At 43.6% G+C, this 57,671-nt stretch carries 46 protein-coding genes (1 of these 46 running past the window's edge); 17 read left to right on the forward strand and 29 right to left on the reverse strand.

The window, feature by feature from the left end; all coding sequences use genetic code 11:
* Positions 1-99 precede the first annotated feature (99 nt).
* The 6 genes from ilvD to A7D14_RS11535 all read left to right on the forward strand — a co-directional run bounded on the left by ilvD (position 100) and on the right by A7D14_RS11535 (position 8,641).
* Positions 100-1,776, forward strand: a complete 1,677-nt coding sequence (ilvD, locus tag A7D14_RS11510; RefSeq protein WP_067034510.1) for a dihydroxy-acid dehydratase — start codon at positions 100-102, stop codon at positions 1,774-1,776.
* A 55-nt stretch (positions 1,777-1,831) separates the two neighbouring features.
* Positions 1,832-3,565 carry a biosynthetic-type acetolactate synthase large subunit gene (ilvB, locus tag A7D14_RS11515; protein WP_067034653.1) on the forward strand — a complete coding sequence of 578 codons (1,734 nt, stop codon included), beginning with the start codon at positions 1,832-1,834 and terminating at the stop codon, positions 3,563-3,565.
* Positions 3,566-3,608: 43 nt separating this feature from the next.
* The gene (ilvN, locus tag A7D14_RS11520; RefSeq protein WP_067034513.1) at positions 3,609-4,136 is read left to right on the forward strand and encodes an acetolactate synthase small subunit; all 528 of its coding nucleotides are present in this window, start codon (positions 3,609-3,611) and stop codon (positions 4,134-4,136) included.
* 22 nt (positions 4,137-4,158) lie between these two features.
* Entirely contained in the window at positions 4,159-5,634 is a 1,476-nt protein-coding gene (gene ilvC / locus A7D14_RS11525; RefSeq protein ID WP_067034516.1) for a ketol-acid reductoisomerase, read from the forward strand.
* A gap of 14 nt (positions 5,635-5,648) precedes the next feature.
* Complete coding sequence (gene ilvA / locus A7D14_RS11530) at positions 5,649-6,914, forward strand: threonine ammonia-lyase (protein WP_067034519.1); 1,266 nt, start codon at positions 5,649-5,651, stop codon at positions 6,912-6,914.
* A gap of 134 nt (positions 6,915-7,048) precedes the next feature.
* Positions 7,049-8,641 carry an NADP-dependent glyceraldehyde-3-phosphate dehydrogenase gene (locus tag A7D14_RS11535; RefSeq protein WP_067034522.1) on the forward strand — a complete coding sequence of 531 codons (1,593 nt, stop codon included), beginning with the start codon at positions 7,049-7,051 and terminating at the stop codon, positions 8,639-8,641.
* A 575-nt stretch (positions 8,642-9,216) separates the two neighbouring features.
* On the opposite strand, the gene leuB is transcribed toward A7D14_RS11535, so the two are convergent.
* The 4 genes from leuB to leuC all read right to left on the reverse strand — a co-directional run bounded on the left by leuB (position 9,217) and on the right by leuC (position 14,046).
* A complete protein-coding gene (gene leuB, locus A7D14_RS11540) occupies positions 9,217-10,275 on the reverse strand; it encodes a 3-isopropylmalate dehydrogenase (RefSeq protein WP_067034525.1) in 1,059 nt (352 codons plus the stop codon).
* 130 nt (positions 10,276-10,405) lie between these two features.
* A complete protein-coding gene (locus A7D14_RS11545; RefSeq protein ID WP_067034528.1) occupies positions 10,406-11,923 on the reverse strand; it encodes an alpha-isopropylmalate synthase regulatory domain-containing protein in 1,518 nt (505 codons plus the stop codon).
* Between the two features lie 31 nt (positions 11,924-11,954).
* Entirely contained in the window at positions 11,955-12,551 is a 597-nt protein-coding gene (gene leuD, locus A7D14_RS11550; protein WP_067034531.1) for a 3-isopropylmalate dehydratase small subunit, read from the reverse strand.
* An 82-nt stretch (positions 12,552-12,633) separates the two neighbouring features.
* On the reverse strand, positions 12,634-14,046 hold the full coding sequence (gene leuC / locus A7D14_RS11555) for a 3-isopropylmalate dehydratase large subunit (protein ID WP_067034534.1): 1,413 nt from the start codon (positions 14,044-14,046) through the stop codon (positions 12,634-12,636).
* 313 nt (positions 14,047-14,359) lie between these two features.
* On the opposite strand from leuC, the gene A7D14_RS11560 reads away from it, so the two are divergent.
* On the forward strand, positions 14,360-15,472 hold the full coding sequence (locus A7D14_RS11560) for a DUF2911 domain-containing protein (RefSeq protein ID WP_067034537.1): 1,113 nt from the start codon (positions 14,360-14,362) through the stop codon (positions 15,470-15,472).
* Between the two features lie 47 nt (positions 15,473-15,519).
* Here the strand turns inward: A7D14_RS11560 and recG are convergent, their stop codons facing one another.
* The gene (recG, locus tag A7D14_RS11565; protein ID WP_067034540.1) at positions 15,520-17,658 is read right to left on the reverse strand and encodes an ATP-dependent DNA helicase RecG; all 2,139 of its coding nucleotides are present in this window, start codon (positions 17,656-17,658) and stop codon (positions 15,520-15,522) included.
* 46 nt (positions 17,659-17,704) lie between these two features.
* Between recG and A7D14_RS11570 the strand changes: the two genes are divergently transcribed.
* Entirely contained in the window at positions 17,705-19,792 is a 2,088-nt protein-coding gene (locus A7D14_RS11570) for a M1 family metallopeptidase (protein ID WP_067034543.1), read from the forward strand.
* Complete coding sequence (locus A7D14_RS11575) at positions 19,789-20,703, forward strand: patatin family protein (RefSeq protein WP_067034546.1); 915 nt, start codon at positions 19,789-19,791, stop codon at positions 20,701-20,703. Before A7D14_RS11570 ends, A7D14_RS11575 begins: the two co-directional genes overlap by 4 nt.
* Before the next feature lie 7 nt (positions 20,704-20,710).
* On the opposite strand, the gene A7D14_RS11580 is transcribed toward A7D14_RS11575, so the two are convergent.
* From A7D14_RS11580 to A7D14_RS11600, 5 genes are all read right to left on the reverse strand, one after another.
* Positions 20,711-21,232 (reverse strand): hypothetical protein, encoded by a 522-nt coding sequence (locus A7D14_RS11580; protein WP_067034549.1) that lies wholly within the window; start codon positions 21,230-21,232, stop codon positions 20,711-20,713.
* Between the two features lie 76 nt (positions 21,233-21,308).
* Complete coding sequence (locus A7D14_RS11585) at positions 21,309-22,082, reverse strand: hypothetical protein (RefSeq protein WP_067034552.1); 774 nt, start codon at positions 22,080-22,082, stop codon at positions 21,309-21,311.
* A gap of 46 nt (positions 22,083-22,128) precedes the next feature.
* Positions 22,129-23,703, reverse strand: coding sequence for an FMN-binding glutamate synthase family protein (locus A7D14_RS11590; RefSeq protein ID WP_067034554.1), 1,575 nt, complete (start codon positions 23,701-23,703; stop codon positions 22,129-22,131).
* Position 23,704: 1 nt separating this feature from the next.
* Positions 23,705-24,979, reverse strand: a complete 1,275-nt coding sequence (locus tag A7D14_RS11595) for an amidohydrolase (RefSeq protein ID WP_067034557.1) — start codon at positions 24,977-24,979, stop codon at positions 23,705-23,707.
* 13 nt (positions 24,980-24,992) lie between these two features.
* The gene (locus A7D14_RS11600) at positions 24,993-25,532 is read right to left on the reverse strand and encodes a DsrE family protein (RefSeq protein ID WP_067034560.1); all 540 of its coding nucleotides are present in this window, start codon (positions 25,530-25,532) and stop codon (positions 24,993-24,995) included.
* Positions 25,533-25,668: 136 nt separating this feature from the next.
* Here A7D14_RS11600 and A7D14_RS11605 point away from each other — a divergent pair, with 136 nt between their 5' ends.
* Together A7D14_RS11605 and A7D14_RS11610 are read left to right on the forward strand one after the other, a co-directional pair.
* Positions 25,669-28,002: an ATP-dependent helicase gene (locus A7D14_RS11605; RefSeq protein ID WP_067034564.1), complete on the forward strand. Its 2,334-nt coding sequence runs from the start codon at positions 25,669-25,671 to the stop codon at positions 28,000-28,002.
* Positions 28,003-28,149: 147 nt separating this feature from the next.
* A complete protein-coding gene (locus A7D14_RS11610; RefSeq protein ID WP_067034567.1) occupies positions 28,150-30,390 on the forward strand; it encodes an alpha/beta hydrolase in 2,241 nt (746 codons plus the stop codon).
* Positions 30,391-30,393: 3 nt separating this feature from the next.
* Here A7D14_RS11610 and A7D14_RS11615 read toward each other — a convergent pair whose 3' ends face one another.
* Positions 30,394-31,155 carry a hypothetical protein gene (locus A7D14_RS11615; protein ID WP_067034570.1) on the reverse strand — a complete coding sequence of 254 codons (762 nt, stop codon included), beginning with the start codon at positions 31,153-31,155 and terminating at the stop codon, positions 30,394-30,396.
* Between the two features lie 202 nt (positions 31,156-31,357).
* On the opposite strand from A7D14_RS11615, the gene A7D14_RS11620 reads away from it, so the two are divergent.
* Positions 31,358-31,978 (forward strand): L-threonylcarbamoyladenylate synthase, encoded by a 621-nt coding sequence (locus tag A7D14_RS11620; RefSeq protein WP_067034573.1) that lies wholly within the window; start codon positions 31,358-31,360, stop codon positions 31,976-31,978.
* 57 nt (positions 31,979-32,035) lie between these two features.
* On the opposite strand, the gene A7D14_RS11625 is transcribed toward A7D14_RS11620, so the two are convergent.
* The 3 genes from A7D14_RS11625 to A7D14_RS11635 form a co-directional block, all read right to left on the reverse strand.
* A complete protein-coding gene (locus tag A7D14_RS11625) occupies positions 32,036-32,908 on the reverse strand; it encodes a flagellar motor protein MotB (protein WP_067034576.1) in 873 nt (290 codons plus the stop codon).
* A gap of 96 nt (positions 32,909-33,004) precedes the next feature.
* Positions 33,005-34,006, reverse strand: coding sequence for a glycosyltransferase family 2 protein (locus tag A7D14_RS11630; RefSeq protein ID WP_067034579.1), 1,002 nt, complete (start codon positions 34,004-34,006; stop codon positions 33,005-33,007).
* A 12-nt stretch (positions 34,007-34,018) separates the two neighbouring features.
* Complete coding sequence (locus tag A7D14_RS11635) at positions 34,019-34,465, reverse strand: type I restriction enzyme HsdR N-terminal domain-containing protein (RefSeq protein WP_067034582.1); 447 nt, start codon at positions 34,463-34,465, stop codon at positions 34,019-34,021.
* Between the two features lie 28 nt (positions 34,466-34,493).
* On the opposite strand from A7D14_RS11635, the gene holA reads away from it, so the two are divergent.
* Entirely contained in the window at positions 34,494-35,495 is a 1,002-nt protein-coding gene (gene holA / locus A7D14_RS11640) for a DNA polymerase III subunit delta (RefSeq protein WP_067034585.1), read from the forward strand.
* A gap of 2 nt (positions 35,496-35,497) precedes the next feature.
* Here the strand turns inward: holA and A7D14_RS11645 are convergent, their stop codons facing one another.
* The 5 genes from A7D14_RS11645 to uvrA form a co-directional block, all read right to left on the reverse strand.
* Positions 35,498-35,875 carry a DoxX family protein gene (locus A7D14_RS11645; protein WP_067034588.1) on the reverse strand — a complete coding sequence of 126 codons (378 nt, stop codon included), beginning with the start codon at positions 35,873-35,875 and terminating at the stop codon, positions 35,498-35,500.
* Between the two features lie 104 nt (positions 35,876-35,979).
* On the reverse strand, positions 35,980-38,391 hold the full coding sequence (locus A7D14_RS11650; protein WP_067034590.1) for a thiamine pyrophosphate-dependent enzyme: 2,412 nt from the start codon (positions 38,389-38,391) through the stop codon (positions 35,980-35,982).
* A 162-nt stretch (positions 38,392-38,553) separates the two neighbouring features.
* Positions 38,554-41,337, reverse strand: coding sequence for a metalloprotease (locus tag A7D14_RS11655; RefSeq protein WP_255307445.1), 2,784 nt, complete (start codon positions 41,335-41,337; stop codon positions 38,554-38,556).
* A 55-nt stretch (positions 41,338-41,392) separates the two neighbouring features.
* Positions 41,393-42,079, reverse strand: a complete 687-nt coding sequence (locus A7D14_RS11660; protein WP_067034594.1) for a TIGR00730 family Rossman fold protein — start codon at positions 42,077-42,079, stop codon at positions 41,393-41,395.
* Positions 42,080-42,098: 19 nt separating this feature from the next.
* Complete coding sequence (uvrA, locus tag A7D14_RS11665; protein WP_067034656.1) at positions 42,099-44,960, reverse strand: excinuclease ABC subunit UvrA; 2,862 nt, start codon at positions 44,958-44,960, stop codon at positions 42,099-42,101.
* 186 nt (positions 44,961-45,146) lie between these two features.
* Between uvrA and A7D14_RS11670 the strand changes: the two genes are divergently transcribed.
* Positions 45,147-45,674, forward strand: coding sequence for a hypothetical protein (locus A7D14_RS11670; RefSeq protein ID WP_067034596.1), 528 nt, complete (start codon positions 45,147-45,149; stop codon positions 45,672-45,674).
* Between the two features lies 1 nt (position 45,675).
* On the opposite strand, the gene A7D14_RS11675 is transcribed toward A7D14_RS11670, so the two are convergent.
* From A7D14_RS11675 to A7D14_RS11690, 4 genes are all read right to left on the reverse strand, one after another.
* The gene (locus A7D14_RS11675; protein ID WP_083158081.1) at positions 45,676-46,395 is read right to left on the reverse strand and encodes an MvaI/BcnI family restriction endonuclease; all 720 of its coding nucleotides are present in this window, start codon (positions 46,393-46,395) and stop codon (positions 45,676-45,678) included.
* An 83-nt stretch (positions 46,396-46,478) separates the two neighbouring features.
* Complete coding sequence (locus A7D14_RS11680; protein WP_067034598.1) at positions 46,479-47,249, reverse strand: HNH endonuclease; 771 nt, start codon at positions 47,247-47,249, stop codon at positions 46,479-46,481.
* Positions 47,250-47,428: 179 nt separating this feature from the next.
* The gene (gene dcm, locus A7D14_RS11685) at positions 47,429-47,914 is read right to left on the reverse strand and encodes a DNA (cytosine-5-)-methyltransferase (RefSeq protein ID WP_083158082.1); all 486 of its coding nucleotides are present in this window, start codon (positions 47,912-47,914) and stop codon (positions 47,429-47,431) included.
* An 82-nt stretch (positions 47,915-47,996) separates the two neighbouring features.
* Positions 47,997-48,773 (reverse strand): TIGR03915 family putative DNA repair protein, encoded by a 777-nt coding sequence (locus tag A7D14_RS11690; RefSeq protein ID WP_067034658.1) that lies wholly within the window; start codon positions 48,771-48,773, stop codon positions 47,997-47,999.
* Positions 48,774-49,037: 264 nt separating this feature from the next.
* Between A7D14_RS11690 and A7D14_RS11695 the strand changes: the two genes are divergently transcribed.
* Positions 49,038-49,796, forward strand: a complete 759-nt coding sequence (locus A7D14_RS11695) for an XRE family transcriptional regulator (RefSeq protein ID WP_067034601.1) — start codon at positions 49,038-49,040, stop codon at positions 49,794-49,796.
* A 6-nt stretch (positions 49,797-49,802) separates the two neighbouring features.
* Here A7D14_RS11695 and A7D14_RS11700 read toward each other — a convergent pair whose 3' ends face one another.
* From A7D14_RS11700 to A7D14_RS11715, 4 genes are read right to left on the reverse strand one after another with little or no spacing between them, the layout of a single operon-like run.
* The gene (locus tag A7D14_RS11700; protein WP_067034604.1) at positions 49,803-50,795 is read right to left on the reverse strand and encodes an SMP-30/gluconolactonase/LRE family protein; all 993 of its coding nucleotides are present in this window, start codon (positions 50,793-50,795) and stop codon (positions 49,803-49,805) included.
* A gap of 28 nt (positions 50,796-50,823) precedes the next feature.
* Entirely contained in the window at positions 50,824-51,771 is a 948-nt protein-coding gene (locus A7D14_RS11705) for a RimK family alpha-L-glutamate ligase (RefSeq protein ID WP_067034605.1), read from the reverse strand.
* A gap of 10 nt (positions 51,772-51,781) precedes the next feature.
* Positions 51,782-53,464: a gamma-glutamyltransferase gene (gene ggt, locus A7D14_RS11710; RefSeq protein WP_067034607.1), complete on the reverse strand. Its 1,683-nt coding sequence runs from the start codon at positions 53,462-53,464 to the stop codon at positions 51,782-51,784.
* Entirely contained in the window at positions 53,452-54,045 is a 594-nt protein-coding gene (locus A7D14_RS11715; RefSeq protein WP_067034609.1) for an ACP phosphodiesterase, read from the reverse strand. The genes ggt and A7D14_RS11715 overlap by 13 nt, the downstream gene beginning before the upstream one ends.
* A 91-nt stretch (positions 54,046-54,136) precedes the next feature.
* On the opposite strand from A7D14_RS11715, the gene glmM reads away from it, so the two are divergent.
* Positions 54,137-55,528 carry a phosphoglucosamine mutase gene (gene glmM, locus A7D14_RS11720; protein ID WP_067034616.1) on the forward strand — a complete coding sequence of 464 codons (1,392 nt, stop codon included), beginning with the start codon at positions 54,137-54,139 and terminating at the stop codon, positions 55,526-55,528.
* On the opposite strand, the gene A7D14_RS11725 is transcribed toward glmM, so the two are convergent.
* Positions 55,525-56,064 carry a YybH family protein gene (locus tag A7D14_RS11725; RefSeq protein ID WP_067034617.1) on the reverse strand — a complete coding sequence of 180 codons (540 nt, stop codon included), beginning with the start codon at positions 56,062-56,064 and terminating at the stop codon, positions 55,525-55,527. The genes glmM and A7D14_RS11725 overlap by 4 nt on opposite strands.
* Positions 56,065-56,181: 117 nt before the next feature.
* Positions 56,182-57,075: a lysophospholipid acyltransferase family protein gene (locus tag A7D14_RS11730; protein WP_067034619.1), complete on the reverse strand. Its 894-nt coding sequence runs from the start codon at positions 57,073-57,075 to the stop codon at positions 56,182-56,184.
* Between the two features lie 52 nt (positions 57,076-57,127).
* Between A7D14_RS11730 and A7D14_RS11735 the strand changes: the two genes are divergently transcribed.
* A protein-coding gene (locus A7D14_RS11735; protein WP_067034622.1) for a rhomboid family intramembrane serine protease crosses the window boundary here: on the forward strand, positions 57,128-57,671 show its 5' portion. Its footprint extends 107 nt past the window's final position; 544 of the gene's 651 nt are visible here — the first part of the coding sequence; its start codon is at positions 57,128-57,130; the stop codon falls past the right edge of the window.

The raw sequence follows: 57,671 nt of genomic DNA on the forward strand, positions 1-57,671 counted from the left end.
AACAGGTCGAGACTGTTAAAAATATAGGCCTTTTTAAACATTTATCTTTGAATGACAGATTAAATTCAACGGAATTCTGTATTTGAATGAAATTTTACAATGGAATTGAACAAGTTTAGCAAAAATGTGACCCAAGACCCAACCCAGCCTGCTGCACAAGCAATGTTGCACGCCTTGGGATTAACCGATGAAGATTTAAAGAAGCCTTTTGTAGGAATAGCAAGTACAGGATATGAGGGAAACCCTTGTAATATGCACCTGAATGATCTGGCACTTGAAGTGAAAAAAGGGGTGCAATCGACCAATTTGGTCGGCCTTATTTTTAATACCATCGGGGTAAGTGACGGTATTTCAATGGGAACACAGGGTATGCGTTATTCCCTACCTTCAAGAGATATTATTGCTGACTCAATTGAGACAGTGGTACAGGCCATGAATTATGATGGTTTGGTAACCGTTGTGGGCTGCGATAAAAATATGCCAGGAGCTTTGATGGCGCAATTAAGGTTAAACCGCCCATCTATTCTGGTATATGGCGGAACTATTGCTCCAGGCTGCCATAACAATAAAAAGTTGGATGTTGTCTCAGCTTTTGAAGCATGGGGGAGCAAAGTGGCTGGAACCATAGACGAAACTGAGTACAGGAATGTTATCCACAAAGCATGCCCTGGAGCAGGAGCTTGCGGCGGTATGTATACGGCCAACACCATGGCATCTGCCATTGAAGCTATGGGAATGTCGTTGCCGTTTAACTCGTCCATCCCTGCGGTGAATGCCAAAAAAGGAGCGGATTGTGAGGCTGCTGGGGAGGCTATGCTGCATTTATTGCGAGAGGACATCAAACCGAGGGACATTGTCACCAAAAAAGCATTGGAAAATGCATTTAGGTTGGTCACTGTTCTTGGAGGTTCCACCAATGCGGTACTGCACTTTATGGCGATTGCCCATGCCGCGGAGGTTGATTTTACTTTGGAAGATATTATTCAGATTAGTGAGAACACCCCTTTGTTGGCCGATTTAAAACCTAGTGGGAAGTATCTTATGGAAGACCTTCACAAAGTAGGTGGGGTACCAGCGGTTTTAAAATATATGTTGAAGGAAGGCATGTTGCATGGCGATTGCCTCACAGTTACCGGAAAAACATTGGCCGAGAACCTGTTGGATGCCCCAGATTTGGCAGAAGGTCAGGACATTATCAGAAAGAAAGACCAACCTATCAAAGAAACAGGACATATCCGAATTCTTTATGGCAACTTGGCCACGGAAGGTGCCGTGGCAAAAATAACTGGGAAGGAAGGACTTGAATTTACCGGGACCGCCCGCGTTTTTGATAGCGAGACCGAAGTGAACGAAGGCATTCACACTGGAAAAGTCCAAAAAGGAGATGTGGTGGTCATTCGGTATGAAGGACCAAAAGGTGCTCCGGGAATGCCAGAAATGTTGAAACCCACATCCGCCATTATGGGTGCTGGTTTGGGGAAAGATGTTGCCTTGATCACAGATGGACGGTTCTCTGGAGGTTCCCACGGTTTTGTGGTGGGCCACGTTTCACCCGAGGCCCAAGTTGGTGGAGGAATAGCACTGGTAAAAGATGGTGATGAGATTACCATCGATGCAGTGAACAACACCATAAACATCAACATTTCAGACGAAGAACTGGAACAACGAAGAAAAGAATGGAAGCAGCCTGAACTCAAGATAAAATCAGGAAGTCTATATAAATACGCAAAAACAGTTTCATCAGCATCCAAAGGCTGTGTTACCGATTTGATATAAAAAAAGTAAAGTTCCACCTAAGGAACAAGGGTATATTCCCTAAAAAAATATGCTTATGGAGACATTGAAAGCACAAAAAAAAGACAAAAAGAAAAGCACTTCGATTCGCATCACCGGTGCTGAGGCCATAATACATTGTTTGTTGGCGGAAGGGGTCGATTTGATCTATGGTTATCCCGGAGGGGCCATCATGCCTGTGTATGATGAATTGTACAAGTTTCAGGACAAGTTGACCCACATTCTTACGCGTCATGAGCAGGGAGCCACCCATGCTGCCCAAGGCTATGCAAGGGTAAGTGGAAGAGTGGGGGTGGCCATGGCCACATCGGGTCCTGGTGCCACCAATTTGGTGACCGGTTTGGCCGATGCCCAGATAGATTCAACTCCCTTGGTTTGCATCACCGGACAGGTAGCAAGACATTTATTGGGTTCCGATGCTTTTCAAGAAACGGATATTGTGGGAATTTCAACCCCGGTAACCAAATGGAACTACCAAATCACCCGCGCTGAGGAAATCCCTGAAATCATGGCAAAGGCATTCTATATAGCCAAGTCAGGGCGTCCTGGGGCCGTATTGGTGGACATCACCAAAAATGCCCAGTTTGATGAATTGGATTTCGAATACGAAAAATGCACTGGGGTCAGAAGTTATAAAGCCGCTCCAGATCCAGATTTGAAAGCCATTGAAAAGGCGGCAGAATTGATAAACAATGCCAAAAAGCCCTATATCGTTTTTGGGCAAGGGGTTATTTTGGGTGAAGCCGAGGAACAACTGAAAGCTTTGGTGGAAAAAGCAGGAATCCCAGCAGCATGGACCATTTTGGGACTTTCCGCCATGGATACAGACCACCCATTGAACGTAGGTATGGTAGGGATGCATGGAAACTATGGGCCCAATGTCCTTACCAATGAGTGCGATGTCCTTATCGCCATCGGTATGCGTTTTGATGATCGGGTGACCGGAAATTTGGAAACCTATGCCAAGCAGGCCAAGATCATTCATTTTGAGATAGACCCTGCGGAAGTCAACAAAAATGTAAAGGTGGATGTTGCTGTTTTGGGCAATGCCAAACAAACCTTGGATTTGTTGCTGCCTTTGGTCAATAAGAATGAACACAAGGAGTGGAGAGCCGAGTTCGAGAAAAAGCACCAAATAGAATTGGAAACCGTGATCGAAAAGGATATTCATCCTACCAAGCCAGGGCTTACCATGGGTGAGGTGATAGAACAGATCAATATGGCTTCTGGGCAAAAGGCGGTTATTGTATCGGATGTGGGCCAGCATCAAATGATGGCCTGTCGGTATGCAAAATTCAAACAGTCCAAGAGCAATATTACCTCTGGTGGTCTCGGCACCATGGGATTTGCCCTTCCTGCGGCCATAGGGGCCAAAATGGGGGCCATGGATCGTGAAGTGGTCGCCATCATTGGAGATGGCGGTTACCAAATGACCATTCAGGAGCTTGGGGTTATCTTCCAACATAATGTACCCGTGAAAATTGTGGTGCTCAATAACGATCACTTGGGTATGGTACGCCAATGGCAAGAATTGTTCTTTGAAAGAAGATACGCTTCAACGGTTATGACCAACCCAGATTTTGTGAAAATTGCTGAAGGCTACCATATTAAATCCAAAAGAGTGGTGGAGCGATCAGAATTAAAGGATGCCGTGGAGGAAATGATGGCTTCCAAAGACCCTTATTTCTTGGAGGTCCGGGTAGAAAAGGAAGATAATGTATTCCCAATGGTGCCCACCGGGGCTTCCATTTCAGACATCAGATTAAAATAACAAGGATTGATTCGCACGCAGTTGCAGTTAAAATAAAATAAGCATGGAAAATCAATGGTATACCATTTCGGTGTATTCCGAAAATCATGTGGGATTGCTTAATAGAATATCAGGAATATTCTTAAAGCGACACATTAATATAGAAAGTTTAAATGTTTCAAAATCAGAGATTGAAGGTGTTTCAAAATTTACTATTGTAATTTACTCCACCGAAGATTGGGCCATAAAAATTGTCAACCAAATTGAGAAGCAAGTAGAGGTCATTAAGGCCTATTACCATACCGATGATGAAACCATTTATCAAGAGTCAGCCTTGTTCAAGATTGCTTCCCATCTGTTGTTTGATGAGCGCCAAATCCAAAACATCATCAAAGAACATCATTCGCAAATTGTCACGGTGAGCAGGGAATTTTTTGTGTTGGCCAAAACAGGCCGCAGGCATGAGATTGACGAAATGCACGAGGCCCTGGAGCCCTATGGCATTATGCAATTTGTGCGTACCGGTAGAATAGCCGTCAGTAAGGCCGCCATGCCCATCACCAACCTATTGGCAGAATTTCAAAATCAATAAATAGCAAAATCAGATACTAAAAATGACAAATTACTTCAACACACTATCGCTTCGCGAGCAATTGACCCAATTGGGAAAATGTAGGTTTATGGACCCCAGTGAGTTTGCTGATGGTGTTACCGCCCTAAAAGGCAAGAAAATTGTAATTGTGGGCTGTGGAGCCCAAGGATTGAACCAAGGTTTGAACATGAGGGATTCCGGACTGGATATTTCCTATGCACTACGTGCGGCCGCCATAAAAGAACAGAGGCAATCCTATAAAAATGCCAAAGAGAACAATTTTACTGTAGGTACTTACGAGGAGTTGATACCTACTGCCGATTTGGTCATTAACCTAACGCCGGACAAGCAGCACACCAATGTGGTAAGCACGGTAATGCCCTTGATGAAAAAAGGCGCTACGTTGTCCTATTCCCATGGATTCAACATTGTTGAAGAAGGCATGCAGGTACGTGAGGACCTTACCGTAATCATGGTGGCCCCCAAAAGTCCAGGTTCAGAAGTGCGTGAGGAGTACAAAAGAGGATTCGGTGTGCCAACCTTGATCGCTGTGCACCCTGAAAATGACCCCGAAGGAAAAGGTCTGGAGCAAGCTAAAGCCTATGCCGCAGGGACAGGAGGGGATAAGGCCGGTGTTTTGGAGTCTTCCTTTGTAGCTGAAGTAAAGTCGGATTTAATGGGAGAACAGACCATTCTTTGCGGTTTGTTGCAAACAGGATCTATCCTTTCGTTCAACAAAATGATTGAAAAGGGAGTGGATGCTGCGTATGCTTCCAAATTGATTCAGTACGGATGGGAAACCATCACCGAAGGATTAAAACAAGGGGGTATCACCAATATGATGGACCGTTTGTCCAATCCTGCCAAGATCAAAGCTTTTGATTTGGCCGAAGAATTGAAGGAAATTATGCGTCCCTTGTTCCAAAAGCACATGGACGACATCATGAGCGGTCATTTCTCCAAAACCATGATGGAAGATTGGAACAATGGGGATAAAAACCTTTTGGATTGGCGTGCTGCCACTGGAGAAACTGATTTTGAAAAAACTCCAGCAGGCGATATGCCCATTTCTGAACAAGAATACTACGACCATGGCGTGTTGATGGTCGCTTTTGTGAAATCTGGGGTGGAATTGGCTTATGAAACCATGACCGAATCTGGAATTATTGGTGATTCTGCTTATTATGAGTCGCTTCATGAAACACCATTGATTGCCAATACCATCGCAAGAAAGAAATTGTTTGAGATGAACCGAGTGATTTCCGATACCGCTGAGTATGGTTGCTACTTGTTTGACCATGCTTGTAAGCCTTTGTTGACCGATTTCATGAAGAAAATTGAAACAGATGTCATTGGAAAACACTACGGCGAAGGAAAAGATACTGGTGTGGACAACGTTAAGCTTATCGCTGTAAACAAGGCCATCCGTGAGCATGATGTTGAAATCGTTGGGGCTAGATTGCGTGCTTCAATGACCGCCATGAAACCCATCGGATAAAACCTATTGGCCCCATGAACAAAACGGTGGACACCTATTTTCCACAAATAGCGGATATTTATCAAGCGGCGAAGACGATTCGGCAGGTTGCTGAAGAAACGCCTTTGCAGCAAAGTATCCGCTATTCCAAAAAGTATGGGGCCAATATCCTTTTAAAGCGGGAGGATTTACATCGCGTCCGAAGCTACAAGATTCGCGGTGCGTACAATAAAATCAGTTCACTGACCCAAGATGAACTCAAAAGGGGAGTGGTCTGTGCCAGTGCAGGGAACCATGCCCAGGGTGTGGCCTTTGCCTGTAGTCATTTGCATGTGGAAGGAACCATTTACATGCCCGTGGTCACCCCAAAACAGAAAATCGACCAGACCAAAATGTTTGGTGGGGATTGGGTAAAAGTGGTTTTGGAAGGCGATACGTTTGATGATTCCAATAAAGCGGCCCAGCGGTTCTGCAATCAAGAAGGCAAGATCTTTGTACACCCTTTTGATGATGAAAAGATTATTGAGGGTCAGGCTACCGTTGGATTGGAAATCTTGCAACAATCCCATGAGCCAATCGATTACGTTTTTGCTGCCGTTGGTGGTGGCGGACTCGCTTCCGGTTTGTGCGGCACATTTCAGGCACTTTCTCCTCAAACCAGGATTATCGGTGTGGAACCTGAGGGGGCACCTTCCCTAAAGAAATCGATAGAAAAGGGTGAATTGGTCGAGCTTCAGAACATCGATAAGTTCATCGACGGCGCTGCGGTGCAAAAAATAGGGCAATTGACGTTTCCCATTTGTCGAGATTATCTGTATCAAGTATCTACCGTTCCCGAAGGGAAAGTATGCCAAACCATATTGGATCTCTATAATCGGGATGCGATTGTGGTGGAACCCGCTGGAGCATTGACCATTGCAGCTCTTGATGATTATGCGGACGAAATCAAGGGAAAGAATGTGGTCTGCATCATTAGTGGGAGCAACAACGACATCACCCGTACCGCCGAAATCAAGGAACGAGCCCTGCTCTATGCCAATCTGAAACACTATTTTATTGTTCGCTTTCCACAGCGCCCTGGTGCCTTAAAAGAATTTGTGGCCGATATATTGGGTCCTGACGATGATATCACCCATTTTGAATACTCCAAAAAATCAAGTCGGGAAAATGCCCCTGCTGTTGTGGGGATTGAATTGAAATCCTCCGCTGATTTGGAACCTTTGATTCAACGGATGAAGGCCAACAACTTTTTTGGCGACTACCTTAACGATAAACCGGACCTTTTTCAATACCTCGTGTGATTGTTATAACAAATTTTTAATGGTTTGCGATTTTAAGACGGTGCAAATGAGGTCGTTTTCAGCGGTTTTTATGTTAGCTTTGTAGTGGATGAACGACGGTTCATTCGGATAATACTCATAAAAAACAACTACGTATGCCAGCTACAGCCACAGCAATACCCGAAGCACTTCAGATAACTCAAGAAATCCATCAAAAAACCTATTTGGTAAACGGCGAATTGCGCAAATGGGAGGGAAGCACCACTCCGGTAGTTTCCACCATTTCCTCGACTGAGGATTATGCGCCCACCACTTTGGGGAGTATCCCGGACATGGGTGAACCTGAAGCACTTGAGGCATTGGACGCCGCTTTGGGCGCTTATGACAAAGGACAAGGAGTTTGGCCCACCATGAAGGTAAAGGACCGTATTGAATGCATGGAGACCTTTGTGAAGCGAATGGAGCAAAAACGGGAAGAGGTGGTGAAGTTGCTCATGTGGGAGATCGGTAAGTCTGAACCGGATTCGTACAAAGAGTTTGATCGCACCGTTGAGTATATTTACGATACCATAGAGGATTATAAACAGTTGGATAGGGATTCGGCCAAGTTTCAAAAACATGATGGGGTGTACGCCCATATCAGAAGAGGTCCTTTGGGCGTTGTACTTTGTTTGGGGCCATATAATTACCCACTCAATGAAACCTTTGCGTTGTTGATCCCGGCGATTATCATGGGGAATACCACCATATTCAAACCCGCTAAACACGGTGTGCTATTGATCACCCCACTTTTGGAGGCATTTAAAAGCAGTTTCCCAAAAGGGGTGGTGAACATTCTCTTTGGAAGGGGTAGGGCTGTGGCCGCGCCGATCATGAAAACGGGAAAAGTGGATGTTTTGGCCTTGATTGGCAACAGTAAATCGGCCAATGCATTGCAAGAGCAGCACCCTAAGAGCAACCGACTTCGCCTGGTATTGGGGTTGGAAGCCAAAAATCCCGCCATTATTCTTCCCGATGCGGATTTGGACCTCACTATCAACGAATGTATTTCCGGCACGCTGTCCTTCAATGGACAACGTTGTACCGCACTTAAGGTAGTATACGTCCATGAGGATATCAAGGATGAGTTTTTGAAGAAGTTTTCGGAGAAAGTGGATGCCCTTAAATTTGGAAATCCATGGGATAAAGGAGTAAACCTGACCCCACTGCCCGAACCTGGAAAACCTGCCTATATCCAAGAATTGATTGATGATGCCCAAACCAAAGGGGCCAAAATAAAGAACAAAAAAGGAGGCAAGCACTTTGACAACTACATTTGGCCAGCCGTTTTGTATCCGGTGACCAAGGATATGCGGGTATATGAAGAAGAGCAATTTGGTCCGGTAATTCCCGTTTTGTCCTTTAAAGACATTGAGGAGCCGTTGAACGATATGGCCGAATCCAATTATGGGCAACAGGTAAGTCTTTTCGGAAAGGATGTCTATACCTTATCGCCGCTGATTGACACCTTGGCCAACTTGGTATGTCGTGTGAATTTGAACAGTTCCTGCCAACGAGGCCCAGATGTGTATCCGTTTACAGGCCGAAAAGATTCCGCGCAATCCACTTTAAGTGTCCATGATGCCCTGCGTTCGTTCTCTATCCGAACATTTGTGGCCTTTAAGGACAATGAATTGAATACCAATACCATTGAACAATTGATGGAAGCCAAAGTGAGCAATTTCTTGAGCACGGATTATATTTTGTAGCAACAGAAGATTTCTCACATGCGTTTGAAATGACACATACTAATAAGAGAACTGTGTCATTTTGATTGGGTCCCGATAGTTTTTAGGGATGATGGCAAACTCCAATGTAAGTCTTTACACAAAAGAGCAAAGCCTTGGGACTTTCCCAAGGCTTTTGCGTATCAATCATAAAGAATGAAACAAAAAAAATTGCATTATTTACCGTTCCTCATTAAAAGACTGGAGTTTTTTATGGTCATAGATTTGTGTTAATTCAATGCTCCACATTATCAAAAGCGGAGGATATGTTGAAAACCAAATCTACAGGTCATTACAAGACAAAAGCATACCCAATTGACGGATGGGCCGTTTGAATTGACTGATGGGAACCAAAGCCGGTAATTTTTTGAAAATGGATTATATTTTGTAGTAACAGGGGATGTCTCACAAGCTTCAAAACGACAAACACTGATAAGAATACCGTGTCATTTCAAGTGAGTCCCGACAGTTTTCGGGATGACAACATATCTCAGACGATGAAAAACCAAAAAAAAGCCCCGAACTATGGGGCTTTCTTTTTGGTCTATGAAGGTTGATTAAATATTCTTCGCGAGCCAATCACCAACCTCACTGGTTTTGTAGGCTTTACCACCTTCGGCAAGGTCTTCAGTGACCACACCTTCGGCCAAGGATTTGTTGACCACTGTGCGAATGGCTTCAGCTTCGTCTTGTAATCCAAAGGCCGTTTCAAACATCATTGCAGCAGATAAAACTGTGGCCAACGGGTTGGCAATGTCTTTTCCGGCAGCTTGTGGGTAGGAACCGTGAATGGGTTCAAACAAAGAGGTCTTTTCGCCCAAAGATGCTGAGGGCATCAATCCCATGGAACCGGAGATTACCGATGCTTCATCGGTCAAAATATCACCAAAAAGGTTTTCGGTGATCAACACATCGTAGGAATTGGGCCATTGTACCAAACGCATGGCCACGGCATCCACAAACTCATAAGATACTTCCACTTCTGGATATTCCTTTTCCAGTTTCTGGACCGTTTCACGCCATAGGCGAGAGGTTTCCAAAACATTGGCTTTGTCCACGCAGCAAAGCTTTTTAGAGCGTTGTAGGGCCATTTCAAAGCCTTTACGGGCCAAACGTTCCACTTCGGCACGCGTATAGGTACAGGTGTCATACGCTGTGTTGTCATTATCCTCACGGCCTCGTTTCCCAAAATAGATGCCTCCGGTAAGTTCCCGCAGGAACACCAAATCGGTGCCTTCAATGCGTTCCTTTTTTAATGGTGATTTGTCAATCAAAGACGGAAAGGTAAAGGTGGGGCGGACATTGGCAAAAAGTCCCAATTTTTGGCGCATTTTCAATAAACCTTGCTCCGGGCGTACCTTAGCAGAAGGGTCATTGTCAAAACGGGGGTGACCTATCGCACCAAACAAAACGGCATCAGCGGCAACGCAGATCTCATGGGTTTCATCAGGATACGGCTCCCCAACAGCGTCAATGGCAGCGGCTCCTGTCAAAGCAGGTGTCCACGATATTTCATGTCCGAATTTTGCGGCAACTGCATCGGATACTTTTACGGCTTGGTCTATGACTTCAGGGCCGATTCCATCGCCGGCCAAAAGGGCTATCTTCAAATTCATTTATCTGTGGTTATTGTGTTATTTGGTTACTGGGTTATTGCAATCAGTCTTTTGTCTTTGCTCTTTTTTTCTTTTTCTATTGTGGTTGATTGGTTATTATTCTTTTTCCATTTGTGACTTTCGGCTTCAATTATACTAGGTTGAGCATTTTTTCGGTGGCTTTTATGGCAGATACCGTTTGGTCTGAGTCCAATCCACGGGTGGTGAAATCCTTTTCCTTGGTTTGCCAAGTGATTATGGTTTCGCAAAGGGCGTCCGAGTTGCTTCCCGGCGGGATTCGCACGGCGTAGTCCACCAATTTAGGCAATTCCCGATTCTCCTTTTTGTACACTTTTTTCAATGCATTGATAAAAGCATCAAACTGTCCATCACCTTGGGCATTTTCCTCATACGTCTTGCCATCAATTTCAATGGAAAGGGTGGTAGAGGGCTTTAATCCCTTGGAATGGGTAAGCACGTAGGATTTTACAAATACCTTTTGTTGATGTAGGTTGCTGTCCAATACATCGGAAATGATATAGGGCAGGTCCTCTTTGGTGACCCGCTCCTTTTTATCCCCCAGCTCGATGATGCGCTCAGTGACTTTTTTAAGCTCATCGTCGTCCAAGGTCAATCCCAACTCTTGAAGATTCTTTTGGATATTGGCTTTTCCCGATGTTTTTCCTAGAGCGTATTTTCGTTTTCTCCCGAATCTTTCTGGTAATAGATCATTAAAGTAAAGATTCTTTTTGCTATCGCCATCCGCATGTATGCCAGCGGTTTGCGTAAAAACATTATCACCAACAATGGGTTTGTTGTCTGGAATGCTGAAACCTGTAAAGGCAGATACCAATTTACTCACTTTATAAAGTGAGGATTCCTTTACCCCAATGGAAACTTCAGGCAAAAAATCGTTGATGACAGCCACTACACTGGCCAATGGAGCATTACCAGCACGTTCGCCCATGCCATTTACGGTAAGGTGCAAACCATGGCAACCCGCCTTAACGGCTTCCATGACATTGGCCACACTGAGATCATAATCATTATGGCCATGAAAATCGAAATGGATATCTGGGTATCGGTCTACAATCTTTTTGATGAATTCACCCGTTTCATAATGGGTCAAAACCCCAAGGGTGTCTGGCAGTAAAATGCGCTTTACGGGCTTTTTGGTCAGAAAATCCAAAAATTGAAAGACATATTCCTCGGAATTTCGCATTCCATTGCTCCAATCTTCTAGATATACATTGGTTTCAATTCCCAATTCTTGGCCTTTGACCACCACATTTTCAATATCCTTAAAATGTTGCTCGGGTGTTTTCTTGAGTTGATGGGTCAAGTGGTTCAACGATCCCTTGGTTAAAAGATTTTGAACTTTGGCACCCGCTTCCTGCATCCATTTTAAGGAAACCCCATTATCCACAAAGGTGAGCACTTCCACTTTTGAAAGATATCCTTCCGCGGCGGCCCATTCCGTGATATTTTGCACAGCTTTGAGCTCGCCTTCAGAAACCCGTGCGGAGGCCACCTCAATGCGATCCACTTTCAGCTCTTCCAACAGCAATTTTGCCAAGGTGAGTTTTTCTGAAGCGGAGAAGGAAACCCCAGAGGTTTGTTCACCATCCCGTAGGGTGGTGTCCATAATTTCAATGGTGCGTGCTTTCATTTTTTAGTGCCGTAGTGTTCCGACTTATGGGTTATAGAGGCGTGTTTTCGGCGTATTTCTCAATATCATCCTGAATGTTCAACAAGTAATCAATGTCATCAAAACCATTGAGCATGTTCTGTTTTTTGTATTCATTGATTTCAAAGCTCTCGCTTTCCCCTGTTGCCAAAATGGTGATGGTTTCATCGGGCAGGTTGATTTCCAATTCGGTTTTGGGGTCGGCCTCGATAGCTGTAAAAATCTTGTCCAAGAATGCTGGACTCACTTGTACCGGAAGTACGCCAATGTTTAAGCAGTTTCCCCTAAAAATATCGGCAAAAAAACTGGATACCACACATCTGAAACCGTAGTCATAAACGGCCCATGCGGCATGTTCCCTTGAAGAACCGGAACCAAAGTTTTTACCTCCGACCAAAATTTTTCCACTGTAAATGGGGTTGTTGAGCACAAAGTGCTCTTTTGGGGTTCCATCGGAATTGTATCTCCAATCCCTAAAGAGGTTGTCCCCAAACCCTTTACGCTCGGTAGCTTTTAGGAATCTTGCGGGGATGATCTGGTCGGTATCCACATTCTCGATGGGCAATGGTACCGCTGAACTTGTTAATATGTTGAATTTATCGTAAGCCATTATTTTTTCAATTATCAGTTATCAATTTACAATGAACAATAACTTAAAACATTGCTAATTGTTCATTGGATATTGTTCATTGTTAAGCAAAAGCTTCTTCATGCATGAGTTCCCTTGGGTCGGTCACTTTTCCGGTCACGGCAGCGGCAGCAGCCACCAATGGACTTGCCAAAAGAGTACGGGCTCCAGGCCCTTGTCTTCCTTCAAAGTTTCGGTTTGAGGTACTCACGGCATATTTTCCGGCAGGGATTTTGTCATCATTCATGGCCAAACAGGCGGAACATCCGGGTTCGCGAAGTTCAAACCCTGCATCTTCCAATATATCCAAAATGCCCTCTTCTTTGATGGCTTCTTCCACTTTGTGAGAACCGGGCACCAACCAAGCGGTAACGTTATCAGCTTTTTTTCGGCCTTTTACGATGGAAGCGAAGGCCCTGAAATCCTCAATTCTACCGTTGGTGCAACTTCCCAAGAATACAAAGTCGATAGGTTTCCCTACCATGGCCTCGCCTTCATTGTAATCCATGTACTCCAAGGATTTTTTGTAGGTAGCTACAGCACCATCGATGGTTTCTGCCAATGGAATGTTATTGCTGATCCCGATACCCATTCCTGGGTTTGTACCAAAAGTGATCATGGGCTCTATCTCGCTGGCATCAAAAGTCACTTCTTTATCAAAAACCGCATCTTCATCAGAATAAAGGGTTTTCCAATATTCCATTGCAGCATCCCAATCATTGCCTTTTGGTGTATATTCTCTTCCTTTGATGTAGTCAAACGTCTTTTCATCCGGAGCGATCATACCTCCACGGGCACCCATTTCTATACTGAGGTTACAAACCGTCATACGACCTTCCATGGACATGTTTTTGAAGACATCCCCGGCATATTCCACAAAATATCCAGTTGCACCAGAGGTGGACAACTTGGAAATGATGAAAAGCGCTACGTCCTTGGGCGTAACAGCTTCGCTCAATGCTCCATTTACATTGATGCGCATACTTTTGGGCTTGGGCTGCATAATGCATTGGGTGGACAGCACCATTTCCACTTCGCTGGTACCAATTCCGAAGGCAATGGCCCCAAAAGCGCCGTGGGTAGAGGTGTGTGAATCTCCACAAACAATGGTAGCTCCGGGAACGGTGATCCCATTTTCTGGGCCGATCACGTGTACAATTCCGTTTTTCTTATGCCCAAGCCCCCAATAGGGTATGTTGTGGGCGTTGGCATTTTCCTCCAAAGCCTTTAATTGATTTGCGGACAACGGGTCTTTTACAGGCAAGTGTTGGTTTCGGGTAGGAGTATTGTGGTCGGCAGTAGCGAAGGTACGCTCTGGATACAATACTTTTATTCCTCTGTTCTTTAATCCCAAAAAAGCTACGGGACTTGTAACTTCATGCACCAAATGTCTATCTATGAACAGCACATCCGGACCATTTTCAATATGCTTCACCACATGGGAATCCCATACTTTGTCAAATAGTGTTTTACTCATTGTCAGATTCAATAATTTGTAAGCAAACAAAGTTAAAATTTGATTTAAAACCTGCTTTCTTCTTGTCCATAAAATTACGATGTTCAACTTCAACTTTCATGAAATTGATGGAATGTTAACAAATGTTCACCCCACATTTTCAAATATCACTTCGGCATCATTAAAATTCATTAAGAATATAGATTAAAACATTGAAATTTAACAAGGTAGGTCGTTTTTTAACATTGTTGTAACGTTACCAAAACCTCAAGCTGCATACTTTAGGTGGATTCTACACAATAACTCATTCATTAATTAAATCAAACAACGAACAATGAAGAAATTTTACTCGGCCTTGTCGGCCACAATGATCACAGCGGTACTTTTTATGACAAGTACGGCAACGGCGCAATTGGACTTTCTGCCTCGGGGCAGCCAGATGGCAAAAGTGTCCCAACGTATTGGTACCACAGATGTCTCTATTATCTATTCAAGACCCAGTGTAAATGATAGGGAAATATGGGGCGTCTTGGTTCCGTATGGCATGAACAATCTCGGATTTGGAACGGCCACCGAATCGCCATGGAGAGCAGGAGCCAATGAAAACACGGTGTTCAAGACCACACATGACCTTACCATTGGCGGAAAGACCCTTCCTGCCGGAAAGTATGGATTGCACATGATTGTCAATGAAGACAATACGGCCACAATCATATTTTCCAATAACCATGAAGCTTGGGGCAGCTATTTTTACGACCCTTCCGAGGATGCCCTTCGGGTGGATGTGGAGACCAAGGAAATTCCGCATGTTGAGCTACTCACGTATACTTTTGACGAAGTTGGGCCAAATTCGGCAACTGTGTCATTAAGCTGGGAGAAAAAGCAAATTCCATTTACCATTGAAACGGATGTCACGGGCAACGTTATGGCTGAAATCCGTCAGCAACTGCAAACTTCCCCCGGATTTAACCGACAAACCTGGGAGCAGGCCGCTGGGTATGCGCTGAACAATGGGGGCGATTTGGATGAAGCACTGGGCTGGGTCAATGCCGCCATTGAGGGGCAGTTTTTCAGTCAGAAGAATTTCAATAACCTAAGTTTGAAATCCCAGATTTTAGAGCGACAAGGAAAAACAGCCGAAGCCAAAGCGGTTATGGATGAAGCCATGCCTTTGGGAACTATTTTAGAGATTCACAGTTACGGCAGACAATTAATTGCCCAAAACAGAAGCGAAGAAGCACTGGAAGTTTTTAAGTGGAATGCCAAAAACCACAAAAATACTTGGCCGGTGGATTATGGTCTGGCACGAGGGTATTCCGCAGTTGGCAACTACAAAACGGCACTAAAACACCTTAAAATTGCCGAGGGCAGGGCTCCGGATGAACTGAATAAAAATGCCATTGTGGCCAATATCACCAAACTGGAAGAAGGAACGGATATCAATTAGAAAGTTATAGCGAAGTAGAAGCATAAGCCCGGCGAAAGCTGGGCTTTTTAGCTGATATAATTCCAAATCGTCTTGTTTTGCATCATTTTGGTATAGGCTCTAAGAATCGGGGCATTTTCTGGTTTTTCTAGCCTTGGGTCATCCTTCAGCAATTGGATGGCATGGTACCGGGCCGTTTTTAAGATTTGGTTGTCCTTTACAATATCGGCAATCTTTAAGGTGAGCAAACCGCTTTGTTGGGTGCCCATTAGATCCCCGGGGCCACGGAGTTTTAAATCCACTTCGGCAATTTCAAAGCCATCATTGGTGCGCACCATGGTCTGCAGCCGGGTTTTGGCATCTTCGGATAGTTTGTGGCCCGTCATCAGAATACAAAAACTCTGCTCCGCACCACGACCCACGCGACCACGAAGCTGGTGCAGTTGCGAAAGCCCAAACCGCTCGGCACTTTCAATGATCATCACTGAGGCATTGGGCACATTCACCCCGACCTCAATGACTGTGGTAGCCACCATAATCTGGGTCTCACCTTTCACAAAACGCTCCATTTCATAATCCTTATCAGCAGGTTTCATTTTGCCATGGACAATGGATATTTGATATTCGGGCATGGGAAATTCTCGGGCAATGCTTTCATAGCCGTCCATCAAATCCTTGTAATCCAACGCTTCGGATTCTTGAATCAATGGATAGACGATGTAGACCTGTCGCCCTTTTTTGATTTCATCTTTGATGAACTTGAACACTTTTAACCGATTACTGTCATACCGATGAACGGTCTTCACGGGTTTCCGTCCCGGAGGAAGCTCATCAATGACCGAGACATCCAAATCGCCATACAAGCTCATGGCCAAGGTTCTGGGAATCGGCGTGGCCGTCATGACCAAAATATGGGGAGGCGCCCCCCTGGTTCCCCCATTTGGGGTTTGGGGCGGGCTTCCTTTATGCCAAAGCTTGGAGCGTTGCGCCACCCCAAACCGATGTTGCTCATCCACAATGGCCAACCCCAAATTTTTAAACTGCACCTTGTCTTCCAGAACAGCGTGGGTGCCTACCAAAATGTTGAGATTCCCATTTTCCAATTGGTTGTGTAAAAGGGTTCGTTCCGATTTTTTTGTGGAACCCGTCAACAAGGCAATTTTTACGTCCATTTTGCCCAGCAATTCTTTCAAACCATTGTAGTGTTGAGTGGCCAAAATTTCTGTAGGCGCCATCAAACAGGCCTGAAAGCCATTGTCCATGGCCAGCAACATGCACATTAAGGCCACGATGGTCTTTCCGGAACCCACATCCCCCTGAAGCAAACGGTTCATTTGGGCGTTGCTGCCCAAATCGCCCCGAATTTCCTTGATGACCCGTTTTTGGGCATCGGTCAGTTCAAAAGGCAGATGATTTCCGAAGAAAGAAGTGAAATTTTCCCCAACGTTTTCAAAAGGCAGTCCTTTTATTTTGTGTTTACGTATCAGTTTTTTGGAAATCAGTTGGAGCTGCACATAAAACAGTTCTTCAAATTTCAACCGGAATTGGGCCTTGGCCAATAGTTCCTGATTTTTGGGAAAGTGGATATTAAAAAGCGCCTCACTTTTGGATATCAGTCGCAGTTCTTCCATTATGGGTTGGGACAACGATTCCGGAAACTGCCCTTTGGACTCCATGAACAATTGCTGCATCATCTTTCCCACCACCCGATTGGTGATTCCCTTTGCGCTCAACTTTTCCGTGGAGGGATAAATGGGCTGCATGGCCACCTTTAATCCTTTTTGATGTTCCGAGAGCAGTTCCATTTCGGGGTGGGGCATGGAAAAGGTGCTGCCGTATTTGGAAATTCGTCCAAAAACCACGTAAGGCTCATTGATTTTCAAGTTTTCCCTGATCCACTTATGGCCTCGGAACCAAACCAGCTCCATTTGCCCAGTGTCATCCACAAAAGTCGCCACCAAGCGTTTCCCCCGTTTTTGCTCCACCGTTTTTAAGTGGATGATTTTACCGACCACTTGCACATCGGCACCACTGGGTTGTAGCTGATTGATTTTGTAATAGCTGGTGCGGTCCAAATACCGATTGGGAAACAGATGAAGCAGGTCCCTGTAGGTCTCAATCCCCAGCTCAGCCTTGAGTATATCGGCCCTGTTGGGGCCAACACCTTTTAAATAGGGTATGGGAGTTTGCAAAAAATTGGGATTCATCAAACTAAAATATGTAATTTGGAAGGACTTTTGATAGTATGACGGTATGAAGCGAACCCCATTTCTTGTTTTTTTTCTTCTCATGCAGTTGCTTTCCGCCCAGGTTCAGGATAAGGTAGACTTTACCCATGCCGAGGTTTTTGTCGAACCAATTCCAGAGGAAAAGAAAATAAATGGGTCGGTCACCTATCGGTTTGATGTGCTCAAAGATGTGGATTCTATCTTTTTGGATGCCCATGATATTGATTTCTCTTCTGTTCTATTGGATAAGAAAAGTGTACCCTTTACGAGTACTGGAAGTACAATCTCCATTTCAGAAAAATTTAAAAAGGGAGACACCCATTCCATAGAACTGCGATATACAGCCCACCCTAAGCAAACAGTTTACTTTTTGGGATGGGATGATGACACGAAAGGTGATGAGCAAATCTGGACCCAAGGCCAAGGCAAATACACCAGCCATTGGTTGCCCAGTTTTGATGATATGAACGAAAAAGTAGAGTTTGATATCAGCATAAAGACAAAAAAGAACCTCACCGTTTTTGCCAACGGAAAGCTCTTGGACAAAAAGGAGTATGTAAACAATGGGATTACTTGGCGCTACGACATGAAAGAACCCATGAGCAGTTACCTTGTAGCTTTTGCCATTGGTAATTTTGAAAAGGAGACCATGCTGTCAAGTTCTGGGGTGCCCATTGAGCTCTATTACGAACCCAAAGACAGTCTAAAAGTTGAACCCACGTATCGATACACCCAACATATTTTTGATTTTTTGGAAAAGGAGATAGGTGTTCAGTATCCCTGGCAGAACTATAAGCAAATTCCCGTACAGGATTTTTTGTATGCCGGAATGGAAAATACCGGAGCCACCATTTTTTCCAACACCCTTGTGGTGGATTCCATTGCATTTAAGGATAAAAATTATGTCAATGTCAATGCGCACGAGTTGGCCCACCAGTGGTTTGGGGATTTGGTCACGGAGCAGAGTGGGGAACACCATTGGTTGCACGAAGGGTTTGCCACATTCTATGCCTATTTGGCCGAAAAAGATATTTTCGGGGACGAATACTACTACTGGCACCTGTTGGAAACGGCACAGGCACTGGCCAACTTTTCAGGGGAGGGCAATGGAGAAGCCTTGACCAATTCCAGTGCAGGAAGCCTTACTTTTTATGAGAAAGGAGCTTGGGCCTTGGTAATGCTGAAAGAAAGGGTGGGGGATGCCAATTTTAAGCAGGGCATCAAGAATTATCTGAATACGTATGCCTATCAAAATGTCACTATTCCCGATTTTATGTGGGAAATGGAAAAAGCCTCGGGAGTGAAACTTTCAGATTTTGAATCGGTTTGGCTGCAAGAATCGGAATTCCCTTTTGAGGAGGTGAAACGTTTCTTGATGGAGAAAAGTCCTTCCGTCAAAAGCTATTTTGAGTTACAAAACCAGATTGGGGGAGATTTGGAATCCGCAGAGACAATTTTACAAGAAAAGTGGGCCACTTTAAATTCCGAACAGTTGAAACACCATTTGGTTTTGGATTATGGAAGTAAGTTCTCCACCTCCACCATTTCCAAAATGTTGAAAACGGAAAATCTGAAAGTGCGGCAAGCACTGGCCTTGTCCACGGAAAAAATTCCCCAAGAAATCCAGTTGGATTTTGAGACCCTTTTGGAGGATGAAAGTTATGTTACTTTGGAATCTGCTCTATATAAGCTCTGGACTGATTTTCCAGAGAGCAGACAGCAATATCTGGACGAAACAGATGGGATCATGGGATTTTCCAATAAAAATATCCGATTACTTTGGTTGACCTTGGCCTTGGTGACACCGGAATATAATGCAGAATTAAAGCCCAGCTATTTTGAAGAACTCAGCAATTATACCAGCTCGGAATTCCATTTTGAGGTGCGGTTGCTGGCATTTCAATATCTAAAAAGTATCGGGGGTTTCAACGATGCATCATTGCGGAATTTAGTCGAGGCCTGCAGCCACCATGTTTGGCATTTTAAAAAATCATCGCGGAAAATTTTAAAGGAATTTTTAAAGAGCGAGGGCAGCATGGCACGATTAAAGGCCCTTTATCCTTTGTTAAACCAAGAAGAACAGCAATATTTGGACAAAACTTTGGGTAAATGAGGGCATTGGTCATTTCAGGCGGTGGGAGCAAGGGTGCTTTTGCGGGTGGCGTTGCACAGTTTTTAATTCAGGAGGCCCGACACAAGTATGATATTTTTGTGGGCACTTCCACGGGAAGCCTTTTGATATCCCATTTGGCGCTCAACAAATTGGATAAGATCAAGGAAATTTATTCTTCGGTAAATCAAGAAAGTATTTTCAATAATTGCCCTTTTTTGATCAAGAAAAAGCACGGGGTGGAAATCATTGCCATCAATCACTGGAACGTGGTGAAGAATTTTATCCGGGGAAAAAAGACCTTTGGCGAGAGCGAGAACCTACGTAAACTCATCCGCGAATCCATAACCGTTGAGGAGTTCAATGAATTGAAGAAAAGTGATATGGATGTGGTGGTCACGGTATCCAATCTGTCTTTGAATCAAGTGGAATACAAATCCATTAACGATTGTACCTACGATGAATTTTGCGATTGGATTTGGATTTCTTCCAATTACACCCCTTTTATGAGCTTGGTCAAAAAAAACGGATGTGAATATGCCGATGGGGGATTGGGCAGTTTGGTGCCCATTGAGGAAGCCCTTAGTAGGGGAGCAACAGAAGTTGATGTAGTGGTCTTGCACACCGAGGTGAACCATTTAAACCGCATGTCGGCCAAAAACCCATTTGATTTGATTACCACCATTTTCAGTTTTATGCTAGATCGGATAGAGAACCAGAACGTCCGAATCGGTAAGTTGGTGGCCAATCAAAAAGATGCCATCATCAATTTTTACTACACACCAACCGTATTGACCACAAATTCCTTGATATTCAATAAGGAGCGAATGACCTTGTGGTGGAAAAGGGGCTACCTATATGCCAAGAACAAGAACGAGGAAACCAGTCCTATTGACCCGGAACGCCAAGAATAGGCAGGAGCTAATCCCAAAGTTCGCTCACTTCCTTTTTTACAAAGGCCAGAGCCGTATTGGAAGGTGATTGTTTCTCCATGGTCTGGTTGAGGATGTCCTCCCGCAATTTGTCAGGGGAGTCCGTTTCACTCATTCCAGCCGAACGAATGATCTGTATGGTGGCATTTTTTGCAGCTTTGATGATGTTCCAACACTCTTCCGACATATAGATCTGTTGGGAAAGATTGTGTTCAAACTCCGTTTCAACTTGTTTGATGAGCAGGTTTTCGTAATCCCTTTTGTCTTTTCCCTTTGGAGCAACACGCACTACTAAGCTGTTAATGGCAATTCGCTCCAAAAAAAGAGCCATACGCTCATAGGCTTGAAGGCGTACAGGAAGCGTTTCTTTTTGGGAATCTTTGTGCAAAAGGAACCGTCTCCGACCGTCTTCGTTTCGGGTATGGAGTCTGAAAAAATAAAAGGCAATGGCCCCAGTTACAACCGCGGGCAATAAGTACGCAAAAAGTTGAAGGATGTCATCTCCACTCATAGGATAGTTTGGTTTTTTATTGATTTTACACAACAAGAACGCACCAGACCTCTAAAAAGTATTTCATCCTGCAATCTTATTGGGCAGCCTTGGCACTTTCCTTGGCCTTGGCATAAAATCCCTTGTAATCCGGTTGCAATTTAATGTTGATGCCCTCTTTAAAGTTTCCATCCCTGGCCGAGATCAAAATGCGGTCACTGGAAACTCCTAAGTTGCCCACCAATTCTTTGGACACAGAAGCAACTTGATCAAAAGTTGGGCTGAATTCCCCCGTAATGTTCAACCCTTCCACCTCAGTTTTGAAATTGGGGTTGGCCAAAATAACTTTGGAAACATTGGTCAACCATGCTTTTCCTTCTTCTGTCAGTTCTGAAGAAGTATCTGAGCCAAACAGGTTATCAAGACTACTGGAAATCACAACAGTGCCTTCGGCCACACTTACATTGGCATTTTCGCCCAAGGTTTGCTTAATGCGGGTCAAGGAAACAATGGCCGTGGAATCGTTCGCTGAAATCATGTTATTGATGCCGCTCAATTGTTTCTCCTTACGCGCAAGGGCCGCCATGGCTCTGTCCACATTATTGGAACTCTGTTTGGACAATTCTGAGAAACTGCTCAGGTTGCCCAACAGGGTAGCATTTGCATCGCGCAAGCCGGCATTTTCAACCTCTAACGTTTCTGCCTTGGCATTGCTGGAAGAAATTTCACGTTTAGCTTTGGCGAGCTCTTGTTCAACCTCAGAAAGCTTTGATTTTAAATCATCAATTTCTGCAATGAGGTCACTTTTTCTTTGAGCAAACGCCGTGGCGGTTAGAACAAGAAATAGAATAATGGGTAACTTTTTTTTCATAAGTAGTATTATTTTCTTTGGTCGTCAATTTCTATTTGGGGCTAAATTATAATGTTTTTTCCAAACTGGGCTTACCACCCAAGAAGGAACAATCATAAAGTTCCTGCATGGAAGAAAAGGCAACTTGGTCTTTTTTGTAGCTGTACACCGCCTCCAAATCGCTGCTAAGATAATCATCATCTACGTTCACTTGGATATCACTCATCTTAAATTGACAGGGATGTTCATAACCAGCGGCATGGGTGATTTCCAAAAATTCTTTCCGAAAAGTCTTAAAATATTGGGCCAATCGGTCGGATTTTAAAGGTACATTGATACCATTCTGCAACCATTTGTTTTGGGTGGCCACGCCAGAGGGGCATCGGTTGGTATGGCATATCTGTGCCTGAATGCATCCAATGCTCATCATGGCTTCCCGGGCCACATTTATACAATCCACGCCCATGGAAAAGGCCATTGCCGCCTTGGCGGGAAATCCCAATTTTCCGCTGCCAATAAAGACAATGCGTTCTGTTAGTCCCATGTCCTTAAATATTTTATAAACCGATGAAAAGGCATAGGTCCATGGCAAAGAAACATGATCGGCAAAACTGGGAGGTGCTGCCCCGGTACCACCTTCACCGCCATCAATGGTGATAAAATCCGGCCCTTTTCCTGTTTTTTTCATAAGATTGGCCAATTCTTCCCATTGCTCCAACTTTCCGACTGCCCCTTTGATGCCAACGGGCAAGCCAGTTTCTTCGGCAATGGCTTCTATCAACTCCAAAAGCTCGGCAATGGAGCTGAACGCCTTGTGCGTGGCAGGGGAAAGGACATCTTTTCCTACCTCAACCCCCCTGATTTCTGCTAGCTCATGGGTGATTTTGGCTCCGGGCAACACCCCGCCTTTGCCGGGTTTGGCCCCTTGGGAAAGTTTTATTTCCACAGCTTTGATACATGGATTTTCATCCACAAGGATTTTCATCTTTTCCATGGAAAAATTTCCATCTCGTGTACGCACCCCAAAATATCCAGTACCAAAATGAAAAATAACATCGCCACCTTGCTTGTGATAGGGGGAAAGACCGCCTTCACCCGTATTATGATAGGCACCACACTTTTTTACGCCATTGTTCAGGGATTCCACTGCAGCAGCGGAAAGGGAACCAAAACTCATCGCCGATACATTGATTATCGATGCTGGGCGATACGGCTTTTTACGTTTGTTGTATGCCCCAATGACTTTGGCGCAGGGAATAAAATAGGGATCTTTGATATTCGGATGCCTTTCGGGCAGTTGATATGCGATCATGGCGTTTTTCACAAATATGTGTTGGTGCGCATAAATGTCCCTTTCGGTCCCAAAGCCCTCATAATTGTTTTCTTTTTTGGCCGAAGCATAGATCCAACTACGCTCAATGCGGTTGAACGGGAGCTCTTCACGGTTGTTGGCCACAAAATATTGGCGCATTTCGGGCCCAATACTCTCCAACCAGTACCGCAAATGCCCCACGACGGGAAAATTATGGCTTATGGTATGAGCCCTTTGGAAAAAGATATCCCGAATGGCCACCAATAACAGAAAAATCAGTATCCATGCCCACCATGCAATACTGCCCAAAAAGTCCAGTAGGGAATCCATTTTACATGTTCAAATAGTCAAGGGTCAATTGGGTCATCGCCTTTACACCCAACAAAAGCCCACTGTCATCAATTTTAAAGTCTGGGGTGTGGTGCGGAAAGGATTCCGTGGTTCCGGGCGACATTCCCCCCAAAATAAAGAAGAGACCGGGCACTTTTTCTTGAAAATAGCTGAAATCCTCAGCGCCGGTAATGGCTTTATGGACGGAAATGTTGTCCTTCCCAGCCGCTTTTTCCAAACTGGGGACCATTTTAGCCGTCAAGTCCAAATCATTGAAAGTAATGGCAGTGGAAGTGGTGATTTCAATATCGGCGTCACCACCATAGGCTTTGGCAATAGCGGGAACCATTTCCATCATACGTTTGTTGATGTGTTTTTGCATGTCGTAATCCAAGGTTCTGATGGTCCCGATCAATTCCGCACTTTCTGGAATGATGTTGAAGCGAACCCCACTGGTGACTTTACCAACTGAAATTACAGCGGCTTCATTCGTCAGGTCAGTTTCCCGGCTGATAATGGTCTGGAGCCCGTCAATAATTTTGGCACTGATCAAAATAGGGTCAACCCCGCCCCAAGGTTGTGAACCATGGGTCTGTTTTCCCTTTACATTTATCACAAAACGCTGAGCGGATGCCAAGGCACCGCCTGGTTTATATTTGATGGTGTTGATAGGTGTTTGTGAGTTGATATGAAGCCCAAAAATGGCATCCACATCCGGCTTGGTGAGCACGCCTTCCTTCACCATCAATTTGGCACCGCCTTCTTCTCCCGGAGGTGCTCCCTCCTCAGCAGGTTGGAAAATGAACTTTACCGTTCCTTTGATCTTATCCTTGTTTTTTGAAAGCACTTCGGCGACACCCATTAAAATGGCAGTGTGGGTATCATGTCCACAGGCATGCATCACTCCGACTTCTTTACCCAAGAATTCTGAGGTTACTGTTGATTTGAAGGGTAAATCATTGCGCTCGGTTACGGGGAGTGCATCAATATCTGCGCGTAGGGCTACCACTTTTCCGGGTTTATTGCCCTTCAGAAGGCCAACGACACCTGTATGGGCCACGCCTGTTTGGACTTCAATCCCCAAGGATTTTAGATGATTTGCAATCTTTTCTGCCGTTTTGAACTCCCGGTTACTGAGCTCGGGATGTTCGTGGATGTCACGCCGCCATTCGATTACTTTTGATTCAATTGCTGCGATATCTTTGCCTACGCCATAATCTTGGGCATAGATTGACGCACTTGCTGTTAGTAGTGTTAAGGCTATAATTTTCTTCATAATGTAGAGTTAGTTATAATTTCATAAGACGGTATCCGTCGTTTTGCAATTGAATCAGTGCCGTCATGGCCGAAAGGGCAATTTTTTCCCCTGGAATAAGGTCTTCCTTCGGAACATGACGGGATTTTGAGGACTGGCCACAAAGGATGACTTCAACCCCGGCATCCATAAGACTTTGTAGCATGTTGGCATTGGGATTGTCCACTCCAAATCGTTTTTTGTGTGCTTCATTGGTCACAATATTGGTTGTGGCCGTACCGTGTATGATCAGGGCCGCCTTCAATTGGGAGGCAGGTACGCCGTTTTGGGCATGCATGTTCAAAAAACGGGCAGCAGTCTCTATACTTTTATTGATTTCTTCATGGGAATCCGGACCTGTGGCCACATCAAAAACGACTTTGAACTCCTCATTGACATTGGTTTTGTAATCTGGGTTCTCAACCACGAAGACTTCACCGTAGTTTTCTATGATGGGGCCTGCTTTTTTCTCTTGGGACACTGCAAAAAGACTGAAGAGTGCACAAAACAAAATGGGGAAACGGTACATTTTCATCAGCAAAGAGGGTTATGGTGTTAAATATATTGATTTCAGATTAAAACACCTCCGTGTTTATAAATATTGAAAGCTTGATTTTAGCATAAGGCCATTATTGGCTAATTTCACACTTACTTTTTAAAAATCCGAGCCTTTGAGTACTTTTTTGGATGAATTGAACGATGCGCAACGGGCCCCTGTATTGCACAAGGATGGGCCTTTGATGGTTATTGCTGGTGCCGGTTCCGGGAAGACCCGGGTTTTGACGTATCGTATTGCCCATTTGATGAACCAGGGTGTGGACTCCTTCAATATCTTGGCGTTGACCTTTACCAACAAAGCGGCCCGTGAGATGAAAAAGCGTATTGCCTCCATTGTTGGGGATTCCGAAGCAAAGAATCTTTGGATGGGTACCTTTCACTCCGTTTTTGCCAGATTGTTGCGGTATGATGGCGATAAATTGGGGTATCCCAGCAACTTTACCATTTACGATACCCAAGATTCACAACGTCTCATTGCTTCCATCATCAAGGAAATGGGATTGGACAAGGATATTTACAAGTACAAGCAGATCCAAAACCGGATTTCATCCTACAAAAACAGTCTGATCACCGTTAAGGCCTATTTTCAGAACCCAGAATTGGTGGAAGCGGACGCCATGGCCAAGCGACCTAGATTGGGAGAGATTTACAAAAATTATGTGGATCGCTGCTTTAAGGCCGGAGCCATGGATTTTGACGACCTTTTGTTGCGCACCAATGAGCTGTTGACCCGTTTTCCTGAGGTTTTGATGAAATATCAGGACAGGTTCCGGTATATTTTGGTGGATGAGTATCAAGATACCAACCACTCGCAGTATCTCATTGTAAAAGCACTGTCTGACCGATACCAGAATATCTGTGTGGTTGGGGACGACGCCCAAAGTATTTATTCGTTCCGAGGGGCGAACATCAGCAATATCCTCAATTTTCAACGGGATTATGATGATGTGGCCGTGTACCGACTGGAACAGAATTACCGTTCCACCAAAAATATTGTCAATGCGGCCAATTCCATCATTGCAAAGAACCGCGACCAGTTGGAGAAAGTGGTCTGGACCTCCAATGATGAAGGCCACAAAATAAGAGTACACCGCAGTGTTACGGACGCCGAAGAAGGCAGATACGTGGCGGGCTCCATTTTTGAAATGAAAATGCAAGAGCAGCTTCAAAATGGGGATTTTGCAGTGTTGTACCGCACCAACTCACAATCACGATCCATTGAAGATGCCCTTCGAAAGCGCGATATCCCGTATCGGATTTATGGGGGACTTTCCTTTTATCAACGTAAGGAGATTAAAGACGTCTTGGCCTATTTGCGTTTGATTATCAACCCAAAGGATGAGGAGGCATTGAAACGTGTCATCAACTTTCCGGCACGGGGCATTGGACAGACGACCATTGATAGACTCATTGTAGCGGCGAATCATTATGATCGCTCCATTTATGAGGTCATGGAGCATTTGGATAAGCTCAATCTGAACATCAATGCAGGTACCAAGCGCAAGTTGGGTGATTTTGTGACCATGATCAAGAGTTTTCAGATCATGAACGAAGGCACCGATGCATTCACCTTGGCCGAACATGTGGCCAAAAAAACGGGGCTGTTGTTGGAGTTCAAAAAAGATGGCACCCCAGAGGGTATTGCCCGAATGCAAAATATTGAGGAACTCTTGAACGGAATCAAGGATTTTGTGGAAGGGCAAAAAGAGCTGGCAGAGGCCACAGGCAGCTTGACCGAGTTTCTGGAAGATGTGGCCCTGGCCACGGATATGGACAAGGACGTTGGAGACGATGACCGCGTTGCCCTGATGACCATTCACTTGGCCAAAGGGTTGGAATTTCCCTATGTGTTTGTGGTGGGGATGGAAGAAGATCTGTTTCCATCAGCCATGAGCATGAGCACCCGAAGTGAGATCGAAGAAGAACGCCGATTGTTCTACGTGGCCTTGACCCGGGCCGAAAAACAGGCTACGCTTACCTATACGCAAAACCGTTACAGATGGGGTAAACTCTTTGATGCGGATCCCAGTCGGTTTTTGGAGGAAATAGATCAACAATATGTGGAAAACCTAACTCCTGTAAACGATGGATATCGGTATAAATCCATGATCGATGCCGATATTTTTGGGGAAGTGGACAAGAGCAGGTTACGGCAGGTGAAACCAAAAAGCGGAACTCCGCCCAGTACCCACAGGCCCAACGAACAGCAGTTACGAAAACTCAGGAAATTAAAACCCGAACTCTCATCCTCCACAACAAACAACAATGCCATTGATCCCAATCTGGCCGAAGGTACTTTGGTGAACCATACCCGTTTTGGCAGGGGCAAGGTGCTCAAGATTGAAGGTTTGGGGAATGACAAAAAAGCTGAGATTCAATTTGAGCAAGGCGGCATGAAAAAATTATTGCTCCGTTTTGCCAAGTTGGAGGTCATCGATAATATATAAATGAATTTTAGGGGCCACGGAATGCATTCCTTTAACTTAATCCACTTTGGATCAAGGATGATAAAATAGTTGACCAAGAGGGCAGGAGGGCGAAAAAATGTTTAAATTCAAGACCACATCTGTTTTGAATACCACACCAAACGCTCTATGAAAAAATTATTTTCCGACTCCTTTTTTTTGGCCACTGCATTAATCGTCGTGGTTCTATTTGGTATAGCAGGCTATCATTTTGAACTGGGTCTACCACCTTTGGTGGGTATGTTGCTTGCCATTTTGATCGGCATTATTCTCCTCATCGGCTTAAAGCTCATTGCTTCATTGGCCAAACCGTTGTTCAAAAAGATTTCGTTTGGCTTCCTGACCACATTTTTAAGTGGATTGCTGGCGTTGGTCATTTTAAAAATGTTCGCATTCCGTTGGCCTTCATTGTTGTTCTATATATTGGTCTTATGGGGTTTTCTGTGTTGTGTGCTCTTAGTTTTGGGGTTGAAAAAGGTTAAAGGCGGAAAGAATAACAAATCTGGATGGGTGATGGTCACCACCTCACTGGTTATAGTGGCACTGGGCCTTTATGGTTTCAACAGTTTGGATGGCGACCCGTATATCAAGGACAAAACACAGCCGAAGAACAACACAAACAGCGCCATGCTTTCGGAAATGGGCGTACAGGATCCATCCCAAAAAGGTCCGTTTGAGGTGGAAACTTTTACATATGGCAGTGGAACAGACGCAAAACGACCTGAATATGCTGAAGCGGTCCAGATTAAGACCCCCACTGTAAATGCTTCCCGATTGTTGCCGGAATGGAAGGGCAAAAAAAAGAAGTGGCGCGAAAAATTTTGGGGCTTTGGGGTGGAAAATTTTCCGTTGAATGGCAGGGTCTACATGCCCAAGGGGGATGGGCCTTTCCCGTTGGTGCTTATAGTGCATGGAAACCATAGCATGGTCGATTATTCCGATGCGGGATATGCCTATCTCGGGGAACTATTGGCCAGCAGGGGTTCCATTGCCGTGTCGGTGGATCAAAATTTTATTAACGCACATTGGTCTGGAGATTTTAGGGGGAAAGAAATGCCGACAAGGGGTTGGCTTTTGTTGAAACACTTGGAACAATGGAAAAAGTGGAACAGCGGAGAGGAGCCCGATTTAGCCGGTAAGGTAGACATGGGCAACATTGTTCTGGTAGGCCATTCCAGGGGAGGTGAGGCTGTTTCCATTGCAGCTGCTTTTAACGAGCTGGAACGATTTCCAGATAATGCCCAGGAAACCTTTGATTTTGGTTTCGGCATTAAAGGCATCATAACGGTTGCGCCTACGGATTATCGGTATGAGCGGGAAATCACGCTTAAAAATATCAATTACCTATCCTTGCAAGGTGCCTACGATTCTGACGAGGTGAGCTTTTGGGGGATGCGCCCCTACCGCAGATTGCATTTTACGGATGATTTTAAAGGATTTAAGGCGGGGGTGTATATGAACCACGCCAATCACGGTCAGTTTAATTCCAGTTGGGGACGTTCCGATTTTGGAGCACCCTTGAAATGGTTGTTGAACCTAAAACCTTTGGTTTCCGGGGAAGAACAGCGACAAATGGCAAAGGTTTACATCAGTGCTTTTGTGGAGACCGTGTTAAAAGGAAAGAATGCGTATCGTACCGTTTTTAAAAGTGCGGATGGTATCAAGGATTGGTTGCCCAATGAGATGTATTTGAGCCAATATGCGGATGCTTCCAAAAAAACACTACTGGATTTTGAGGATGATTTGGATGTGACCTCTGGTAAAGAAAATGTTCAAATACGTGCAGAAAACTTCAAGATATGGCGGGAAGAAGGGTTAAAGTCACGGGATGATGGGAAGCAGGAAAACAATGCGCTGGTTTTGGGGTGGAAATATGGAAAACAGTCAAAAAAGGATTCCTTGCCGCAATACCATATCAATTTACAGAAAGAATTGAAAGATTTTAGTGCTGTAGACACCTTGGCATTATCCGTTGGTGTGGGAGATATTTCCGAATTGGACCTTACAGAAAAGGAGAATGATCTTTCAGATTCTGGGTTCAACTTCAGCATCGTCCTAAAAGATAGTTTGGGCAACAAGGCTTCCGTTGATTTGGCCAGCACAAATAGTTTACCGGTTCCCATAAAGACCAAATTCACCAAATTTCAATTTTTGGACAGGGAAATGATGGGAAAGGATTGGGAGGTTCAATTGAAGAGCTGTTACATGCCCATTTCATTGTTTTCAAGCAAAAATGACAGCTTGGACTTAAGTAAGTTGTACACCATCAGTTTGGTATTTGATAAAGATTCCCTGGGTGTAGTGGTGCTGGATGATATTGGTTTTTATGGGGATGGAAAATTACCGGAAAAACCGCCCATTTTGGATTAAAAATCATTCAAAAATATATTCCCCATCCTCAGAAGTCAAGGGTTGCTGGGCAATAGCGGCATACATGGTTTTGGGAAGGGATTTACCATTTTCAATTGCCAAACATGCTTCAAGGTTTTGTTCATTGCAGCGAATTGCAATGGAACTTTCGCCATTTGGAAAGATATAGGACTCTTCAATTCCATCCTTTCGAATGACATAGGCACTCAATTGATATTGGTGTGCAATGGTGGAGGTATTCTTTAATCCACCAAGGATATAGGTGGGCACTCCTGAACCGTCATGGATCACATCCAATTGATCATAAATGGATGGGTCGCCATACAGGGATGAGGGGGCAAATCTGTCCGCTCTAACATAAAAAGCTATGTTTTTGATTGGAAACTCCTTTTTTCGTGTGGCCCAAGAGAACACTCCAAATTTTTCATCGTCCGAAAGAATAAAAGAAAAATCATGCTTTTTGGTAGGGAAGTAGGTTTGTATTTCCTTCAAAAGTTGAGGGCTTTTTATGTTGCGCTCAATGGTTTGCCTAATGTTTTCATTGATGGTCACTACGGATTCTTGGAAATCACTGTCGGTAGTTTTTTTATTTTGCAATGATGCAAATAAACCATCCAAATGGTCAACAAGGGCTTTGCCACTATCTAATCTTTGATGTTGTTTTTTTGTTTCCTGTAAAGTGCAGTTCAGTAGAATAGGAAGCAACAACAGTATGGCGATGCTTCGTGGGCGATTTAGTTTCATTTTGTCTTTAAATAAGGTCATATGCAAAGTTGTGTTTTTTGGTTCAAGTGGAATGCTACAAATGCATGGATGCCCTTCCTGAATTGACGTGTTCCATGTTTGGCACAAGATGTATACCTGGTGAATGGTTGTTTCTGCAAGACAGTTTTAACACTTTCTGTTGACTTATATCATGCAATGTGCCCCTAAACTTCTTTACTTTGTATGGTATAGGTAAAATGGTATGGCGGAGTTCATAAAACTTTATGAGGAGAACCCAAATCCGAGGCAGATTGAAAAGATTGGCAATGTGCTTCGGAAAGGAGGTCTTGTCATATATCCTACGGATACAGTATACGGTTTGGGGTGCGATATTACCAACTCCAAGGCATTGCAACGCATTGCCCGGATAAAGGGAGTGAAGTTGGAAAAGGCCAATTGGTCTTTTGTCTGTGCCGATTTGAGCAACTTGTCGGACTATGTACGGCAGATAGATTCGTCCACTTTTAAGATCTTAAAACGGACGTTGCCGGGGCCGTACACATTCATTTTGCCGGGGAACAACAATCTGCCAAAAGATTTTAAGAAGAAAAAGACCGTGGGGATACGGGTACCGGACAATAACATTGCCAGGGCCTTGGTCACGGAATTGGGCAACCCCATTGTATCCACTTCCATTCATGATGAAGATGATATTTTGGAATATACCACGGATCCTGAACTTATTTTTGAGAAATGGCAAAATCTGGTGGATGTTGTGATTGATGGCGGATATGGGGACAATGTAGCTTCTACCGTAATTGACCTTTCGGAAGGTGTTCCGAAGGTGGTTAGGGAAGGAAAGGGAAGTTTGGACATATTGTAGCATAAAAAAAAGCGGCCTTTTCGGGCCGCTTTTACTTTTTTTGGGTTCAGGAAAATATTACATGCCTGTACCACCAATGGCTGGATCTTTCATGCCTTCTTCGATCATATTGTAGAACTGATCGATTTTTGGAAGTACCACAATACGGGTCCTTCTGTTTTTGGCTCTGTCCGCAGAAGTATCATTGCTAACAAGCGGTACGTAGTAGCTACGTCCGGCAGCTGTCATTCTAGCAGGATCTACACCAAAATCGTTCTGAAGAATTCGAACAACGGATGTTGCTCTTTTGGCACTCAAATCCCAGTTGTCCAATAGAACTCCGCTACGGTAGGGTACGTTGTCGGTATGACCTTCAACCATAAATTCAAAATCAGGTTTGTTGTTCACCACTTTGGCCACTTTGCCCAATACTTCCTTAGCTGCATTGGTTACATTGTAGCTTCCGCTTCTAAACAATAGCTTGTCGGAAATGGATACGAATACCACACCTTTTTCAACGCTGATTTCAATATCTTCATCATCCAAGTTGCCCAGTACGCCTTTCAAGCTCTGTACCAAGGCAAGGTTTACAGAATCCCTACGGGTTACGGCATTTTGTAATTTTCTGATGGTAAGGTCTTTTTCTTGAAGGCTCTCAAGGGATTTTTCAAGGTTTTCAGCACCTTTTGTGGTAAGTGTGGTCAAATTGCCCATATTATTGATGAGCTCTTGGTTGTTCGCTTTCAAAAATGCGTTTTGATCTTCGAGGGTTTTCAACCTTGAGCTAGCAGTAGCTTTTTCCTCCAAACAGTCATTTAGTTTAACTGTAGCAGAATTCAATAAATCTTGGGTTTCTTTATGTTTTGCTTCAAGATCAGCGTATTTTTTTTGAGATACGCATGATGATAATAAAACGGCCATGGCCAGTGTTCCTAGAAAAACTTTTTTCATAGTTCAGAGTATAATTTAAGGATTGTTAGATATATCAATGTTAAAATTTGTTGACCAAAATTAGACAAAAAGCAAAGTTTCTATATTTCGGCACAGTTAATCTTTTACTAAAATGTTAAAATTCTTCACTTGATTTACGAAATGGGACCAGACTATGGATGTCGTGGTATAGTACTTTAATATAAAATTAGCTTTTTCCCTTTTCTTGTAAAGTCCCTTAAAGTTACCATAAAAACTGATATGTGCACGCAGAATGGCCCAACAATGTTCAAACTTCAATTGAAAAATAAAGCGGAGGGCGGCAATACCGTCCAGTAACAATCGAAAAAAGATTATGGGAAATGCCTTTTTGGTGGGTAAATTCTTGGTGATGGAATACAATGAGTTCCTAAAATTCAAGAAAGTTTTCTTTGGATTCATGTTGCTCAGGGTTGAGCCTCCCAGGTGATACACATGGCTTTTTCCCACATAAAGGACCTTGTGCCCGGCATTTTTTGCCCTCCAGCAAAGATCCACTTCCTCTTGGTGGGCAAAATAATCCTCATCAAACCCCCCGAGAGATTTAAAGACATCGCTCTTAATGAACATACACGCCCCCGTGGCCCAGAAAATTTCCGTGATGTCATCATATTGCCCCTCATCCTTTTCCAAGGCCTGGAATATTCTGCCCCTACAAAAAGGATAGCCCAACATATCAATGAAACCACCTGCGGCTCCGGCATATTCAAAATATTCCGGGTTCTTGAGGTCCAATATTTTAGGCTGGATGATGGCAGCTTCGGGAAAAGTGTTGAAAGCCTCACGAATGGGTTCCAACCAATTTGGGGAGACCTCCACATCTGAGTTCAACAAGCAGAAAATATCGGCTTCAATATGTTTTAATCCATCATTGTAGCCTTTGGCAAAACCGCCATTTTCAGCATTTTGGACAATTCCGATTGTGGGATATTCCTTTTCCAAAAAGGCAACGGAACCATCCGAACTGGCATTGTCCACCACATAAATATCCGCTCCTGCGGAGTGGGACATGACCGAGGGAAGGAATTTCTTGAGCAGGGATTCCCCGTTCCAATTGAGTATGACTACGGCGATTTTCAAAACGAGGGCAAATTAACGGCTAAAATCAGGAATATCCTTCAAAAACGTATATTTTTCATTCTCATGGTCCATTTGGCAATAGTAATGCTCCAAGCCATTGGTCACCATTAAATAATTGGATTGCAGTTGGTAATTGTAGCGGGCAATCTGATCAAAAGTCGATTGATCTATTTTTACCTCAGGCGCTTTGCATTCCACCAAAAGAAAAATAGTGCCATCCGGATTGAAAATCACGATATCATATCTTTTCTTCATTCGGTTCACCATCAATTGCTTTTCCACATTGATCAGGCTCTTCGGGTAATTTCTTGTGAAGACCAGAAAATGCAACACATGCTGGCGCACCCACTCCTCGGGTTGCAACAAAACAAATTTTTTGCGGATGCCATCAAAAATGTAGCGTCTATTTTGGCTATTTTTGATTCGGAACGAATACGAGGGAAAGTTCAAAGGTTGCATTGGACAAAATTGATGAATTTTTTTGGGAATGGACAAGGTAAAGGAAATAGTTGCGGAAATTGATGCGGGAAAACCGAAGCCCATATATTTTTTAATGGGAGAGGAACCATATTATATTGATAAAATATCAAAATATATTGCAGATAATGTGCTCACTGAAGATGAAAAAGGATTTAACCAGATGGTCCTTTATGGTCGTGACACGGCTGTGGATGAAGTGATCGCAAACGCCAAACGGTTTCCCATGATGGCCGAACACCAAGTAATCATTGTGAAGGAGGCTCAAGACCTATCCCGAACCATTGAGAACTTGACGGCTTATGTTGAGCACCCGCAGCCCACAACGGTGTTGGTGATCTGCTATAAGTACAAGAAACTGGACAAGCGTAAAAAGCTGTACAAAGCAGTTCAGAAGAATGGAGAGCTTTTTGAAAGTAAGAAACTCTACGAAAATCAGGTGGCTGAATGGATACGAAGGACACTGGGCAGCAAAAACTATAAGATTTCCCCCAAAGCCTGTATGTTGCTTGTGGAATTTTTGGGAACCGATTTGGGAAAAATCAACAATGAACTTACCAAACTGACCTTGGTGGTGCCTTCTTCCACTGAAATTACTCCAGAGTTGATTGAGCAGCATATTGGCATCAGCAAGGATTTCAACAATTTTGAGTTGAAAAAAGCGATTGGGGAAAGAAATGTGGGCAAGGCTTCACGAATCATCGATTATTTTGCCCAAAATCCCAAGGATAACCCTTTTGTGGTGACAGTGACATTGTTGAATACCTTCTTTACACAATTATTGCAATACCATGGGTTAAAGGACCATTCTCCGGGGAATGTGGCGAAAGTTTTGGGAGTCAACCCTTATTTTGTAAAGGAATACACGGTTGCCGCCAGAAACTATCCCATGAAGCGAGTGAGCGGGATCATTTCAAGTTTACGGGAGTTGGATTTGAAAAGTAAAGGGGTTGGGGCCAACAATCTGGCCCAGTCAGAACTGCTCAAAGAATTGCTCACCGAAATAATCTAGCTTTATCTTTTGTCCACACTGTATTTGCCGGGACCCAACAAGAAAACCACCAAGAAAACCACGAAAAAAAGCAAAGCTTTTTCCTTTGTACCAAATGGATCGGCAGCATGAATTACAAAAGCAGCCACGAACATGGCGAATGCCGTTGGAATTGCCGCCCACCTTGTTTTAAACCCAATGATCATTAAAAGGGGGCAAAAAAATTCGGCAATAACAGTTAAAAATAGGGTAGGGGCCTCACCAATACCAAAAGGATTGGCAAACTCTGTATTTCCGTTGATTAGGTTGAGAAGTTTGGGATATCCATGGGTGATCATAAACACGGAAGGCACTATCCGAAGTATGGCCAATCCCAAGTGGACTAGGGCATTATTTTTCATTTAGGGGAATTTTTAATTCACGTGAAAGTATGAATTATGTTGTAATCAACGCAAACTAAATTGACGAAATATAGGTCTCAATTGATATTTTCGATGAAATTCAATTACCTAAGTGCAGGATAGGAATTTGGGTCGGCCTCATGCATGATTTCGTACACTTTTTCAAAAATATCCTCGGCATTGGGTTTGGAAAAATAATCCCCATCTGAAGAATAGGCAGGCCTGTGTGCTTTTGCGGTAAGGGTTTGCGGGGCACTGTCCAGGTAACGGTACCCTTTTTGGTTCTCAAGGATTTCCTGTAATAGGTACGCAGAACAACCTCCAGGAACATCTTCGTCCACGATCAAGAGTCTATTGGTCTTCTTTAGGCTTTTTACCACATCATGATTCAAATCAAAAGGTAAAAGGGACTGCGTATCAATAACCTCGGCATCAATACCTACTTCCAAAAGATCTTTGGCGACTTTTTCAACAATCCTGAGGGTGGACCCATAGGAAAGAATGGTAATGTCTGTACCCTCTTTTAGGGTTTCTACCTTCCCAATAGGCGTGCAGAACTCTCCAAGATTGGTGGGTTTTTTCTCTTTGAGACGATATCCATTGAGACTTTCAATAACTAAAGCCGGTTCGTCACTTTTCATCAACGTATTGTAAAAACCAGCCGCTTGTGTCATATTTCTGGGGACCAAGATGTACATGCCCCTCAGTAGACTTATCAGCCCAGCCATGGGGGACCCGGAATGCCAAATACCTTCCAAGCGATGGCCCCTTGTACGAACAATAAGGGGAGCTTTTTGCTTGCCAACGGTCCGGTACATGAGGGAGGCCAAATCGTCACTCAAGGTTTGAATGGTATAGAGGATATAATCCAAATATTGGATTTCCGCAATGGGACGCAGACCTCTTAGCGCAAGTCCAATGCCTTGCCCAATGATCGTGGTTTCCCTAATCCCCGTATCGGCGACACGCAGCTCACCGTATTTTTTCTGTAGCCCTTCCAGGCCTTGGTTTACGTCGCCAATATTCCCTGTATCCTCTCCAAAAATCAAAGTCTCGGGATATTTGGAGAAAAGTGCATCAAAATTATCTCGGAGAATAATCCGACCATCCACTTCTTCCAGACCTTCTGTGTACGAAGGGGCAACCGTTGCAACTTTTGTGGCCCTGGAGGGCAGTTCGCTGTACAAGTGCGAACTGTATTTGGGTTGTGTAGTAGCCAAGAAATTATCGATCCATTGTTGAAGCTGCTTTTTTTCTGGGGTGGACTCACCCAAAAGATAACGCAGTGCACTTCTGGATTTGGAGGCCAAATCCTTTTTTAAGGGCTCCTCAAGTGCAATAAGATCATTTTTGATTTTTGTAATGAACGAGCGATTGGGACTTTGGCTCGCAACACTATCCAAAAGTTGTACGAGCTGCTTTTTTGCTTGAAGATGGGGTTTTAAGAACTCGGTCCAAGCTTCCTTTTTGGCAGAACGTACTTTATGCTTGATCTCGCGCTCCAATTTTTTTAGCTCCTCCTCGGTACTGATGCCGTTTTCAAGAATCCATTCCCTGAACCGTTTGTTGCAATCGTTTTCCCGTTCCCATTCCAAACGCTCGGGCGATTTATATCGTTCGTGGGAACCAGAGGTTGAATGTCCTTGTGGTTGGGTGAGTTCGGTAACGTGGATCAGTACGGGGACATGGTTTTCCCGGGCAATGTCGGAAGCATTTTCAAACGCATGGATGAGGCCTGTATAATCCCATCCATTGATGGTTAAAATCTCAAAGCCTTCTTTATCATCATCACGCTGAAATCCTTTTAAGGCTTCTGAAATATTCCCTTTGGTGGTATGAAATTTGGAAGGTACCGAAATCCCATAATCATCATCCCAAATGCAAATGACCATGGGAACTTGCATCACGCCAGCGGCGTTGAGGGCCTCAAAAAAGTGACCTTCGCTGGTGCTGGCATTCCCAATGGTGCCCCAGGCCACTTCATTTCCATTATTGGAGAAGTTGGTCTGATCTATACCCTCTACGTTCCTATATATTTTTGAAGCTTGGGCCAACCCTACCAGTCGTGGCATTTGTCCGGCGGTACAGGAAATATCGGCACTACTGTTCTTCTGTTGGGTAAGGTCTTTCCAAGAACCATCCTCATTTAAACTGTGGGTTACAAAATGACCTCCCATCTGCCTTCCGGCACTCATGGGTTCCTTTTCCAAATCGGTGGTGGCGTACAGGCCGTGGAAGAACTCCTTGGGATTAAGATAACCGAGGGCCATCATAAAGGTTTGATCGCGGTAGTAGCCACTTCTGAAATCCCCATCTTGGAAAGCTCTGGCCATGGCCAACTGCGGAAGCTCCTTTCCATCTCCAAAAATCCCAAACTTGGCTTTTCCCGAGAGAACCTCACGTCTTCCCATCACACTACATTCCCGGCTAGTGATCGCAGTCTCATAATCCTGAAGAATCTGCGATTGAAAATCTGCAAAGGAAATATCGTTGCTTGTACTCGGGTCAGGTTTCATGTAGGCTATTCTGGATTTCTGCGAAATTACTAAAATACATTCAAATTAGCAATATGAATCCCTGTTAATAAATTAACAATATGATAAAAAAATGAATCTCAAAAAACGATTTTTGTAAAATATCAACCTATAAACGTCATTCTGTTGAGAATATGTCAATGCTTAGAGCCATTTTCGAGTAAACAAGCCTACAAGCGTTTTAGGGCTCAGGGTAACCACAAAGCGTATGTGCTGTGCGTAGTTGTCTTGGGCAATTTCCCATCCATTGTTGGAATAAACAGGGAAATAAAGTTCAAAATAGTCGGTTACCAAATTCAAACGAATTCCGGAATCATACACAAAGCGGGTATCCGCTCCTTTGCTTTTCATAAATCCTAGATCGCCATAGGCTTCCACCCATCTCCAGATATTGGTGCTGGCATTGGTGGTGACAATCCAGTCATTGGCGAATGGATTTTCCAGTTTGGATTTGAATCCTCCTTCGGCAATGATGATTTGCTGGCTGTAAATCCCGGAACTTTCCGATCGTCCCAAATAGGCCAAATCAAACATATAATCCGTAGGCCTATCCAACGCAAAACTGAAAAAATCCGATTCGGTTTTGTTCCGCAGGAACTTTCCGGCAAAAAACCTGAAATTCAACTGTCGGTTGCTTTGAAACAACTTTCTGTATTCCATTTCAAAGACAAGTTTGGTAAAATCACTGGAGTGTTGGGCATCCAAAAACCAGGAACGGTAGTTTAAAATGTTGTTGTCCACATCAGTAAAGCGCACATTCATCACCCCATAATCAGGGTCCGTGTCTATTTCGTCTGCGATATTTGTATCGATGCTCCTAAATACATTTCTGTAGCGAAAAAGAAGTGCTTGTCTTCGATTGGACAGCAAATCATTGGGCCTCCAACCAAAACTAACGGCCGGGGTAAGGGTTGAAAAGCGGGAATTTACCTGAAAATGGGAGGTAGACCCGGAAATGGAGTAGTTGGACACATACAGCCCCGTTTTATTATGGTATTTTCTATAACTGAAGCTTGCCTTTCCTACCATGGTACGTTCCAAAAAGGAATACGTGGGTGAAATATCATATTGGAACGGCCTTTCCAAAAAGGTCTTGTTATAGAGTCGCATGCCGGGAGTGATCCCATCGTAAATGTTGAAATTGGCAATGGGCACATAAAAAACCTGATTGTAATAGGGGTCTTCCGTATCCTTGAAAAACTGAAATTTCAACTTTTTGTTACTTGAGAAGAAACCATTAAGGGTCTTCCAGTTGTTACGTTGGTTGAACTCAGGAATTTTTTGGTCATAATTGAGCACCATCCGGTCTTCGCCATTCCTGGGAACGGTCACTGTTTTGGAGGTGTCAATATTGGTAAACCAGTACTGTGAGACCACCGAATCATTCTGAAGACCAAAGAGTGAAATGGGGACATTGGTGCCCCGCTTATTTTTTATGGTCAAGGAAATGGAATCCTCGGTTTTCTCTATCTTATTGATTGTGAAATCAATTTTCTTGTCCGTGGCCACATATTCTTCAAAAAACCAATGGATGTCCTTATTTGAAAACCGTTCAATGGTTTTTCTAAAGTCCAAAGCAGTCACCTTTGGCTTTAGACGAAAGTTTTTATAAAAAGCCGTAATGCTACTATCTATCTTTTTCTCCCCGAGATATTCTGAGAGATAGGACATGCCAAGACCTGCCTTATAGCCATTGGCGATCTTTTCGTTGAACTTTATCAGGGAATCGTTACGGGTGTTCAGGGCTTGGTCGATATTCTTACGGGCCGGCAACATGCTCAACAAAGTGTATTGTTCATTAAATTCCATCTGCGCCAAGTGGAACCCTTTAATGCCCCAAATCTTGGAAAGTTTTCCGGCCAACTTCTGATCAGGATAATGGTCCTCCACAAATTTGATCATAAGATAATACCCAATGGCATCGTTCACCCAGCGTTCTGTTCGGGGGTTCAGGAATAGGGTTTCCTGCAAATAACTGCGAATGGCAGTTTTTAAGAACTTCATCTCAAACTGGAACTGCTCTTCATAGGGGCGTATAAATGAAGGCAGCTGGTTTACGCCGTACAAGGGAGACCGGCTATAATCAAATTCACTGACCAATAAATTTTCGTGGGGGTATTCACCCAAATTTTCCTGTAAAAAATGGACAATTTTACTGACGGAGATGCCCTGATAGATTTCATCGTACTTGTTGGAGTCCAAATCAGTGGTCACCGTCACGTTTTCAATGCGGTGTTTGGTGAACCTATCTATGGTGGATAGAATGATCTCGCAACTTTTTCTATCTGTTCCGCTGAGCTGAATGAATTGCCCGCCAGGAAATTTACTTGCACTGGATCCATTAAAATTGGTTGCCAGGTGCAATCGCTCTGGATAGGTAAGGTTTATAGTGGTTTCTGTAACGCCCGTGTACAGGTCGTCCAAATTCATATTGTCGTAGAGCTTCCATTCACCATTGTATACAGCAGGAGTGAGATACCAGTTTTTTAGATTGTACCCAAAGCCCGGCGTATAACCATAGGACGTAAATTTTGTATCGGGCAATTGTACGTGATATGTAAAGAACAATTGAATGGAGTCGTTGGGCTGAAGTACCTCATTCAAGGTGACTGAAATAATGTCCCGATTGCCCAAACGCTCCCAATCCAATCCTACATAATCTTCCGCTACTACGGTCCTAATATCAGTAAAACCCCGTTCCCGTTCCTTGGCCAAATGTAGGCTACGGTTGAATTCTTCCGCGAAGCGTTTGGCCAATGCCGTATTCTTGTTGGAATAGGCATGGTTCCAGTCGTTAAAGTACAATACCGAAAGCCCTTCACTGGATTGGTTTACATAGGTGATCTTCTGTGTGATTTTAATTTCCCTGTCATCCAATTCTGCCGTCAGCTCATTTTTGTGTTGTCCCCACGATGAGGCACAAAACATGAACAATAGCAATGATATTCCAAATGAGGTGTGGGGGATGTTCAATGGGCTAGATTTAGAAATTTGGACTTAGGTCACGTTCTTTGTAGAAAGAATCCAAGATTTCCACGACCTCATCTTCTGTGTCCACCAATTTGATCAGATCCAAGTCCCTGGGGCTAATGTTGCCAGCTTCCAACAGGGTAGTTTTAATCCAATCCATAAGGCCTTTCCAAAACGTGGAGCCCACCAAAATAATGGGAAATGTATGTATTTTATGGGTTTGGATAAGGGTAAGGGCTTCAAAAAACTCGTCCAATGTGCCAAAGCCCCCTGGCATAACCACAAATCCTTGGGAGTACTTTACAAACATGACTTTTCGAACAAAGAAATAATCAAAATCCAAGCTTTTATCTTCATCTATAAAAGGATTGTCGTGCTGTTCAAACGGTAGGTCAATGTTCAGTCCCACCGAAGTTCCCCCAGCCAAATGGGCCCCTTTGTTTCCGGCTTCCATAATTCCTGGACCACCTCCGGTAATGATTCCATAACCGGCCTCGGCCACTTTTTGGGCCACTTTAACGGATAGGTCGTAGTAATGTTCCCCTTCCTTTACCCTGGCCGAACCAAATATGGAAACACATGGGCCAATGGCACTCATTTTTTCAAATCCGTAGACAAATTCACCCATAATCTTGAATATGGCCCATGAATCGTTTGTCTTTATCTCATTCCACCCTTTGGTGTGCTGTTCTTTTCGCATTTGCATAATTGTATATAATTTAAACGGCCCTAGCGATGCTTTGTTTGGAATTCTCAAGTTCCTTCCTCAAAAACTTTGCCGTGTAGCTTTTTTTGTCCTTTGAAACTTCTTCGGGCGTACCTTTTGCAACGACCATTCCGCCCCCGCGCCCCCCTTCGTAACCTATATCGATGATATGATCCATCATTTTGATCACATCCATGTTGTGTTCTATGACCAAAATGGTGTTTCCTTTATCCACAAGTTGGTTCAACACTTCCATGAGCACACGGATATCTTCAAAATGCAATCCGGTTGTAGGTTCGTCGAGGATGTAAAACGTGTTTCCGGTATCGCGCTTGGAAAGCTCTGTGGCCAACTTTACCCGTTGCGCTTCACCACCGGAGAGGGTAGTGGACTGTTGCCCCAAAGATATATAACCCAATCCTACATCTTTTATTGTCTTTAACTTACGGTGTATTTTGGGGATGTTTTCAAAAAAGTCAGCGGCCTCATTGATGGTCATATCCAATACATCGGCAATGGATTTTCCTTTATACCGGATTTCCAAGGTCTCCCTATTGAAACGTTTGCCGTTGCAGGTTTCACATTCCACATACACATCGGGCAAGAAGTTCATTTCAATCACTTTTAACCCACCTCCCTGACAGGTTTCACATCGACCTCCGGCCACATTAAAACTGAAACGCCCCGGTTTGTACCCTCGGATGGCAGCTTCGGTGGTCTTGGCGAACAAAGCCCTAATTTCACTGAAAACACCTGTGTAGGTAGCCGGGTTGGAGCGCGGTGTACGCCCGATGGGGGATTGGTTGATGTCGATGACCTTATCAATATGTTGCAGCCCAGTAATTTTTTTATAGGGCATTGGCTTTTTTACGCCATTAAAATAATGCGCGTTCATGATAGGGTAGAGGGTCTCATTGACCAAGGTGGATTTTCCACTGCCTGAAACTCCTGTGACCCCTATCAATTTCCCCAGGGGGAATTCAGCGGTAACATTTTTAAGGTTGTTTCCTGTACAGCCCGAAAGCACGATTTTTTTCCCCGTTCCTTTTCGGCGCTCCGCAGGTACCGGAATTTCCAATTCACCCGTAATGTATTGGGCGGTGAGCGTATGATGGTTCTTCAACTCTTCAGGTGTTCCTTCGGAAATAATTTCCCCGCCATGCTTTCCAGCTCTGGGGCCGATATCAATAACATGGTCAGCACTTTCAATCATATCCCGGTCATGCTCCACCACAATGACAGAATTTCCAATATCCCGAAGGGATTCCAAGGAATGAATCAAACGTGCATTGTCCCTTTGGTGAAGACCAATGCTGGGTTCATCCAAAATATAGAGCACCCCCACTAATTGTGACCCAATCTGTGTGGCCAAACGGATACGCTGTGCCTCACCACCGGATAGCGACTTGGAACTTCGGTTCAAGGAGAGGTAGTCCAAGCCCACGTCCAACAAAAATTGAACACGGGTTCTGATTTCCTTGATAATTTCCTCAGCAATTATTTTTTGGTTACCCTCCAGGGAATTTTCTAATTGTTCGAAAAACTCGGCCAGCTCGGCAATGTCCATATGGGCCAGTTCTGCGATATTCTTTTCGCCGATTTTAAAGTAAAGCGATTCCTTGCGCAATCTAGCCCCTTCGCAATTGGGACACTTTACCTTGTCCATGTAATCCTTGGCCCAACGCTTGATGGAACTGGAGTTGGCCTCTTCAAACTGGGTCTTGATGAAATTGGAAATGCCCTCGTAATCAATTTTATACTGTCGTTTTACGCCCAATGTTTTGGAATCGACCTCAAAACTTTCCTTCCCACCATTTAAAATCACCTCCATGGCCTCCGCTGGGATTTTTTCAATGGCGTCCGATAAATCAAACCCATATCGTTGGGCAATGGTTTCCAATTGCTTGAAAGCCCACGACTTTTTGTATTCGCCCAGTGGTGCCAATCCACCTGCTTTGATGGAGAGTTTTTTATTCGGGATGATTTTGTGTTCGTTCACTTCGTGAACATGGCCCAATCCATTGCACTCGGGGCACATGCCCTTGGGTGAGTTGAACGAAAAGGTGTTGGGCTCGGGAGTGGGGTAGGAGATGCCCGTTGAGGGGCACATCAAATCCCTGCTGAAATATCGGGGCACACTTTCACCTTCCTCCAGAACCATCAGCACATTATTGCCGCTGTACATGGCGGTATTGATGGTCTCACTGAGGCGTTTGTGAAAATCTTCGCTATCACTGACCTTCAATCGATCAATAACAATCTCGATATCGTGGGTTTTGTACCGGTCCACCTTCATGCCCTTGGTGATGTCGGTAATCTCACCATCGACCCTCACCTTTACAAAACCTTGCTTTGCAATCTGTTCAAACAATTCACGATAATGTCCTTTTCTGGATTTGACCACGGGAGCCAAAACGTTTATTTTTTTATCCAAATAGGAGTCTATGATCAAATTCTTGATCTGTTCATCGCTATAGCTTACCATTTTCTCACCCGTGTTGTAGCTGTAGGCGTCCCCTGCACGGGCAAAGAGTAAACGCAAAAAATCGTATACCTCGGTAATGGTGCCAACAGTAGATCGCGGCGATTTTGAGGTGGTTTTTTGTTCTATGGCGATAACGGGGGAAAGCCCATCGATTTTATCCACATCCGGGCGTTCCAGTCCGCCCAAAAATTGCCGGGCGTAGGCGGAGAAAGTTTCTATATACCGACGCTGGCCTTCGGCATAAATGGTGTCGAAAGCCAAAGAGGATTTACCACTGCCCGAAAGTCCGGTGATCACTACGAGCTTTTCGCGGGGAATGGTAACGTCTATATTCTTGAGGTTATGGACCCTTGCCCCCCTAACCTCAATATGTTCTTCGTAATTGATCATAAATTCATAGCAAACGTCAAAAATAGCGATTTGGGATGTAAAAATGAAGGAGGTTTGGTTTTCGTTATTGTTAATTGATGGTGTATTTTTGACTGCAATATCATTTGTCACTTCGAGCGCAGTCGAGAAGTGCTTTAAAGTAATTGGTCTCGACTGCGCTCGACCAGACAGAACAAACTGAAAACTATGAAATTATTGGGTATTGGCTCCCGCATTGACCATCCTGAATATGGAAAAGGGGTGGTGACCAACGTATCATCAAAACACTATTGGGTAACTTTTTTGGAAAATGGACTGGAAACCATTGATCTCGACTCCGAGTTTGAGGTCATTGAAGGGGTAGAGGACGAAGTGGACACCGTAAGCTTTTTTGAGGTGGAACGTTCCCTTGTGAAGATTTTGGAAAAATGGAGCGATACCCATGAAAAAGTGGCCCTCGCAGACAAATGGAAGGGTGGAAAATTGATTTTGGACCCCGGCGACGCCACGGCGAACAAGGAAATGCCCATTGACACCTTTTTTCATAAGATCGTGATGGTGCGGGACCGTATCCGGGTGATGGAACAAAAGATCAACAGCAGCACTAATCTGGATGACCAGGAAAAGATAGATCTACAGCAATACATTACCCGCATTTATGGCAGCTTGACCAGTTTTAATGTACTGTTTAAAAACAAAAGTGATTATTTTGTAGGGGAGCGGAGTAAAAGTTGATTTAATCGAGTAAATCAATTACCTCATTTTTCTTGTATAAATTAGGCAAAAATCTAGATTTAATTCTAAACTGACTTCTCTTTTTAATCTTGGGCTTGGTTGACAAATTTTCTAATTTAATTCCTGGGTCATAATAAATATTTCCACTAGCCATCTGTCCAAGAAAAAGTTGAAAGTCAGTCCCAGTGCCCAAAATCACATTGTTACCATATTTATATTTCCTGTCTCCTTTTGTATTTGAAAGTGATGGAACGTAACAAGCTTTGTCGTGTTTTCTGTTCCAGTGCAGAAGCATTGATGAAAAACTCCAAGAAGCTGCTTCGTTTCCTTGTTGGTCAATTAATGAAATACTCCCATTTGAATTTCTTATTTTTCCGCTTTCTTGATCAAAACCGATTAATTTCATTTCTAGTTTGGTCGTTGGATGTAATTCTCCCGCCTTATGTACTCCTCCAAAATTCATTCGGTCGGGGCGTCCTAATTTGTCAGGATAACCATAGGTTTTTATAAAGTACTCTGTTCCTTTAGATTTATAAAGTCCATTTGTTGGTTCAGGTGTCATTAGAGTTATTACTGATGAGTTTATGTTCTCAAACTTTTTAACGCCAAACTGCTTGATCTCCCAACCCATAAAATCAGGTTCAGAATATCCATTAGGTGCTACACCTAGTTCGGCTTCGAGCGTATAACCTCCACAATTTGATGCTCGATAAGGTAAAATGTTTTGAGCGTTACCCTAAAGGGTCGGGCTATACGTTACAAGTCCTCGCTCATTCTTCGCTGTGGGCTTTTCCACTTTTATCCCTAACGCTGAAATCTGTTTTCATTATGGTATTTTAAGAACTCGATATCAGGTAGAAATTTTGATGGTAAAACAATATCTTTGTTTTCATATTGAAAAAAGTATTTTTCAAGAGAATCAGTTTTTTTGCTTTTTAAAAGCACATCTGAAATTTTGATTTTGTAATCAGGTGTAATCGTGATTAGACCATTTTCAAATGCTTTATCGTGCAACGCATTAATTGCAATACCATTTCTTGGGTTTAATCTATTTTGTTCGTCTTGACTCCAAGGTTTGATATGTCCAGCAACTAATAATTGACTTTGGTTAATACCAGTTATACAACAAGTACTATTGTATGAGGCTAAAATAGAACTCCTAAAAAATGATTGATTGACTCTAACTTTTACAACTCTTTCTCTTTCCTTTCCTTTTGGTAAACTTTTAATATCGATGTTATTTAACTCTTCGATAGATTTGTTTTCAAATTTTGATAGCAACTTTTCACTTTCAAAAGGAAGTTCTTCCCAGTTATCATAAAATTCATCCCAAATTGCTTTATCGAGATTGCTTGAATTGGAAGCGCCTTTAATTCCTCTAGCTTGTAAACTTGGGTCAAGACTTGCAAAATTCACCAATTTATAAGCTATAGAACTTGGTGTTCTTCCAATCAATTCTGCTAAATGAATAACTTGAGGGTTTGTTCGGTGTAATCTTCCGAAAGGTAATTTACAATAAAGATTTATTGCTAAAATTAATTCATCTCTAGTCCATAGTTTTTGCCCCTTTTTCATTCGCCATCATTTTGAGTAACAAACTCATTTAGACAATTTTCTGATAAACATTTATGAATTTGAGTGAGTTCAATTGTGTGAGATAAATCTAAAATGATTTCAGTTCTGCTTCCACAATCAGGACAAGTTACAGGTTGGTCATTGTATGTTATAACTTCTCTAAAATCTATCATATTCAATTATGCGGCAATTGAAAAAGGTTGACATGGAAAACCTCTCAGTAAAATATCGTGGTCAGGAATTTCCTTTTCTGATATTTCGGTTATATCTCCAAATGGAACTTCTCCAAAGTTGGCTTCGTAAGTTTTTTTTGCAAAAGAATCCCATTCGCTTGTGAAAACACATTTTCCTCCATTATTTTGAAATGCAAGTCGTATTCCACCAATTCCAGCAAACAGGTCAATAAACTTAAATTTTGGATTTTCTGATGGAGGAAAAGGGACATCCCATTTTATTGGTAAATAATACTGAAGATCTGGCTCTTGAGCAATCTCTAAATTTTTGTGTAATTCCGCTAAATATTTCTTTGCAGTTGGTCTATAATATTGGGAAATTCCGTTTTTATGATTTTGGAAATAGTGCGTTAAATGAGCCATTTCGTTAGTAGTTTTATTATCTACAACGATGTGCAACTTTCCTCTTATATCTGAATATCTATTAGCCATAACAGTTTTCAAATATCATTAAAAATCACGTACCTAAAGTTTGACTATAAAATCATTCTCAACAATTTTGTTAACTAAAAACCTAAACCGCCTCCTTTTTCTCATTCAAATACTTCCAATACCGTTTCGGCACATGCTGCGTATGCAATTTGGGGTTGATTCGGGATTTGATGCCCGTACTCTTAAAGTAATCGTTCCACAAAGTTTGGTAATCGTACTCCTCGCTTAAAAAAGCGTCACTCTTATGGATTTTGTTGAAATGCACTTCCTTTAAATTCAGGGATACCATTTCCACATGGTCCAAATTGTAGTAGATGCCATACTTGCGTTTTATATCATAGATTAACCACTGTTGGTCGGCATAACGATCCCGAAAATGTTTGGAGATTAAGGGCAATACATCAAAATCGGGTTCAATGTTGGCAAAATAGACCTCATCCTTGGTCAGCTGAAACCGCACAAAGGCCTCCATACGGTGTTTTTCACGGCCCACTTTTCGGGCCAATTGGTTAATGTGCAGCACAATCCCATCAGAATAATCCATTTGCTTTCCACTTTTGGTGGCCATCAGTTTTTGAATGTAGGTATAAAGCATCAGTTCCACACCCTCTGTCTCGCTCAAAAAGGCAAAATAGACATTGGCAATGGCGTTGTGGCTCTTGTTTCGGATGCCGTTCCAGACCCGTTTGGCCTTTTCCACATGGGTAAAGACGGTTTCGGTCTCGGAAAACAGCCCATTTTGGCATTCGCTGTTCTTTTGGATGTCGGCCACATTGATCTTTGCATCAAAAGCGACAAAGACGGCGGTGAGAAAGCCGTTGAAACTACCGTCATAAATCAAAGTTGTTGAAGGATTCATAGAGCATTTATTTTTTGATGAAGAAACACTACTTGGAAATATTCCAATCAAAGATATGGAAATATTCCAAATAATGGAAATAATCCAAAAAAGTTTTTGGAAATAATCCAAATTGTATATATTTGGGATGTATTGTCACCTTGAGTGCCCACCTGCCGGACGGTCAGGCAGTCGAGAGGTCTTTAATACAAATTACTAGAATTAGGTCTCGACTCCGCCTGTCTGCCGACAAAGGCAGGCTCGACCTGACATTATTCTTTTAACATGGAAAACGAACTTACCCTAAAACGGTTTATTGATATTCGAAGGGAGTTGGGCTATACCCAAACCGAGTTTGCCCAATTGTTGGGGGTGAAGAACACCACCGCCGATATTGAACGGGGTAGGACCAAATTATCGGGAAAAGTGGTTGAGGAGCTATTGAAACAGTTCAAAATCAATCCACTTTGGCTTTTTGGCGATAGTGATCAGAAGCACTTGGATACCTCAAAGACCAGTGTGATTCCAAAAGTGGTCACTGTGGACAGTTCCGACCAAGATAATATGGTTTTGGTGAATGCCAAAGCCGCGGCCGGGTACCCACAGAACATCGCCGATACAAGTTGGTACCAACAACTCCCTGCCTTTGATATGCCCATACCCGAGTTGCGCAATGCCACATACCGTGGTTTTCAGGTGGAGGGGGACAGTATGCTGCCCAACCTAAAACCGAATGACTGGGTTCTGGCCCGGGCCATTGAACATATCGATTATGTGAGTCCAAACAAAATGTATGTGGTAGTGCTACAGGATTCCGTAATGGTGAAAAAAATTGAAAGAAGGCCCAATTCCAATAATATTACTTTGGTTTCCTTGAACGAAACCTATCCCCCTTATGACATCAAGCCTTTTCAAATCCAAGAAATTTGGGAGGTAAGCAGTAAACTGACCTTCAATGTGGATGCCACTACCGAAACTGGATTGCTAAAACAATTGCAGCAATCCATGGATGAATTAAAAAAGCAGATGGGTCAAATGAAATAGGTTGGGTTAGAACCCATCACCGACCGTCTTGGTCTGGATTCGCATCAAAAAATCATCTGCAGTCATGTAAAGCACGGAACCATCGTCACCCCAAGCGCAATTGGCAGTAGGTTGTCCTGTTTCAATTCGTCCTAAAAATTTGCCTTCAGGGGATATGATCATAACACCACCGGGGCCTGTAGAAAAAATAGTCCCGTCTCTGGCCACTTTTATACCATCTGGCATTCCCATTAAGCCGGGTTTCATTATGGTTTTGGCGTCAAAAAACACCTTTCCTTCATCCAAGGAACCATCATCTTGAATAGTGTACGCCATAATATAGGGAGCCTTGAAGTCCGATTGCGTTACATAAAGTGTTTTTTCGTCAGGCGAAAGTGCTACGCCATTGGGGCGGTTAAGGTTGCTGACCACCATTTCCACACTTCCATCGACACCTATCTTGTAGACTCCAAAAGCATCAATTTCCCTTGATTCTGAATCCTGTTGTTTAGGAAGGCCATAAGGTGGGTCAGTAAAATAATAGGTTCCGTTGGAAGCCTGTACCACATCATTGGGACTGTTGAAGCGTTTGCCCTCCCAAGTGTCGGCCAAGGTAAATTTTCCACCACCGACCAAGGGCATTCGGGTAATACGACGGTCTCCATGTTCGCAGGCCACCAATTCACCATCATTATTGATGATAAGTCCGTTGCTCCCGGGCTCCCGGCTGTAGGGTAGAACCCCGGTATACCCAGAAGGCTTTAAAAATTCGGTAAGCCCTTCGCCATCTTTCCATTTAAAAATGGTGTTGTTGGGCACATCGGAAAAAAGGAGAAACCCACCTTCCTTGACCCAGACGGGTCCTTCGGCCCAGGTAAAGCTTTCGGTCAAGACCTCTATTTTGGCATTTTTATCTACATAATCATAAAAAGCGTCATCTTCTGCCACTAGTTTTCCTGTTTTTTCTTGGGCTGAGCATCCCAAAGTGATTCCTATTATAAGGAGTGATAATTTTTTCATTTTGAATTATTTGCTGGCTTAAATATAATCATAACTGTGAACTGAAATCTTTAGTTGAGATGGAAAAATAGGTGCTTTTAATGGATTTGGCCAAAATATCCGCCGCTTGGGGATTCAATCGAAACCAAAGTTCAGGCTCAAAAATTTCCAGTTCGGCCAAGGCCCAATTCCCATCATTGTCCTTAAAAATATCCACTCGGGCATATATGGGAAGTTCAGGCGCGGCATGTACCACACTGGTTGCAAAATCGATTTGCTCTTGGGTGGGTTCAAACTGATGAACGATTCCGCCAAAATCATCCTGTACCCGAAAATCTCCGGGTTTGGCAATCTTCAATACGGCGTGGGTAAATTGCCCGTTGAAGACCATCATGGATATTTCGCCTTCCTTTACAATGTTCTCCTGAAATTCCTGAAGCATCATGGCTTCTTCGGCAACCAGTTCCTGAAAAACAGCCTCATGTTTAACAACGGCTTCTTTATGGATTTTATAGGTATGTCGGGCCGCTCCAGATACGCAGGGCTTCAAAATAAATGTTGATGGACGGAACCCTAACTTTTCCACAGCATGTGCATACGCCTTTTCCAAGGTGATTTGGGTTCCCTTTTCCACATAAAAGGTCTTTGGAATGGTAACACCGGCCAATGAAAGGTCGTGCAAGTAATGTTTGTCAATATTCCAATTGATGAGTTTTTTGGAATTGATGAACTTGGTTTCTTGCGAAGTGGCTTCCATCCATTTAGAAAATTCGGAAAAGCGGTCAAAATAATCCCAAGTGGTTCGGAACAGGGCATATTGGGTGGATGACCAGTCAAAATTTGGGTCGTCCCACGATTTCCGAACGGTATTCAATCCCTGTTTTTGCAATGCTTCCAGAACCAATCGGTCTTCCAGAAGCACATTGGCGATATAATCACTTTGTTTTTGAGGATTGATGTACCTCGGGTCGGTAAGCACTACAACATCATAGCTCATAAAGTATTATTTAAAAACCAACAGCTGTATCATCACCCCGCTTGTCGGCGCCACCTTCCAATTTGCCATCGGGCAGTACACGGATAGCATCCACTTTTCCAATGATGGGGGTGCGTTCTTCATTGATGATATACCCTTTGTTTTTCAATTCAGATTTGAGTTTTTCAGAAAATCCTTCAGGTTCAAAAATGACCATATCCGGTAACCATTGGTGATGGAACCGAGGTGCATTCACCGCCTCTTGCATGCTCAAATTAAATTCGTACACATTCAAAATGGTCTGCGCTACTGCTGTGATGATGGTAGAACCACCCGGCGTGCCCACAACCATGTACAATTTCCCATCCTTTTCCACAATAGTGGGCGTCATGCTGCTCAGCATCCGTTTTTCCGGGGCAATGCTGTTGGCTTCGGCACCCACAAGCCCAAACATATTGGGAACACCGGGTTTTGCACTGAAATCATCCATTTCGTTGTTCAGAAAGAAACCAAGCTCGGCACAGTATAGTTTGGAACCATACCCACCATTAAGCGTGGAAGTGGCCGAAATGGCATTGCCCTCACTGTCCACAATAGAGTAGTGGGTAGTCTCAGCACTTTCCACAATTTCCACCTCACCGTGACTTACCTCGGAAGAAAGCGTGGCTTTATCAAAAGAAAAATTTGCCATTCTTTCCTGTAAGTAACCATCGTCCAATAACATATCGTAGGGGATATCCACAAAATCGGGATCGCCCAAGAAAAAGTTTCTGTCGGCGTAGGCACGACGGGACGCTTCGGTGAACAGTTGAATGGTCTTTGGAGCGTTATGCCCGAATTTGGAAATATTGTAAGGTTCCATCATCTTAAAAATCTGATTGATGGTAACCCCTCCGCTACTGGGTGGACTCATGGAAATAACCTTGATATCCTTATAATCGAAAACTATGGGGTATCTCCAAACGGCTTCATACTTGGCCAAATCCTCTTCGGTGATATAGCCTCCATTTTCTTGGACAAAAGCAGCCAATTTTTGGGCCACTTCACCTTTGTAAAAACCATCCCGGCCTTCTTCCATGATTTTTTGCAGGGTGTTGGCCAACTCGGGGTGTTTAATGGTATCGCCAACTTTAAAATGAGCCGCAAACTTGGTGCTGTCCCCATTGGCCTCAATAAATTGTTCCCTATAGCTTTCCAGCCTGTCGGCTTGTTTTTCGGTAACCACAACCCCTTTTTTGGCAAGTGCAATAATGGGTTCCATGATTTCTTTCAACGGGAGTTTTCCGAATTTTTCATGTACTTCCAAAACACCGGCCACAGTTCCAGGCACTCCGGATGCCGTTCCGCCCGAGGTGCTCATCCCAGGAATCACCTTGCCCAAAGAATCCAAATACATGTCTTTATGGGCTGATAACGGTGCTTTTTCCCTATAATCAATACCTCCGACTTCACCATTGTTTTTGCGGTACACCATAAATCCTCCACCGCCAATGCTACCCGCAAAAGGGTAGGTGACAACCAAGGAAAGTTCGGTGGCCACCATGGCATCAAAAGCATTACCGCCCTTTTTCATGATTTCCACACCCAATTGGGAAGATTCCTCCCGGGCCGAAACGACCATGGCCTTTTCAGTGACCAGTCCGGTTGGAGTTGCAGGTTGTTGTTTACAGTAAATGAATAAGATCAGTGGGAGCAGGAGTATCAATCTTCGCATAGGGAAATAAATTTTTGCCGGGAAAAGGTAATCAATTCTTCAAAAAAAGCGGTGAACTCATTTTCAAAATCAGTGTAGTGTTCCTCAAGGTCCATGATGGCAAAATTCATCTTGGATTTGTTCTTGGTTCTTCGGTTCATACCATTGAGCACCCGGTCAATCCCGGTGAGATTGGCATAATTGAGCAACCAATTGTCCGCAATCATATAGGGCATTAAACGTTTGGTGCCAAGCGGAAGGATTTCGTAGTTTTTTTCCAGCAGGTCATAAAAATTCCCCACATATTCGGCAAGTGGGACTTTGGAATAATCACTCCAGTTTTTGGCTAAAAAATGATCGTAGAAAATATCCACGATCACCCTACTGTAATGGCTGTAATTCTTGTGGAGCCGTTTACTACTTTGCTTGGCAATGGGATGGGAGTCCGTAAAGGTGTCAATTTCCCGATGTAAAAGAATCCCTTTTTGGATTTTTTCAGGGTAGTGTTTGTATTTGTTTCCCCGAATCTGGTCGGCAAAAAAGTTTCCCAAAGTAATTTCCTCGTCATCGAAGGATAGATAGATATGTGCCAAGAAGTTCATCGGGACTTATTCTTTTCTGTCGAAATTTACAAATTCAAAACAGGGATTAGGGAATGCCCAGTTATATTTGCAAAAACTTTTTTAACAATTTATGACACTGATCAAATCAATTTCGGGCATACGAGGCACCATAGGCGGCAAAACAGGAGACAATCTTACCCCATTGGATGCGGTTAAATTTGCTGCGGCTTATGGCACATGGTTAAAATCCTATTCCAAAAAGGACAAATTGACCGTGGTGATCGGCAGGGACGCCCGACTTTCGGGGGAGATGATCCAAAATTTGGTGGTTTCCACTTTAGTGGGACTGGGAATTGATATCGTTGATTTGGGTCTGTCCACCACACCAACCGTGGAGATTGCAGTGCCGTTGGAAAAAGCGGATGGCGGCATTATTTTAACCGCCAGCCACAATCCCAAACAGTGGAATGCCCTTAAGTTGTTGAATGAAAAGGGAGAGTTTTTGGATGCAGAGCAAGGTGCCAAGATTTTGGCCTTGGCCGAAAAAGAGGACTTTGATTTTGCCGAAGTGGATGATTTGGGGGAAGTCACCAAAAACGATTCCTATATGGATATTCATGTGGATGAAGTTTTGGAACTCTCTTTAGTGGATGCCGAGGTCATCAAAAAAGCCGGATTCAAGGTGGTAGTGGATGGCGTAAACTCTTCCGGGGGTATTGCTATCCCGAAATTATTGGAAGAATTGGGGGTTGAAGTCGTTAAATTGTACTGTGACCCTACGGGTCATTTTCCCCACAATCCCGAACCGTTGAAAGAGCATTTGGGAGACATCTGTAAAAAAGTTGTGGAGGAAAAAGCCGATTTTGGAATCGTGGTGGATCCAGATGTGGACCGTTTGGCCTTTATCAGCAATACTGGGGAAATGTTTGGGGAAGAATATACCCTTGTGGCCTGTGCCGATTATGTGTTGGGCAAGACCAAAGGGAATACAGTCTCCAATTTATCTTCATCCAGAGCACTCCGTGATGTCACCGAAAAACATGGTGGCACTTATGAAGCTGCCGCAGTAGGAGAGGTGAACGTGGTCGCCAAAATGAAAGCCAACAAGGCCATTATCGGCGGTGAGGGCAATGGCGGCATCATTTATCCTGAAAGCCATTACGGGCGTGATGCCTTGGTGGGCACAGCCTTATTTTTAATGCTGATGGCCGAAAAGGGCGGCACCGTGGCTGAGCTAAGGGCCAGTTACCCGAGTTATTTTATGAGCAAAAAGAAGATTCAACTGACTCCCGAGTTGGATGTGGATGCTTTGCTGGATGCCATGCACACCAAATACAAGAACGAACAGGTTTCGACCATTGATGGCGTAAAGATTGATTTCCCTGAAAATTGGGTGCATTTGCGAAAATCAAACACGGAGCCCATCATAAGGATCTATACGGAAGCCAAGTCACAAGAAGCGGCAGACAATCTTGCGGACCGAATCATAGATGAAATCAAGGAAGTGGCAGGACTCAGTTAAGATCCCTCCAATTCGTAAACAATATCCTGGGCATTAAATTCTTCATGGGAAAGGTCGATATGCTTGTCTGAATCCAGCCATATTTTCCATGAATTGTTTTCTTTTTTGAGGCCCACGCTGAATTTGCCGTAGCCTCGCACCACAAAATTTTCGTCATCACCACGTTTAGAACTGAAGCGGTAATATCCCGTTTGGTAGGCTAGCTCTCCACTATCGTCCATAGCGGTAGATAAAATGGCAAAAGCGATTCCGAGTTGACTGCCTTGTGCTTTCACCGATTCCACAAATTGTCCAAAGTTGGTTAGGTAACTTTCACCGGTCTCAATTTGGTTTTGGTCCTGAGTTACCCTCACAATGTCATTGGTGTGAATGGATTTTAATTTTTGGGAATCAGATTGATCATAGGCTTCCATAAAGGGAATCCAAACATCATTTTTGATGGCTTCCAAGGTTTCGTTTGAAATTTGTTTTGCAGGACGTTGTCCAAAAGTGAGCGCAAAACAGCATAGGATGAAAAGGGTAGTTAACTGTTTCATTTTTTGATTGATTGATTGATTCCAGTTCAATGTATAAAACAATCTTGAACCTTCACTGTTTTTTAAGAAAAGTATAGGATTTTTAATCAATTGGTGCCCATTCAACTCATTAACAGCTTATTGCTGGATAACTTTAGGAGCTTTGTCACGGTGCTTCCATCGTTTGTGGGTCCAAAAATAATATTGAGGGGCTTCATGGATGGCGGCTTCGACTTCTTGCATGAAAGCTTCGGAAATTTTATAATCTTCAACTTCTTTTGGGTCTTCCGCCAAGATTTTGAAGGTGGCTTCGTAATATCCGCGTCCCGTTTTTTCCACTTTCAGGTAAACGGGTATCATATCAGTATTCTTGCAGATTTCTTCTGCGCCAACATGTATGGGAACCAAAACCCCCATGAATTTGGCCCAATGCCGCGTCCTGTTCAGCATAGGGGATTGATCACTGATGATACCAACCATGATCAATTCAGCCGCATTTTTGGCATCTGCTATAATTTTCCGGCTTTCATAGGTTTTTATCAGTGTGGTGCCATATTTGCTACGTATATCCCGAACCAGTTTGTCAAAGTATTTGTTCTGAATGGGTTGATAAATGGCGTAGGCTTTTGACTTAACTTGTGGATTCAACGAAAAAACCCATTCCCAACTGGCATAATGGGGCATCATTATCATAACGTTTTTGCCTTCACTTTCCAGTTTTTGGATTACCTCAACATTGGTAAAAACATACCGTTTGTTCATTTGTTCATTGGTAATCCCTAGGGTCTTTGCCATCTCCAGAAATATATCGCAAAGATGTTTGTAGAACTTTTTTTCTATCTGTAAACGCTCTGTCTTTGATTTTTCAGGAAAAGCCAAGGCCAAATTTTGGCGCACCACTTTTTTGCGATAGCCAATGATGCGGTACAGCAATAGGTACACACCATCGGAAAGCAAATAGAGAATTCTGAAAGGGAGTCTGGAAACCAGCCAGAGTAAGGGGTAAGCAAAAATAAAAACTACTAACTGCATAACGATTCTTGTGTGCAAATATAGCTATATTTGAATCCAAACCTGTATTACCATGTTCAATTTGCATATAGCAACCATCGGCATTATGGCCGCCAATGTAATTGTGTCCTTACGCGGCTTTAGTGATGCTAATTTTTTTGACCGATATAAGTTCAGTATTGGCGGAATACGAGCCGGACAGCGTGAGAGAACCGTAACTTCCGGCTTTTTACATGTTGATATTTCCCATTTGTTCTTCAACATGTTCACCCTATATTTTTTTGCCAATGTGGTCATCAATTGGTTTGGCCCGGGAAAGTTTTTGATCATTTACTTCATCAGTCTTATCGCTGGAAGCCTTTTGGCCCTTTTCTTCCATAAAAATGAACCGTATTATAGTGCCGTAGGGGCAAGTGGAGCCGTTACCGGAATTTTGTATGCCGCCATTTTGCTGAATCCCGATATGCAGTTGGGGATTATGTTCATTCCCATACCATTGCCTGCCTATGTGCTGGGGATTGCCTATTTGTTGTATTCCATCTACGGAATGAAAAGTAGATTGGGCAATATTGGGCATACGGCCCATTTTGGGGGTGCCATCGGTGGATATGCCACCA

The sequence above is a fragment of the Allomuricauda sp. CP2A genome, from assembly GCF_001683915.1.
GTDB lineage: Bacteria > Bacteroidota > Bacteroidia > Flavobacteriales > Flavobacteriaceae > Flagellimonas.

Coding starts and splice junctions, on each gene's coding strand:
- ilvD (WP_067034510.1), top strand. CDS start 100: ATGGAATTGAACAAGTTTAGCAAAAATGTGACCCAAGACCCAACCCAG.
- ilvB (WP_067034653.1), top strand. CDS start 1,832: ATGGAGACATTGAAAGCACAAAAAAAAGACAAAAAGAAAAGCACTTCG.
- ilvN (WP_067034513.1), top strand. CDS start 3,609: ATGGAAAATCAATGGTATACCATTTCGGTGTATTCCGAAAATCATGTG.
- ilvC (WP_067034516.1), top strand. CDS start 4,159: ATGACAAATTACTTCAACACACTATCGCTTCGCGAGCAATTGACCCAA.
- ilvA (WP_067034519.1), top strand. CDS start 5,649: ATGAACAAAACGGTGGACACCTATTTTCCACAAATAGCGGATATTTAT.
- A7D14_RS11535 (WP_067034522.1), top strand. CDS start 7,049: ATGCCAGCTACAGCCACAGCAATACCCGAAGCACTTCAGATAACTCAA.
- leuB (WP_067034525.1), bottom strand. CDS start 10,275: ATGAATTTGAAGATAGCCCTTTTGGCCGGCGATGGAATCGGCCCTGAA.
- A7D14_RS11545 (WP_067034528.1), bottom strand. CDS start 11,923: ATGAAAGCACGCACCATTGAAATTATGGACACCACCCTACGGGATGGT.
- leuD (WP_067034531.1), bottom strand. CDS start 12,551: ATGGCTTACGATAAATTCAACATATTAACAAGTTCAGCGGTACCATTG.
- leuC (WP_067034534.1), bottom strand. CDS start 14,046: ATGAGTAAAACACTATTTGACAAAGTATGGGATTCCCATGTGGTGAAG.
- A7D14_RS11560 (WP_067034537.1), top strand. CDS start 14,360: ATGAAGAAATTTTACTCGGCCTTGTCGGCCACAATGATCACAGCGGTA.
- recG (WP_067034540.1), bottom strand. CDS start 17,658: ATGAATCCCAATTTTTTGCAAACTCCCATACCCTATTTAAAAGGTGTT.
- A7D14_RS11570 (WP_067034543.1), top strand. CDS start 17,705: ATGAAGCGAACCCCATTTCTTGTTTTTTTTCTTCTCATGCAGTTGCTT.
- A7D14_RS11575 (WP_067034546.1), top strand. CDS start 19,789: ATGAGGGCATTGGTCATTTCAGGCGGTGGGAGCAAGGGTGCTTTTGCG.
- A7D14_RS11580 (WP_067034549.1), bottom strand. CDS start 21,232: ATGAGTGGAGATGACATCCTTCAACTTTTTGCGTACTTATTGCCCGCG.
- A7D14_RS11585 (WP_067034552.1), bottom strand. CDS start 22,082: ATGAAAAAAAAGTTACCCATTATTCTATTTCTTGTTCTAACCGCCACG.
- A7D14_RS11590 (WP_067034554.1), bottom strand. CDS start 23,703: ATGGATTCCCTACTGGACTTTTTGGGCAGTATTGCATGGTGGGCATGG.
- A7D14_RS11595 (WP_067034557.1), bottom strand. CDS start 24,979: ATGAAGAAAATTATAGCCTTAACACTACTAACAGCAAGTGCGTCAATC.
- A7D14_RS11600 (WP_067034560.1), bottom strand. CDS start 25,532: ATGAAAATGTACCGTTTCCCCATTTTGTTTTGTGCACTCTTCAGTCTT.
- A7D14_RS11610 (WP_067034567.1), top strand. CDS start 28,150: ATGAAAAAATTATTTTCCGACTCCTTTTTTTTGGCCACTGCATTAATC.
- A7D14_RS11615 (WP_067034570.1), bottom strand. CDS start 31,155: ATGACCTTATTTAAAGACAAAATGAAACTAAATCGCCCACGAAGCATC.
- A7D14_RS11620 (WP_067034573.1), top strand. CDS start 31,358: ATGGCGGAGTTCATAAAACTTTATGAGGAGAACCCAAATCCGAGGCAG.
- A7D14_RS11625 (WP_067034576.1), bottom strand. CDS start 32,908: ATGAAAAAAGTTTTTCTAGGAACACTGGCCATGGCCGTTTTATTATCA.
- A7D14_RS11635 (WP_067034582.1), bottom strand. CDS start 34,465: ATGCAACCTTTGAACTTTCCCTCGTATTCGTTCCGAATCAAAAATAGC.
- holA (WP_067034585.1), top strand. CDS start 34,494: ATGGACAAGGTAAAGGAAATAGTTGCGGAAATTGATGCGGGAAAACCG.
- A7D14_RS11645 (WP_067034588.1), bottom strand. CDS start 35,875: ATGAAAAATAATGCCCTAGTCCACTTGGGATTGGCCATACTTCGGATA.
- A7D14_RS11650 (WP_067034590.1), bottom strand. CDS start 38,391: ATGAAACCTGACCCGAGTACAAGCAACGATATTTCCTTTGCAGATTTT.
- A7D14_RS11655 (WP_255307445.1), bottom strand. CDS start 41,337: ATGTTTTGTGCCTCATCGTGGGGACAACACAAAAATGAGCTGACGGCA.
- A7D14_RS11660 (WP_067034594.1), bottom strand. CDS start 42,079: ATGCGAAAAGAACAGCACACCAAAGGGTGGAATGAGATAAAGACAAAC.
- uvrA (WP_067034656.1), bottom strand. CDS start 44,960: ATGATCAATTACGAAGAACATATTGAGGTTAGGGGGGCAAGGGTCCAT.
- A7D14_RS11670 (WP_067034596.1), top strand. CDS start 45,147: ATGAAATTATTGGGTATTGGCTCCCGCATTGACCATCCTGAATATGGA.
- A7D14_RS11680 (WP_067034598.1), bottom strand. CDS start 47,249: ATGAAAAAGGGGCAAAAACTATGGACTAGAGATGAATTAATTTTAGCA.
- dcm (WP_083158082.1), bottom strand. CDS start 47,914: ATGGCTAATAGATATTCAGATATAAGAGGAAAGTTGCACATCGTTGTA.
- A7D14_RS11690 (WP_067034658.1), bottom strand. CDS start 48,773: ATGAATCCTTCAACAACTTTGATTTATGACGGTAGTTTCAACGGCTTT.
- A7D14_RS11695 (WP_067034601.1), top strand. CDS start 49,038: ATGGAAAACGAACTTACCCTAAAACGGTTTATTGATATTCGAAGGGAG.
- A7D14_RS11700 (WP_067034604.1), bottom strand. CDS start 50,795: ATGAAAAAATTATCACTCCTTATAATAGGAATCACTTTGGGATGCTCA.
- A7D14_RS11705 (WP_067034605.1), bottom strand. CDS start 51,771: ATGAGCTATGATGTTGTAGTGCTTACCGACCCGAGGTACATCAATCCT.
- ggt (WP_067034607.1), bottom strand. CDS start 53,464: ATGCGAAGATTGATACTCCTGCTCCCACTGATCTTATTCATTTACTGT.
- A7D14_RS11715 (WP_067034609.1), bottom strand. CDS start 54,045: ATGAACTTCTTGGCACATATCTATCTATCCTTCGATGACGAGGAAATT.
- glmM (WP_067034616.1), top strand. CDS start 54,137: ATGACACTGATCAAATCAATTTCGGGCATACGAGGCACCATAGGCGGC.
- A7D14_RS11725 (WP_067034617.1), bottom strand. CDS start 56,064: ATGAAACAGTTAACTACCCTTTTCATCCTATGCTGTTTTGCGCTCACT.
- A7D14_RS11730 (WP_067034619.1), bottom strand. CDS start 57,075: ATGCAGTTAGTAGTTTTTATTTTTGCTTACCCCTTACTCTGGCTGGTT.